At 43.5% G+C, this 57,671-nt stretch carries 45 protein-coding genes (2 of these 45 running past the window's edge); 26 read left to right on the forward strand and 19 right to left on the reverse strand.

Annotated features, from left to right (window positions below):
- Positions 1–195, reverse strand: partial view of an alpha-d-galacturonidase gene (locus DI53_RS06015; RefSeq protein ID WP_037496625.1) — the start only. The gene continues 2,556 nt to the left of window position 1, outside the view; only the first 195 of its 2,751 coding nucleotides appear in the window; it begins with the start codon at positions 193–195; the stop codon falls past the left edge of the window.
- A gap of 386 nt (positions 196–581) precedes the next feature.
- On the opposite strand from DI53_RS06015, the gene DI53_RS06020 reads away from it, so the two are divergent.
- Positions 582–1,178 (forward strand): hypothetical protein, encoded by a 597-nt coding sequence (locus DI53_RS06020; RefSeq protein ID WP_037496627.1) that lies wholly within the window; start codon positions 582–584, stop codon positions 1,176–1,178.
- A 58-nt stretch (positions 1,179–1,236) separates the two neighbouring features.
- Here DI53_RS06020 and DI53_RS06025 read toward each other — a convergent pair whose 3' ends face one another.
- A complete protein-coding gene (locus tag DI53_RS06025; RefSeq protein ID WP_037496828.1) occupies positions 1,237–3,009 on the reverse strand; it encodes a M14 family metallopeptidase in 1,773 nt (590 codons plus the stop codon).
- 12 nt (positions 3,010–3,021) lie between these two features.
- Positions 3,022–4,635, reverse strand: coding sequence for a M14 family zinc carboxypeptidase (locus DI53_RS06030; RefSeq protein ID WP_037496629.1), 1,614 nt, complete (start codon positions 4,633–4,635; stop codon positions 3,022–3,024).
- Between the two features lie 396 nt (positions 4,636–5,031).
- Between DI53_RS06030 and atpD the strand changes: the two genes are divergently transcribed.
- The 15 genes from atpD to ilvA all read left to right on the forward strand — a co-directional run bounded on the left by atpD (position 5,032) and on the right by ilvA (position 22,695).
- Positions 5,032–6,534 (forward strand): F0F1 ATP synthase subunit beta, encoded by a 1,503-nt coding sequence (atpD, locus tag DI53_RS06035; RefSeq protein WP_037496630.1) that lies wholly within the window; start codon positions 5,032–5,034, stop codon positions 6,532–6,534.
- A gap of 79 nt (positions 6,535–6,613) precedes the next feature.
- The gene (atpC, locus tag DI53_RS06040) at positions 6,614–6,862 is read left to right on the forward strand and encodes an ATP synthase F1 subunit epsilon (RefSeq protein WP_037496632.1); all 249 of its coding nucleotides are present in this window, start codon (positions 6,614–6,616) and stop codon (positions 6,860–6,862) included.
- Positions 6,863–7,230: 368 nt separating this feature from the next.
- On the forward strand, positions 7,231–8,121 hold the full coding sequence (gene ilvE, locus DI53_RS06045) for a branched-chain-amino-acid transaminase (RefSeq protein WP_037496634.1): 891 nt from the start codon (positions 7,231–7,233) through the stop codon (positions 8,119–8,121).
- Positions 8,105–9,805: a dihydroxy-acid dehydratase gene (gene ilvD / locus DI53_RS06050; RefSeq protein WP_037496637.1), complete on the forward strand. Its 1,701-nt coding sequence runs from the start codon at positions 8,105–8,107 to the stop codon at positions 9,803–9,805. Before ilvE ends, ilvD begins: the two co-directional genes overlap by 17 nt.
- 88 nt (positions 9,806–9,893) lie before the next feature.
- Positions 9,894–11,636 (forward strand): biosynthetic-type acetolactate synthase large subunit, encoded by a 1,743-nt coding sequence (gene ilvB, locus DI53_RS06055; protein WP_037496639.1) that lies wholly within the window; start codon positions 9,894–9,896, stop codon positions 11,634–11,636.
- Positions 11,637–11,712: 76 nt separating this feature from the next.
- Positions 11,713–12,087, forward strand: coding sequence for a four helix bundle protein (locus DI53_RS06060; protein ID WP_037496641.1), 375 nt, complete (start codon positions 11,713–11,715; stop codon positions 12,085–12,087).
- A 50-nt stretch (positions 12,088–12,137) separates the two neighbouring features.
- Positions 12,138–12,728 (forward strand): acetolactate synthase small subunit, encoded by a 591-nt coding sequence (gene ilvN / locus DI53_RS06065; protein ID WP_037496643.1) that lies wholly within the window; start codon positions 12,138–12,140, stop codon positions 12,726–12,728.
- A gap of 6 nt (positions 12,729–12,734) precedes the next feature.
- Entirely contained in the window at positions 12,735–13,205 is a 471-nt protein-coding gene (locus tag DI53_RS06070) for a DinB family protein (protein ID WP_037496646.1), read from the forward strand.
- A 36-nt stretch (positions 13,206–13,241) separates the two neighbouring features.
- On the forward strand, positions 13,242–14,723 hold the full coding sequence (gene ilvC, locus DI53_RS06075) for a ketol-acid reductoisomerase (protein WP_037496649.1): 1,482 nt from the start codon (positions 13,242–13,244) through the stop codon (positions 14,721–14,723).
- 289 nt (positions 14,724–15,012) lie between these two features.
- Entirely contained in the window at positions 15,013–16,410 is a 1,398-nt protein-coding gene (gene leuC / locus DI53_RS06080; protein ID WP_037496652.1) for a 3-isopropylmalate dehydratase large subunit, read from the forward strand.
- A gap of 99 nt (positions 16,411–16,509) precedes the next feature.
- Entirely contained in the window at positions 16,510–17,094 is a 585-nt protein-coding gene (gene leuD / locus DI53_RS06085; RefSeq protein ID WP_037496654.1) for a 3-isopropylmalate dehydratase small subunit, read from the forward strand.
- Positions 17,094–18,566, forward strand: a complete 1,473-nt coding sequence (locus tag DI53_RS06090; protein WP_193790635.1) for an ATP-binding cassette domain-containing protein — start codon at positions 17,094–17,096, stop codon at positions 18,564–18,566. The genes leuD and DI53_RS06090 overlap by 1 nt, the downstream gene beginning before the upstream one ends.
- Positions 18,567–18,692: 126 nt before the next feature.
- A complete protein-coding gene (leuB, locus tag DI53_RS06095) occupies positions 18,693–19,769 on the forward strand; it encodes a 3-isopropylmalate dehydrogenase (RefSeq protein WP_037496660.1) in 1,077 nt (358 codons plus the stop codon).
- Between the two features lie 235 nt (positions 19,770–20,004).
- Complete coding sequence (locus DI53_RS06100; protein ID WP_081939397.1) at positions 20,005–21,162, forward strand: 2-isopropylmalate synthase; 1,158 nt, start codon at positions 20,005–20,007, stop codon at positions 21,160–21,162.
- A gap of 285 nt (positions 21,163–21,447) precedes the next feature.
- Positions 21,448–22,695, forward strand: a complete 1,248-nt coding sequence (ilvA, locus tag DI53_RS06105; RefSeq protein ID WP_037496663.1) for a threonine ammonia-lyase IlvA — start codon at positions 21,448–21,450, stop codon at positions 22,693–22,695.
- A gap of 83 nt (positions 22,696–22,778) precedes the next feature.
- Here the strand turns inward: ilvA and DI53_RS06110 are convergent, their stop codons facing one another.
- A complete protein-coding gene (locus DI53_RS06110; protein WP_081939398.1) occupies positions 22,779–24,263 on the reverse strand; it encodes a S41 family peptidase in 1,485 nt (494 codons plus the stop codon).
- A 155-nt stretch (positions 24,264–24,418) separates the two neighbouring features.
- Between DI53_RS06110 and DI53_RS06115 the strand changes: the two genes are divergently transcribed.
- On the forward strand, positions 24,419–24,940 hold the full coding sequence (locus tag DI53_RS06115; protein ID WP_037496669.1) for a DUF2911 domain-containing protein: 522 nt from the start codon (positions 24,419–24,421) through the stop codon (positions 24,938–24,940).
- 50 nt (positions 24,941–24,990) lie between these two features.
- Here DI53_RS06115 and DI53_RS06120 read toward each other — a convergent pair whose 3' ends face one another.
- Positions 24,991–27,396 carry an alpha/beta hydrolase family protein gene (locus DI53_RS06120; RefSeq protein WP_037496671.1) on the reverse strand — a complete coding sequence of 802 codons (2,406 nt, stop codon included), beginning with the start codon at positions 27,394–27,396 and terminating at the stop codon, positions 24,991–24,993.
- A gap of 612 nt (positions 27,397–28,008) precedes the next feature.
- Between DI53_RS06120 and DI53_RS06130 the strand changes: the two genes are divergently transcribed.
- The 4 genes from DI53_RS06130 to nrdF all read left to right on the forward strand — a co-directional run bounded on the left by DI53_RS06130 (position 28,009) and on the right by nrdF (position 31,903).
- Positions 28,009–28,242: a thioredoxin family protein gene (locus tag DI53_RS06130; RefSeq protein WP_037496841.1), complete on the forward strand. Its 234-nt coding sequence runs from the start codon at positions 28,009–28,011 to the stop codon at positions 28,240–28,242.
- Positions 28,243–28,283: 41 nt separating this feature from the next.
- On the forward strand, positions 28,284–28,691 hold the full coding sequence (nrdI, locus tag DI53_RS06135; protein ID WP_037496677.1) for a class Ib ribonucleoside-diphosphate reductase assembly flavoprotein NrdI: 408 nt from the start codon (positions 28,284–28,286) through the stop codon (positions 28,689–28,691).
- Entirely contained in the window at positions 28,651–30,756 is a 2,106-nt protein-coding gene (gene nrdE / locus DI53_RS06140) for a class 1b ribonucleoside-diphosphate reductase subunit alpha (RefSeq protein ID WP_037496680.1), read from the forward strand. The genes nrdI and nrdE overlap by 41 nt, the downstream gene beginning before the upstream one ends.
- A gap of 160 nt (positions 30,757–30,916) precedes the next feature.
- Positions 30,917–31,903: a class 1b ribonucleoside-diphosphate reductase subunit beta gene (gene nrdF, locus DI53_RS06145; protein WP_037496683.1), complete on the forward strand. Its 987-nt coding sequence runs from the start codon at positions 30,917–30,919 to the stop codon at positions 31,901–31,903.
- Positions 31,904–32,061: 158 nt separating this feature from the next.
- Here the strand turns inward: nrdF and DI53_RS06150 are convergent, their stop codons facing one another.
- The 7 genes from DI53_RS06150 to DI53_RS06180 all read right to left on the reverse strand — a co-directional run bounded on the left by DI53_RS06150 (position 32,062) and on the right by DI53_RS06180 (position 40,982).
- Positions 32,062–33,636 (reverse strand): RagB/SusD family nutrient uptake outer membrane protein, encoded by a 1,575-nt coding sequence (locus DI53_RS06150; RefSeq protein WP_037496686.1) that lies wholly within the window; start codon positions 33,634–33,636, stop codon positions 32,062–32,064.
- Between the two features lie 23 nt (positions 33,637–33,659).
- Positions 33,660–36,821, reverse strand: coding sequence for a SusC/RagA family TonB-linked outer membrane protein (locus tag DI53_RS06155; RefSeq protein WP_037496689.1), 3,162 nt, complete (start codon positions 36,819–36,821; stop codon positions 33,660–33,662).
- A 366-nt stretch (positions 36,822–37,187) separates the two neighbouring features.
- Positions 37,188–38,903 carry a GMC oxidoreductase gene (locus tag DI53_RS06160; RefSeq protein WP_037496692.1) on the reverse strand — a complete coding sequence of 572 codons (1,716 nt, stop codon included), beginning with the start codon at positions 38,901–38,903 and terminating at the stop codon, positions 37,188–37,190.
- A 2-nt stretch (positions 38,904–38,905) separates the two neighbouring features.
- Complete coding sequence (locus DI53_RS06165; protein WP_037496695.1) at positions 38,906–39,385, reverse strand: gluconate 2-dehydrogenase subunit 3 family protein; 480 nt, start codon at positions 39,383–39,385, stop codon at positions 38,906–38,908.
- Between the two features lie 145 nt (positions 39,386–39,530).
- The gene (locus DI53_RS06170) at positions 39,531–39,845 is read right to left on the reverse strand and encodes a type II toxin-antitoxin system PemK/MazF family toxin (RefSeq protein WP_193790636.1); all 315 of its coding nucleotides are present in this window, start codon (positions 39,843–39,845) and stop codon (positions 39,531–39,533) included.
- Positions 39,845–40,099 carry an AbrB/MazE/SpoVT family DNA-binding domain-containing protein gene (locus DI53_RS06175; RefSeq protein WP_037496701.1) on the reverse strand — a complete coding sequence of 85 codons (255 nt, stop codon included), beginning with the start codon at positions 40,097–40,099 and terminating at the stop codon, positions 39,845–39,847. The genes DI53_RS06170 and DI53_RS06175 overlap by 1 nt, the downstream gene beginning before the upstream one ends.
- Positions 40,100–40,331: 232 nt before the next feature.
- Complete coding sequence (locus DI53_RS06180; protein WP_037496704.1) at positions 40,332–40,982, reverse strand: HAD family hydrolase; 651 nt, start codon at positions 40,980–40,982, stop codon at positions 40,332–40,334.
- A 532-nt stretch (positions 40,983–41,514) separates the two neighbouring features.
- On the opposite strand from DI53_RS06180, the gene DI53_RS06185 reads away from it, so the two are divergent.
- The 4 genes from DI53_RS06185 (at position 41,515) to DI53_RS06200 (ending at position 45,999) form a co-directional block, all read left to right on the forward strand.
- On the forward strand, positions 41,515–42,126 hold the full coding sequence (locus DI53_RS06185) for a fumarylacetoacetate hydrolase family protein (RefSeq protein WP_037496708.1): 612 nt from the start codon (positions 41,515–41,517) through the stop codon (positions 42,124–42,126).
- A 23-nt stretch (positions 42,127–42,149) separates the two neighbouring features.
- Entirely contained in the window at positions 42,150–43,907 is a 1,758-nt protein-coding gene (locus tag DI53_RS06190) for a M23 family metallopeptidase (protein WP_241462381.1), read from the forward strand.
- An 81-nt stretch (positions 43,908–43,988) separates the two neighbouring features.
- Entirely contained in the window at positions 43,989–44,453 is a 465-nt protein-coding gene (gene bcp, locus DI53_RS06195; protein ID WP_037496710.1) for a thioredoxin-dependent thiol peroxidase, read from the forward strand.
- A 76-nt stretch (positions 44,454–44,529) separates the two neighbouring features.
- Positions 44,530–45,999: a glycine--tRNA ligase gene (locus DI53_RS06200; protein ID WP_037496712.1), complete on the forward strand. Its 1,470-nt coding sequence runs from the start codon at positions 44,530–44,532 to the stop codon at positions 45,997–45,999.
- Between the two features lie 120 nt (positions 46,000–46,119).
- Here DI53_RS06200 and DI53_RS06205 read toward each other — a convergent pair whose 3' ends face one another.
- From DI53_RS06205 to DI53_RS06230, 6 genes are all read right to left on the reverse strand, one after another.
- A complete protein-coding gene (locus DI53_RS06205) occupies positions 46,120–47,604 on the reverse strand; it encodes a hypothetical protein (protein WP_037496714.1) in 1,485 nt (494 codons plus the stop codon).
- A 129-nt stretch (positions 47,605–47,733) separates the two neighbouring features.
- On the reverse strand, positions 47,734–48,912 hold the full coding sequence (locus DI53_RS06210; RefSeq protein ID WP_157836751.1) for a DUF4369 domain-containing protein: 1,179 nt from the start codon (positions 48,910–48,912) through the stop codon (positions 47,734–47,736).
- A 48-nt stretch (positions 48,913–48,960) separates the two neighbouring features.
- Complete coding sequence (locus tag DI53_RS06215) at positions 48,961–51,285, reverse strand: glycoside hydrolase family 95 protein (protein ID WP_037496718.1); 2,325 nt, start codon at positions 51,283–51,285, stop codon at positions 48,961–48,963.
- Positions 51,286–51,293: 8 nt separating this feature from the next.
- A complete protein-coding gene (locus DI53_RS06220) occupies positions 51,294–53,180 on the reverse strand; it encodes an alpha-L-fucosidase (RefSeq protein ID WP_037496720.1) in 1,887 nt (628 codons plus the stop codon).
- A 215-nt stretch (positions 53,181–53,395) separates the two neighbouring features.
- Entirely contained in the window at positions 53,396–55,291 is a 1,896-nt protein-coding gene (locus DI53_RS06225) for a fimbrillin family protein (RefSeq protein WP_037496722.1), read from the reverse strand.
- Between the two features lie 33 nt (positions 55,292–55,324).
- Positions 55,325–55,513, reverse strand: a complete 189-nt coding sequence (locus DI53_RS06230; protein WP_037496724.1) for a hypothetical protein — start codon at positions 55,511–55,513, stop codon at positions 55,325–55,327.
- Between the two features lie 424 nt (positions 55,514–55,937).
- Between DI53_RS06230 and tpx the strand changes: the two genes are divergently transcribed.
- Positions 55,938–56,435: a thiol peroxidase gene (gene tpx, locus DI53_RS06235; RefSeq protein ID WP_037496726.1), complete on the forward strand. Its 498-nt coding sequence runs from the start codon at positions 55,938–55,940 to the stop codon at positions 56,433–56,435.
- Positions 56,436–56,627: 192 nt separating this feature from the next.
- Here the strand turns inward: tpx and DI53_RS06240 are convergent, their stop codons facing one another.
- A protein-coding gene (locus tag DI53_RS06240) for a trans-sulfuration enzyme family protein (protein WP_037496728.1) crosses the window boundary here: on the reverse strand, positions 56,628–57,671 show its 3' portion. 129 nt of this gene lie beyond the right edge of the window; only the last 1,044 of its 1,173 coding nucleotides appear in the window; the start codon falls outside the window, past its right edge; it ends in the stop codon at positions 56,628–56,630.

The raw sequence follows: 57,671 nt of genomic DNA on the forward strand, positions 1-57,671 counted from the left end.
CGTTAGCGCAAAGCTCTTTGTCGCCCTATTTTTTCCGGACGAAGCCAATCGGTCAACGGCGTAAAGAAACCGCTCTTCATTCTTCACACCATCCTTCACAAACAAAACTTGAGCAATGGCAGACATGGAGCCACTTAGACTAAGTAGCCCCCAAATCAATAGTAATATAAATGATCTTTTATGTTGAAACACCATAATCTCTCTTTAATCTCAAAATGCATAGGGAGCCGCTTTTGACACACGTGCAGAAACGACCATTTCATGACTAAACGATATCTGTGTGAACACCCATGCTTATAATGGTTTTCAAAAAAACGATTTTATTGTCCGACATTCCTCTGTATAATTATCTACTTATTACAATATGTTATCATCCGAACGATTATGACGTAATAAAATCGTTATAATCCTGTCAAAATGATACAATAATGGGCTCGCCGTAGCGGATGTCAACACGGTTAAAATGATATTTTTTTGCAATTCCGTTATTTATTTTTCAATTTTAGCCATTCGTGGTTCAACAATAATTTTAAATTTATGGTGTTATAAATAAGATACACCATGCTAATTACATCAAATTTATGTTAAAACAACTCTTGCTAATCGCTATTACCGTATGTTCACTTTCTGCATTAGGACAAACGAAGCCTATGCTTCCATACGCGATCCAGAAAGGCTCATTAAGCGAACAATTCACGAATTTGAGCAACCTGTCCAAGTCACAGAGTGCTGACTTCAAAATTATTCGTAAAACAAACCTGGAGATTGTACGCAGGAATGTGTTAGACTCTATATCGGTTTACCAGAAAGAGATTTCAACTTTAAAGGCCAATTCTTCTTCATCGGTAACAACGGTAAAAAATTTAAAGGACTCCGTGACTACCCTTGATACACAGTTGCAAGCGGAAAGGCAAAAAACGGATAGCATTTCTTTCTTAGGAATCGATTTTGCTAAAGGAACCTACCACACGGTTGTTTGGACGGTCATTGTCGTTTTGGCCATCGCATTTATGGCGACGTTAGGCTCATTCAGAAAAGCAAAGGTTGATACGAACGAGCATAAAAAAACAACGGAAGAACTCCAAGAAGAATTACAAACGCTACGTAAGAAGTCTATGGAGAAAGAGCAGATCCTCAAAAGGCAGTTGCTGGATGAGCAAATGAAAAGAAACTCGTAAACCATATCATAAAAAACAGAGGTTTGCGCAGTTCACTACTGCTGCAAACCTCTTTTATTTATTTCTCTGTAAGCAGCTTTTCCAAAAGGCCTCCCTTCTCACTATCCACAATAAGCTTTGCCTTATCAGGCTTCCCTTTCACGATCCACCGCACCCTAACCTCACTCATTCCTTCGATATTGGGTATCTCAATTTGATGGGGCTTGTATTTTTGTTCTGACGTGACATTGAAATCACGGTCTAAAACCTGCAAGCCTGTAATCACTTCGGCGCCTTCTAAGCGGATATGATCCGGGCGTTCTATCTTATACTTCACGTCGTGATCGGAATGTGTAGGAATAATCCTGCCATTCCAAACAGTAGCATTTACCTCGTAAAGGTTTCCACCTAAGGGTTTCACTTCCGTATCCAACACTTCTAATTTCGGTGTATGGTGGGCATGGTAAATGGTAAATGCGGCGTTTCGGTGTGCATCTTCAAGCAGCAGAAAGCCAGGGTGATTTCTGGTGTAGTTTTTCTTTGCGCCACCAATTTCAATCTTGCCAAATTGCGGATGGTCGTATTCCTTCCAGGGAACATACGCATCCCCGAAAAGCAGAAGCTTATCAAATTCATAGTATTCATCGCTTTGCCGTAAACCTTGCCCTGCCTTTTCATTGAACAGCTTATAGGTCGTCATCAATTCATTGGAAAACGTAAAAACGCCCCGTGCAAGTGTTATGAAATCAATCTCCCCGCCAAAAACGGTATAGAGATCTTTATGAATAACAATGTAATTATACCCCGGAAGCATGCGTTCGCCGGTTTTCCCTAACGCATCATATACCTGAACATCTTTTCGCGAGTAGTATTTTTCATCTTGTGCGGCACCGGGTCCACGCAAAATCATCCCGCCGTAGTTATGGTACGATTGTGCGCCTGCAATATTTTTATGGCTATAGAAAAACTGCTTGACTGCTTTAGTTTCCGGCAATGTGCCCGGGTAATACAGCGCACCATTTTGCACGTAGTTCGGCTGCCAATTCCACCCCCAGTCTCTGTTTGGATCATAGGTTCCCGTAATATCCTCATTCACCAAACCATCGCCATCGTTATCAATTCCCTCAAAACCCAGCATTTCGTATTCGCCGACCTCACCCGGTTTCACAATCAGCATCCTATTCGGATTCTCCGGATCGGCTTTGTAACGGCCCGTTTTAGATTTTCTGCGCATCATGACGATGTGCCCATCGCCATCCAAGTCGTCATACAGGTCCTCCGCTATGGCGCCATCGCCGTCATTATCGAAAGGTCGTCTTCCAGTGCGTGACGAATGCATGGTATTAGGCTCATGAATAAAGTAATCTCGCGAATCGGGGTTAATCGTAGGGGCAATATAAAACACTTTGTCTTGCAACAATTCCTGTATAAAAGCTACACTGGAAAAGTTCTCCGCTAGATACCAAGCCGTGTACATTGCAATCTCTGAACCCTGAAGTTCGTTGGCATGTATATTACCGTCGATCCACATTCCGGGCTTCCTATCCGTCTTTCCCTTGGAAAAATCCGAAACCGTAAGCACCAGCATATCGCGCCCTTCATAGGATTTACCAATAGATTCATACCGAACAAGATTAGGGTAGGCATTTTGCAGATCTTTGCAAAATTGTTCAATCTGCTTGTTATCATGATACCGACTCCAGTTCATGGGCACTTTTGGGTTCGAAGGCGAGCCTATGGCCCGTAATCCTGCGATTTCAACGGCTCCCTTGCGGTCGTCGGTCTGTCCAAAAATCATAAACGGCAGTGTGAAGCCTATAAATAGGGGCAATATTAAACGGTGTAATTTCATCTTAATCAGCATTTATAACGTAACTTTAATAGTATTCTCTCCTCCTGTAGGGCAGCCGGCCGTAATCTCAACCGTTCCTTTTCCTTGAATAAGCCAGGAGACATGCTGCACTTTTCCTGCATGAAGCGTAGGGGAAAGTTGTAAGCGCTTACCTGATAAAAATTTCTGATTTTTCTGCAGCTCACAAACCGTCTTCATCTTTGAAACATGTTTTATTTTATCGGCAATTTCCGGGTAGGTAGGCATCAGCCCGGTATTGACGATGCGCAGGTCCACCCGGAAAATATTATCGCCTAGTGCTGTTACCACGGGTTCTGGGAATTCCAGCTTAGGCATGCTGTTTAACAACGCCACAATAAATGCCGTATGTGCTTCATTATTTTTAGTTAAAAATGCTAGGGGAGGATTGTTCTTAAAAACGTCGACTACTCCCCCCACCTCAACTTCCTGATTAGGAAAATCCGGATGATTTACTTTGGTCCAAGGCAACACAGCGCCAGATACGTTGTTGACGGTAGCCCATTGTAAAAACGCATCAGCAGCTGGTGTTTTCCTGGCCTTATCACTCTGCCCGCTCGAGTCTGCAACGGAAGGCCACCATACCGGCGTAGAAAAGCTGTATTTGCCCATGTGGTAATAGGCGGCATTCGAAAAATGCCCCGCCTGAATGCTTTCCTTCGGTGCGGCACCTAAGCTAGCTGTATTATTTGAATAAAGACCGCTTACATAAGTTGAAACGGCGGCATCATTTTCGAGCCATGAGCCTATGATGCGGTCATTCGCTTTTCCTTGCTCAAACTTCTCTGGCTCGTGCAGGTTATTCCCAAAGCCATAGTGCACGACAGTAGCAATCTGCGGGTTGTCGAAAATTAAGTCGACTATGGCTCGGGTCTCGGGTTCAGAAGCTGCGTAATCGCCGCTTTCAGGTGTAAAGGCCGGGTAATTAAATGTAAAATTACGATTGATATTCACGCCGCCCTCACCGTCTTCACCAAATAGGCCGTCTTTATCGCTGTCCATTCCCTCCACATATAAATCGTACATGCCGCGCTCCCCTTTTTGTGGGTCTGCTTCAATCAGATAATTGGCGTATTCCTTATGCGTAACATATTTACCACCGATCGATCGAACGCGCATTTGCGAGATGAGGCCATCTTTATTGAGGTCTTCGGACGGGTCTTCGTTTAAACGGCCATCACGATCATTATCAATAGCACGCCCATTTCCAGAAAGCCAAACAGCTGAGGAAATATTTCGTTTATAAGCATCTGGATTTAGCATAGGTACAATCCAGATAGCATGATCTTGCAATAGCCTCGATAACGAATCTTTAGGCAAGTCGCCTATACGCTTAGCCAGCGCAACAGCACTCAATATCCCGGCAGGATGCCGGCCGTCAATACCCGCTACGATAAGTAAGGTAGGCTTCGGCTTTTGCGACTGCTGGATTTTGATGATCGGGATATTTTCTCCGCCATAACTTTTACCAATAGCTGCGGATCCTGATCCAAATTGCTGCGCTAGACTATTGATCTGGCTGCTGAGTTGCGGATAAGTGGGGTAGTCTAGCTGTGACCAACCCAGAAAAGGAAAAAAAACGAGAATGGCGAAAATGCGTATCTTCATAAATGGAGGTATAAAAATAATGTCGACTAGAAATCAGCCCTAATCTAAGCAATGCATGCCGAAAGTCATCGCAGGAATAGTAAAATTTCTTCTACAAAGACAAGCCGTGTTTCGCATACTTCTCCGTTTTCAAAATTCTACAGCAGATGCTAAATCGATAGTTCAAGCATTTCCATCATTATTGAAAACATTCTCATTAAAGCCCTTTACATTTCAGGTACAGTTCACGCAGCACACAGAAAAAAGAGCGGATTGATCGCTCTTCTATATAAAAATAAAATTATTATCACTAAGCGTTTTGCATTTAAGGAGATATAGCTTATTTTTGCCTTCCAAAATCTAGGTGTGAAAATACACTTGTTTTAAATTGATTAATAATTATTTAGTCCCTATAATATGCCCAATATTGGTAAAATAGCGCAGATTATCGGCCCCGTAGTTGACGTCAACTTCGCCGACAATGACAGTCTTCCTAAGATTTATGATGCTTTGTACATTGAGAAAGACAATGGCCAACGTATCGTGCTGGAGGTTCAACAACACTTAGGAGAGGATCGTGTTCGCACAATCGCCATGGATGCAACCGAAGGTTTGGTTCGTGGAATGAAAGTCGTTGATACAGGAGCTCCGATCAAAATGCCTATTGGTGAAGAGATCAAAGGCCGCGTTTTCAACGTGGTAGGTGACGCGATCGACGGTATCCAGAACTTGGATAAATCAAACGGTCGTCCTATCCACAATACGCCGCCAAGATTTGATGAGCTTTCCACTGAATCAGAGGTTTTATTTACAGGTATTAAAGTTATCGATTTATTAGAGCCTTATGCAAAAGGCGGTAAAATTGGTTTATTCGGTGGTGCCGGTGTAGGTAAAACCGTATTGATCCAGGAACTTATCAATAACATTGCAAAAGGTCACGGTGGTCTATCGGTATTTGCGGGTGTAGGTGAGCGTACACGTGAAGGTAATGACTTATTGCGTGAGATGTTGGAATCTGGGATCATCAAATACGGCGAGCACTTCATGGAAGGCATGGAAAAAGGCGAATGGCCGCTTGATCAAGTTGACAACGAGTTGATGAAAGATTCAAAATGTACATTTGTCTTTGGACAGATGAATGAGCCTCCTGGGGCACGTGCACGTGTTGCTCTATCTGGACTAACTGTTGCTGAGTACTTCCGTGATGGCGATGGCCAAGGCCAAGGTCGTGACGTCCTTTTCTTTATCGACAACATCTTCCGTTTCACACAAGCTGGTTCTGAAGTATCTGCACTTTTAGGACGTATGCCTTCAGCGGTAGGTTACCAACCAACACTTGCTACAGAGATGGGTTTGATGCAAGAACGTATTACATCAACTAAAAACGGATCTATCACTTCCGTTCAGGCCGTATACGTACCTGCCGATGACTTAACTGACCCTGCGCCGGCAACAACATTTGCCCACTTAGATGCAACAACGGTATTGTCACGTAAAATTGCCGAGTTAGGTATCTATCCTGCGGTCGATCCATTAGACTCTACTTCAAGAATCTTATCTCCTGCAGTATTGGGTGACGAGCACTACAACACAGCACAACGCGTAAAAGAAATTTTGCAACGTTATAAAGAACTTCAAGATATCATCGCCATCTTAGGTATGGATGAGTTATCTGAGGAAGACAAATTAACGGTTCACCGCGCACGCCGTGTACAACGTTTCTTATCGCAACCTTTCCACGTTGCAGAGCAGTTTACAGGTTTAAAAGGTGTATTGGTTGATATCAAAGATACCATCAAAGGTTTCAACATGATTATCGACGGTGAGGTAGATGAATACCCTGAAGCAGCATTCAACTTAGTAGGTGGTATCGATGACGCTATCGAAAAAGGTAAAAAACTATTAGCAGAAGCAGTTTAAAAGTATAGTGTATAGGGTATTGAGTAGTGTGAAATTCCATTACTCAATACGCATTACACACTACGCAATACATCACTAAATGAATTTAACAATCATCACACCAGATAAATTAGCATACGAAGGCGAGGTTACAGCCGTAACCGTGCCCGGAAGCGCTGGTTCCTTTCAAATTTTGAAAGACCACGCCCCTATTGTATCTACTTTAGAGGATGGAAAAGTCATTATCCAGGGAAATGATGGTCAGATTATTCTGGTCATTAAAGGCGGCGTCGTGGAAGCAAAGGACAATAACATTACCGTATTAGCTGAAGGAATTATAGAAGAATAACCGAAGAAAATACTTAAAAGAAAAGCCCTTAAGACTTCCACGTTTTAAGGGCTTTTTTTATAAGTCCTTTGCAAATTTTGCTCATTTCAGGAAGAATTTCGAGCATTTTCACAATTTAGTCAGCAGAACAAAAACATACCCGATCGCATTTTAGTCTACTAAGACAAAAATATTATTTTGATTATATATCATTTAAAAGAATAAAAAGCTTTACAAAAAGGAATTGTAGAATATTAAACTTTTTAAAAATATCCACTTTTACTATTGTAAAGAATTTTGATTAGAACTAACTTAACAAAAGTGAAATTCATCTGCATAATATCTAGGGGAAGTAACAGATTTTGACAGCAGATATAAGCAACACCATCATGCAATATTACAGTCGGGAAACGTACATCCATTTGAATGGAGATTTTGTGAAAGCGGCAGAAGCTGGCGCAGATTTCTTCGGTCAATCTCTTCATTACGGCTATGCCGCATTTGAAGGATTGCGCGCTTATAGCACGCATCATGGCATACGCATCTTTAAAGCAGAAGAACATTTTGACCGATTAAAAAAATCGTGCGACGCGATTAACCTTCCCTATCAATGGGATACGCCGGCACTAATCACAAGTACGTATGAACTGCTAAGCAAGAACAACTTACGGGCAGCCTACATAAGGCCACTGGTTTTTTCTGGACCGAATATGCATCTCACCGCGGCCAGCTCATCAAATATCATGATAGCAGCATGGGAATGGGGACCATATCTCGGACAAAACCTACTCCGCGTCTGTATCTCTGATGTAGAGCGTCCAAATCCAAAGTCCCTGCCTGTTGATGCGAAAGTCTCTGGACAATACGTGAGTTCGATATTAGCCACCAGCGACGCCATAAAAAGAGGCTTTGACGAAGCGCTACTACGTGATCAAGAGGGGTATATCGCGCAGGCATCGAGTGAGAATCTATTTATAGAGAAAGATTTTAAATTATACACACCACCCTTGGGTAATGTGTTTCCAGGTATTACACGCCAAACTGTGATTGCGCTCTGCAAAGAGCTAAATATTGATATCGTTGAGAAAAAGCTTACCGTAGCGGATATCTTATCCGCAGATAGTGCTTTCCTTTGCGGAACGGCATCAGAAATCATCGGCATCAAAGAGGTTGACGGCATTGTATACAAAGAGGACTGGGAACATACCATCGGTGCATCTATCCAACGGAAATACAAAAAATTAGTTTTAGAAGAAGAGAATTATGAAGTCATCATCTGACCAGGAAACAGCATTAAATAAATACAGCCGCATCTTTACACAAGATGAAACCCAGCCCGCTGCCAAAGCCATGTTGTATGGTATCGGGCTTACGGATGCCGATATGGATAAGGCGCAAGTGGGCATTGCGAGCATGGGCTATGATGGGAATACCTGCAACATGCACCTGAATGATCTTGCAAAGGTGGTGAAGAAAGGTGTTTGGGACAATAACCTTGTGGGGCTCACCTTTGGCACCATCGGTGTCAGCGATGGGATGAGCAACGGGACAGATGGTATGCGCTATTCATTGGTATCCAGAGATGTGATTGCAGATAGTATTGAAACCATTTGTGGCGGACAATACTACGATGGGCTTATTGCCATCCCAGGCTGTGATAAAAATATGCCAGGCGCAGTTATGGCTATGGGCAGACTAGACAGGCCAGCGATTATGGTCTATGGTGGAACGATCGCTCCAGGCCACTACAAAGGACAAGAGCTGAACATTGTTTCGGCCTTTGAGGCATTGGGCCAACGTCTTTGCGGAAATCTTTCAGACGAAGATTACGAAGGCATTATCAAACACACTTGCCCTGGCGCAGGCGCATGTGGCGGTATGTACACCGCGAATACGATGGCAGCGGCTATTGAAGCGTTAGGCATGAGCTTGCCTTATTCTTCTTCAAACCCTGCCGAATCAGAAGATAAAAAAACAGAATGTCTAGAAGCTGGGAAGTACATCCGCGTATTATTAGAAAAAGATATAAAACCTAGCGACATCATGACGCGCAAAGCATTCGAAAATGCGCTACGTGCCATCGTGATCTTGGGCGGAAGTACGAATGCTGTGCTACACTTCATCGCGATAGGAAAGTCTGTCGGTGTAGACATCTCGCAGGACGATTTCCAACGGATGTCGGATGTAACGCCAGTATTGGCCGACTTTAAACCTTCTGGCAAATATTTGATGCAAGATTTGCACCAATATGGTGGAACACCGGCGGTAATGAGATATCTATTGGATGAAGGCTTATTACACGGTGACTGTATGACTGTAACGGGCAAAACTGTTGCAGAAAACTTAGCAGACGTTAAATCGATTATCGGCTACAATCAACCGATCGTAAAGCCTTTGAGCAACCCGATCAAAGCAACGGGCCACTTACAGATCTTGTACGGAAACTTGGCAGAGAAAGGATCGGTCGCTAAGATCTCTGGAAAAGAAGGCGAGAAATTCACAGGTCCGGCGCGTGTATTTGATGGCGAGCACGAGCTCGTTGAAGGTGTCGCAACCGGACGTATAAAACCTGGAGATGTCGTGGTAATCAAAAACTCCGGGCCCAAAGGGGCGCCGGGCATGCCGGAAATGTTGAAACCGACTTCCCTAATTATCGGCGCCGGTTTAGGAAACTCCGTTGCACTTATTACAGATGGGCGCTTCTCAGGTGGAACACACGGGTTTGTGGTGGGGCACATCACGCCAGAAGCATATTCAGGCGGCTTAATCGGTTTGGTAGAGGATAACGACATCATTGAGATCGACGCCGTGAACAACTCCCTTCACCTTGATGTAAGCGATGCTATCGTTGCAGAGCGACGAGCCAAATGGATGCAGCCCGCATTAAAGGTTAGCAAAGGCGTGCTTTATAAATATGCAAAAACCGTAGCAGATGCTTCGGAAGGCTGCGTGACCGATCAATAGAGAATTAAAAGGGAAAATTTAGAAATTAAAAAGGTAGGACGTCAACCAATATGTTGACATTTTACTTTTGACTTTTGACTTGAAAAACATGAGTACACTGGAAAAAATGGAAGTAAAGCTTGAGGAGCAGACGGCAGAGCAGACAACATTAAGTGGTTCGCAAGCGGTCTTAGAAGCTTTAATCCACGAGGGCGTAGATACCATATTTGGTTATCCGGGTGGTGCTATTATGCCAATTTACGATGCGTTGTACGATTACAACGAAAAACTGACGCATATTCTAGTCCGTCATGAGCAAGGAGGAATCCACGCGGCGCAAGGCTATGCCCGTACTTCTGGACGCGTCGGCGTGGCTTTCGCAACGAGCGGCCCGGGCGCAACAAACCTGGTCACCGGCCTTGCCGATGCCATGATCGATAGCAACCCTATCGTCTGCGTCACCGGCCAGGTATTCGCTTCATTGCTCGGTACCGATGCCTTTCAGGAGACAGATATCATTAACATCACGACACCTGTTACCAAATGGAACTATCAGGTAACGGATGCTACGGAAATTCCAAGTGTACTGGCGAAGGCCTTCCACATCGCGCAAACCGGTAGACCGGGGCCTGTATTAATCGATATTACGAAAAGTGCACAGTTACAACTCTTCGAATATGAAGGTTACACAAAATGCGACCATATTCGCAGCTATCGACCAAAACCGATTGTTCGCCAAGAGTATATAGCGCAGGCGGCTGAACTGATCAACCAAGCGAAAAAACCGTTTGTCATTTTTGGACAGGGAATTATTTTAGGACGAGCTGAGCAGGATCTTAAAAACTTTATTGAGAAAGGCGGTTTCCCAGCAGCAACAACCGTTATGGGGTTAAGCGCGTTAGAAACGAATCATCCGCAACACGTGGGTATGCTCGGTATGCATGGTAATTATGCGCCCAACGTGATGACTAACGAATGTGACGTATTGATTGCTATCGGTATGCGTTTCGACGACCGCGTTACCGGCCGATTGGATAAATATGCGAAACAGGCGAAAGTTGTTCACTTGGATATAGACCCAGCTGAAATCGATAAAAACGTAAAAGCAACAGTTCCGGTATGGGGCGACTGTAAAGAGACGCTCCCTTTACTAACAGAACTGCTGCAAGAAAATGATCATAGCGCATGGTTAGCACAGTTTCGCGAGCTGGAAAAGGAGGAAATTAAAGAAGTCATCCACAATGAGTTGAACCCAACCTCGGATGTGATGACGATGGGCGAAGTCGTTCGTGTATTGAATGAATTGAGCGGCGGTGACGCTATTATTGTTACCGATGTAGGCCAACACCAGATGGTCGCTTGTCGGTATGCACAATTTAACAACTCGAAATCTAATGTGACCTCAGGCGGCTTAGGCACGATGGGATTTGGTTTGCCTGCAGCTATCGGCGCTTGGTATGGTGCTCCTCACCGCGACGTCGTAGCCATTATCGGCGACGGCGGGATACAAATGACCATTCAAGAGCTCGGTACCATCATGCAATTCGGTGCAAAGGTGAAAATCTTAATTCTGAACAATGAATTTTTGGGAATGGTAAGGCAATGGCAGCAATTGTTTCACGACAAACGCTATTCATTTGTCAACATCACAAGCCCAGACTTTGTAGCCGTAGCCAAAGGCTATTATATCGAAGGCAACAAAATCTCCGAACGTAAAGATCTACAGACTGCCGTAAAAACAATGCTAGATCATGACGGTGCTTATCTACTCGAGGTAATGGTCGGAAAAGAAAACAACGTTTTCCCGATGGTTGCACAAGGGACAAGCGTATCGGAGATAAGACTAAAGTAAAAAGGCAAAAAAAGTGATAAGTCAAAATTAAAAAGTTAAAAGGGATAAATCGAAAGAGATAAGTAAAAACAAGGAGATGGCAACTGGTGATAACAAAGTATTTGATATTAAAGAGCGAACATTTTTATTCGCTAAAGAGGTCATTTTCTTTGTAAAAACGGTTAAGATTGAACGGGTTTTCATGTCTCTTTTTGATCAACTTGTTCGAAGTGCCACTTCGGTAGGCGCAAATGTTGCTGAAGGCAAATCGGGTTCATCTAGAAACGACTTCCTAAAATTTCACATCATCGCCTTGAAATCTGCCAACGAAGCGACGTATTGGCTGAGTTTGATAAAGGACACGTTAGAAGTTCAGGAAAAAAAAGTTGATGAATTGATCGAGGAAATGGAAGAAATAACAAAGATTTTGGCGACGATTATTTTGAAGAACAAAGCCGCTTCAACCTTGTAAACTTCAGCTTCTTTTTGACTTTTTAATTTTGAATTTTAAATTTTTAAAAAATGGAAAAACAAGAATATACCATCACCTTATACACAGAAAACTCTATCGGTATGATAGGGCGTATCTCGGGTATTTTTTCCAGACGGAAAATCAACATTGAGAGCCTAAACACATCGCCTTCCGAGGTTGAAAATATACATCGTTTCACTATTTTGATCACGGAATCGGAAGAAGTGGTGCGTAAACTGTGTAGGCAAATCGAAAAACAAGTCGAGGTGCTTAAAGCATATTACAATACAGACGAAGAGCTAATCTGGCAGGAACAGGCATTGTATAAAGTGCCGACAGATATTATCGCAGAAAAAGCTCCGGTAGAGCGTTTGTTGCGCGAGTACGGTGCCTCCGCTGTGGTAATCCGTAACGATTACACTGTTTTTGAAACAGCAGGGCATCGCGAAGAAATTGATAAGCTAACGGCTGAATTGACTAAGTACCGGCTGATCGAATTTGTTCGTGGCGCGCGCATCGCCATTATCAAAGACAGCGCTGGATTCCATTCTAAGCTTAAGCAGTTCGAACGCGAAGAACCGGCTCCAGAGGTCGTTGAAAACGAGTTTTTAGACCAAGGCGATAACGTTTTTACAATGTAATAGGACATGGACAACGTTTTTAATTTCATCATAGACGCGCGTCAAGCCTTTATCGAATTGATCGATAGCTTATCAGTGGAACAGCTTAATCAAATACCAGAAGGATTCAATAATAACATCATCTGGAACTTTGGACATATTGTGGTAAGCACGCAAGGCCTTTGCTACGCACGTACAGGCATCAAATCTGATACGTCCTTCATCAAATATCTATCAGCTTACGCCAAAGGCACGAAGCCTACGTATATAGTAGATGCCGAGGAAATTGCAGACCTACGGGCTCTTGCATTATCGACCATCCAACACATTCATGCGGATTATGATAAAGGCGTTTTCAACGCGATCACACCGTTTGAAACATCCACGTATAAGACTAGTCTCAACAGTATTGAAGAAGTGCTAATCACCACGGTCGGACATGACAACCTTCATTTCGGTTATGCATTAGCACAACGTCGTTCATTAAACAATCAGTAATCAACCTCCAAAAACAAAAAAATTAATACTAAAACAATGGCAAATTATTTCAACACATTACCGCTTAGAGAACAACTAGAACAGTTGAGTCATGCAGAATTTATGGAAACCGCAGAATTCGCAGATGGCGTAAACGCTTTAAAAGGTAAAAAAATCGTAATTGTAGGTGCTGGTGCACAAGGCTTGAACCAAGGTTTAAACTTGAGAGATAGCGGACTGGATATTTCCTACGCGCTACGTAAAGAAGCTATTGAACAAAAAAGAGATTCTTGGAAGAATGCGACAGATAATAACTTTACTGTTGGCACATACGATGAATTGATCCCTACGGCAGATCTTGTGATCAATTTGACACCAGATAAACAACACACCGCCGTAATTAATGCTGTCATGCCTTTAATGAAACAAGGTGCTGCGCTTTCTTATTCTCACGGTTTCAACATCGTTGAAGAAGGTATGCAAATCCGTAAGGATATCACCGTTTTGATGGTAGCTCCTAAATGTCCAGGATCGGAAGTTCGTGCGGAATATTTAAGAGGATTTGGTGTACCGACCTTAATCGCTGTACACCCAGAAAACGATCCGGAAGGAAAAGGATGGCCATATGCAAAAGCCTATTGTGTAGGAACAGGCGGGCACCATGCCGGTGTATTGAAATCGTCATTCGTCGCGGAAGTAAAATCGGATTTAATGGGCGAGCAAACGATCCTTTGTGGGTTGTTGCAGACTGGTTCAATCCTATCATTTGATAAAATGGTGGAGAAAGGAATTGATGCTGGCTATGCTTCAAAACTGGTACAATATGGTGTAGAGGTAATCACGGAAGCCTTAAAACACGGTGGTGTAAGCGGTATGCTTGATCGTTTATCAAACCCTGCAAAAATCAAAGCGTTCCAAATCTCCGAGGAATTAAAAGATATCATGCGCCCGCTATTCCAAAAACACCAGGATGATATTATGTCGGGTGAGTTCAGCAAAACCATGATGGAAGACTGGGCAAACGGCGATGTAAACCTATTGAAATGGAGAGCAGAAACGGGAGAAACAGCCTTTGAAAAAACGCCAGCTGGCGATGTGAAGATTGGTGATCAAGAATACTTCGATAACTATCTTCTAATGGTGGCTTTCGTAAGAGCTGGTGTAGAGTTAGCTTTCGAAACGATGGTAGAAGCAGGCATCAAACCAGAATCTGCTTACTACGAGTCCCTGCACGAAACGCCGTTGATCGCCAATACCATCGCTCGTAAGAAACTATTCGAAATGAACCGAGTGATTTCTGATACAGCAGAATACGGCTGCTACTTATTTGATCAAGCTTGTAAGCCGTTGTTGGCCGACTTCATGAAAAAAGTGGATACAGATTTAGTGGGCAAAAACTTCAACGAAGGTAAAGATGGATCGGTAGACAATGTACAATTGGTGCAGGTAAACGAAATTTTACGCAGCCATCCCGTAGAGATTGTTGGGGTGAAGCTACGTAAAGCGATGACGGCAATGAAAGCCATTAAAACTGCTTAATTTTTCGTAATTTAGACGACCAAAAAGGGGTTGTTGAAAAGGGTAATGGAAGCCGAAAATGCGTCATTGCGAGGAAGCATGACGAAGCAATCTGCATTTTAATAAACGTAAGATTGCTTCGTCGTCGTTCCTCCTTCTCGCAATGACGTTCATATTTCACACTACTATACAAGACACTCCTCATAAATAAAAGCCTTCCTGAAAGAGCTGAATCAGGAAGCAGGAAAGACAGCCAAATGGACTTTCTTATTTAAAATAATACTTTTCAGCAATAATAGAGAAAGAGAAAATGGGAAAAACATTAGTAGAGAAGATTTGGGATGCACACGTTGTGAAGCGTGAAGAGGGCTTCCCCGACATCCTGTACATCGACACACACCTTATCCACGAAGTAACCTCCCCGCAGGCCTTTGATGGCTTACGGAAGCGTGGTTTGCCGGTATTACGTCCGTCGCAGACGGTCGCAACAGCGGATCACAACGTGCCTACGCTCAACCAGCATCTTCCGATCAAGGAAGAGTTGTCGCGCTATCAAGTGGATATGCTAACGAGAAACACCGCGGAATTTGGGGTGGAGCTATATGGTTTGGGACATCCTTACCAAGGCATTGTGCATGTTATCGGGCCGGAACTGGGTATCACCCAGCCCGGAAAAACGATGGTCTGTGGCGACAGCCACACATCTACGCACGGCGCTTTCGGAGCTATTGCTTTCGGTATCGGAACATCACAGGTTGAACAGGTCTTTGCCACGCAATGCTTATTGCAACAAAAGCCGAAAACCATGAAGATTGAGGTAAACGGTGCACTTGCAGCAGGGGTTGGCGCAAAAGATATCATCCTCTACATTATTTCTAAAATATCCGCAGCTGGAGGGACTGGGTACTTTGTGGAGTATGCCGGCTCTGCTATTCGCGCACTAAGCATGGAAGGTCGCATGACCATCTGTAACATGAGTATAGAAATGGGTGCCCGTGGTGGACTTATCGCTCCAGATCAAACGACGTTTGACTATATGGAAGGCCGCGAGTTTGCGCCTAAAGGAGAAGACTGGGATAAAGCATTGGCGTATTGGAAAACGTTATACTCCGACGAAGACGCGGCGTTTGACGCCGTTCTCGAATATGATGCGGCAGACATACAGCCGATGATTACCTACGGCACAAACCCGGGAATGGGCATCGGTATTACAGAACATATTCCGACAACAACTTCACAACCGGAAAGCGAACGCCCATCTTACCAAAAAGCAATCGATTACATGGGCTTTGAGGACGGCGAGTCTGTACTTGGTAAAAACGTCGATTACGTTTTTATTGGTAGCTGTACCAACTCTCGTATAGAAGATCTAAGAGAAGTTGCTGCCTTTGTACAAGGTAGACAAAAGGCAGAAAACGTAGAGGTGTGGATTGTACCAGGCTCGAAACAGGTAGAGGCACAAGCCAAAGAAGAAGGAATTGATAAAATCTTCGAGCAAGCAGGCTTCGCACTGCGCGAACCAGGTTGTTCAGCGTGCTTGGGCATGAATGAAGACAAAATCCCAGCCGGTAAATACTGCGTGTCTACATCGAATAGAAATTTCGAAGGCCGTCAAGGTCCAAATGCGCGCACCATGCTAGCCAGTCCATTGACTGCTGCCGCCGCCGCCGTGACAGGTAAGATTGTTGATATCAGACAGTTAATTTAAAAGATGAGAAGATAGCATCAAGTGTGCTATTCTCACTTTTTTTAATTTTTCGACTTATCACTTTTTTTACTTTTTAATTTTGACTTTTAAATTTTCTAAATGAAAAAATTTGAAAAATTAACGTCTCAAGTGGTGCCATTACCGATTGAGAATATAGATACAGACCAGATCATTCCTGCACGTTTCCTGAAGGCAACAACACGGGAGGGCTTTGGTGATAATTTATTCCGCGACTGGAGATTTGATAGCGATAACCATCCCAAAGCGGATTTTGTGATGAATAATTCTACGTTCTCGGGTAAGATTTTAGTAGCTGGAAAGAATTTCGGCTGCGGATCGAGTCGCGAACACGCCGCTTGGGCTATCCAAGATTACGGATTCGATGTAGTCATCAGCTCCTTCTTTGCTGATATCTTCAAAGGAAATGCGCTGAATAACGGTGTACTACCCATTCAAGTGCCTGAAGAATTTTTACAGCGAATCTTCACGGTCGTATTTGCAAATCCGACAAGTACCGTTTCTGTGAATTTGGAAACGCAAATGGTAAGTATAGACGAAACAGGAGAGAATTATTCCTTTGAGATAAATGCGTATAAAAAGTCTTGCCTCATCAATGGGTATGATGATATTGATTTTATCTTAAGCCACAAGAATCAAATCGAAGAATTCGAAAAAAATAGATAATGGCAAACCCCATCGTCCATATCGCCAATTTGAATCTGCAATATGCCGGAACAACCGTGCTGTGCGATCTTAACTGGCGTATATATCCGGGTGAGCATTGGATTATCGGCGGCAAAAGTGGCAGCGGCAAATCTTCATTGGCCAAAGCGATGGTGAAGCAGGAGAAAGCGTCAGGGGAAATTATCTTCCGCTTTGATCAAAGTAATCCCATGCTCGCACAAGCATACTATGTTGCGAACTGGTATCAATTTGCAAACCTCGAGGGCGATCGAAATTTTTACTACCAGCAACGCTACAATAAGCAGCAACGAAACGATACATTGACCGTTTACGCCGACTTGATCCACTTCGGCAAAAAACAACAGCTAGACTTCCGAGATGCAGAACCCATTCTAGAAGCATTGGGGTTTGGAAATTGCCGTGAGACGCAACTTATTGAGCTTTCCAGTGGCGAACACAAGAAGCTGCAACTGGTGCAAGCTCTGTGGCTACGGCCCCAGCTGCTTATCTTGGACGAGCCTTATACCGGTCTAGACAAACGCTCCCGTGAAAATTTTAATAGCCTATTGGATGATATGGCCAATGCAGGAACCACACTTGTCCTCATTAGCAACGACCGTAACATTCCCGATGCTATAAACCGTTTTGCACATATCGAAAACGGGCAGCTTCATGCCGTATCACACTTGGACGAAATTAAACAAGATGAGCAAAGGCAACGAAAACCCTTCCCCTACTTTCTGCAGCAAGCGCCGCTCGTGGATCATGATACCATGGTTGAACTGCGTAACGTATCGGTTCGCTATGGTGAAAAAGAAGTCCTAAAGAACATTAGTTGGCAGGTAAAAGCCGGTGAAAAGTGGCTGCTGCAAGGACCAAATGGTTCTGGCAAATCCACTTTGCTTAGTTTGTTAAATGGAGATCATCCACAGGCATACGCCACCGATATCTTCCTATTTGGTAAAAAGCGAGGCTCGGGAGAAAGCATCTGGGACATCAAACAAAAAATAGGCATTATCTCGCCGGAACTGCATTGGTATTTTGACAAAAATGCAACGGTATGGCATGCCATAGCATCCGGCTTTTATGACAGCGTCGGATGGTTTATACAAGTTAAGTACGAGGAGAAGAAACAGATAGAACAGCTATTGGATTTTTTCGATCTGCTACAGGATAAAGATAAGCTATTACACACCTTGCCGTTAGGAAAACAGCGTTTGGCTCTTCTAGCGCGAACGATTATAAAAAACCCACAGCTTTTGATTTTGGATGAGCCCTGCCAAGGTTTAGACAGGTCGCAAACCGCACATTTCAACGCGGTGTTGGACGAGCTCAGCGGCTATGGGAAAACGCTAATCTATGTTGGACATTATGAGTCGCAGCTTCCTGCCTGCCTGGATAATAGATTGGTACTGGAAAAAGGCGAAGTGGTAATTTCCGAACGACGGGAGAAAAACAGCATAGCAGGTTAATTACTGGCGCTGAAAGCACTGCGATTAGTTTAAGAATTAGAAAACGAAGTAAATATAATAGGTAAAGTAAAAGAGCAGGTTATATCCTGCAAACGCCACGGCGGTTTTACTTTTCAAGTAAACAAGATGAAGAAAAACATTTTAATTATACCGGGCGATGGCATCGGACAGGAAGTCACCACATGGGGCAAGCAGGTTTTAGAGACGGTAGCACAGGCGTATGGCCATGAATTTAGCTTTGATGAGGCGATCATGGGACACACCGCGATTGAGGCTACTGGGAATCCATTGCCTGATGAAACCCTAGAAAAAGCAAAAGCTTCGGATGCCATTCTTTTCGGTGCGATTGGCCACGCGAAATACGACAATGATCCATCTGCAAAGGTACGCCCCGAGCAAGGTTTATTAAAAATACGTAAAGAGTTGGGTTTATATGCAAATTTAAGACCTATCCTTCTTTTCGACGAGCTTTTGGATGCATCCAGCTTAAAACCAGAGGTGCTACGTGGAACAGATATTTTATTCTTCAGGGAACTAACAGGTGATGTATATTTCGGCGAGAAAAACCGGAATGAAGACAATACGTTTGCTTCCGACTTGATGAACTATCACCGCTACGAGGTAGAGCGCATTACGCGTAAAGCGTATGATGCTGCGCGCACACGTAATAAGCGGCTGTGCTCGGTAGACAAAGCAAACGTACTAGAAACATCAAGACTATGGCGCGAAGTTGTGCAAGAGATCGCAAAAGAATACCCAGATGTAGAAACCGAGCACATGTTTATCGACAATGCAGCGATGCAATTGGTGAAGAACCCTAAAAAGTTTGATGTTGTCCTTACCGCCAATCTTTTCGGTGATATCCTTACTGATGAGGCTTCGCAAATTGCCGGATCAATGGGTATGCTCGCTTCGGCGTCTATAGGTGATGGCACAGGATTTTTTGAGCCTATTCACGGTTCTGCGCATGATATTGCCGGACAGAATAAAGCAAATCCATTAGCCTCTATCTTATCTGTAGCGTTAATGCTGGATATCGCATTCGGATTACAGGATGAAGCAAAAGCTGTAACGAATGCCGTAGCCGAAACATTGAAAGCCGGCTGGAGAACAGGCGACATTGCAAATGCCGAAACAGCAGCAGATAAGATCTTAGGGACAAATGAGATGGGTGCGAAAGTGCTGTCTTTTTTTAAAAAATAATACGATAAAAACTATGTAAGTCATATTCAACAATTGATTTGTTACTTTAATGAGATTTTAACTTGTCAATTTTAACTTTCGACATAATAATTTTGAATTTTAACTTTTGACTTGTTACTTTTAACTTATCACTTTTGACTTATCACTTTTAAATTTTAAATTTTGACTTGTCACTTCTAACTTATCACTTTTGACTTTTTAATTTTTAATTTTAACTTTTTAATTTTTAACAGTTATGCTACACGATCCGAATCACTTATATATTTTCGACACCACGCTTCGTGATGGCGAACAAGTACCAGGATGTCAGTTAACCACACCGGAAAAAATCGAGATAGCGAAAGATCTGGAATCACTTGGTGTAGATATTATTGAAGCCGGGTTTCCGGTGTCCAGCCCTGGCGACTTTCAATCTGTTGTCGAACTTTCAAAGGCTGTAGAAAATGTAATCATCTGCGCACTTACCCGTGCGCATAAAAACGATATTGATGTTGCCGCTGATGCGCTGAAGTTTGCAAAACGTCCGCGTATACACACCGGGATTGGCGCATCAGACATGCACATCAAATATAAATTCAACTCCACTCGTGAGGAAATCCTAGAACGCGCAGTTGCGGCCGTCAAACATGCGAAATCGTATGTAGAAGATATAGAGTTCTACGCGGAAGACGCGGGCCGGGCTGATTTAGCCTACCTTGCACAGATGGTCGAAGCCGTAATTGCTGCAGGTGCTACTGTAGTCAATATTCCAGACACAAATGGTTATTGCATGCCTGACCAATATGGCGCGAAGATCGCCTATCTTAAGGAACATGTCCGCAATATCGATCAAGCTATTATTTCAGCACATTGCCATAACGACTTGGGCTTGGCAACAGCCAACTCCATAGCTGCTGTTCAAAATGGTGCGCGCCAAGTAGAGTGTACGATCAACGGGATTGGCGAACGCGCGGGCAACACATCGTTGGAAGAAGTGGCTATGATCCTAAAAGTCCATCAGCAACAGTTCCCAGGGCTCTCATCCAACATCAACAGCAAACTGTTTACGACTATCTCGCAAAAAGTAAGCTCCATGATGCGTATGCCAGTACAACCGAACAAAGCCATCGTTGGAAAAAATGCCTTTGCACACAGCTCCGGAATTCACCAAGACGGGTTCTTAAAGCACCGGGAAAACTACGAAATTATTCGTCCAGAGGATGTAGGCTTGGACGAAGCCGGTATTATTTTAACTGCCCGCTCCGGACGCCATGCCTTGAAACACCATTTAGAGCGACTAGGGTATCAAGTCGATAAAGACGAGCTTGCAGCGATCTATGAAAAGTTTTTGGTCATTGCCGATGCTAAAAAAGATCTATGTGATGAGGATTTAAATGCATTAATGCAGTCGTAAACGAAAATTATATAAGCTGTCTAAAAAGTGATTAATTTTCGTTCAAGGTGAGAAGAGGGGACGACGAAGCAATCTTACAAAATCAAAATGCAGATTGCCTCGTCATACTTCCTCGCAATGACGAATTTTGACGTTCATGGATTAGCTTTTTTGGACAAGCCCTTATAATGTCATATGAAGTAAAAGCGCTAAAACAATATCGGTAAGGGTTTCCTAATCAGTAAATGTTTCTGAATTCTCTCTTATCCTTTTTGAATTTTTACTCTTTACTTTTTAATTTTTAAAATGGACCTTTCAACCCTAACTATAGACTCGCAACAGGCTGCGGAACGCATCAAAGAGGTGGTCTATCGCACACCATTACAATATAACCTACATCTATCTGAAAAATACGATGCAGATATCTACTTAAAGCGTGAAGACCTACAAGTCGTGCGATCGTATAAATTACGAGGTGCCTATAACAAAATTGTGAGTCTTTCCGAAGAAGAGCGAAGCAAAGGTGTTACCTGTGCCAGCGCGGGCAATCATGCGCAGGGTGTAGCGCTTTCCTGCAAAAAACTGAACATCAAAGGGGTAATTTTTATGCCGGGCCCTACGCCACGTCAAAAAATCACGCAGACAGAAATGTGGGGAAATGGCAACATTGAAATTGTGCTGACAGGTGATACCTTTGATGATTGTCAAAAGGCAGCATTGGATTATAGCCAAGAGCACGGCATGACTTTCATTCCCCCTTTTGATGATATAAAGGTTATTGAAGGACAGGGAACGGTTGCCGTAGAAATTTTGGAAGACCTACCTGATCTGGATGCTATTTTTCTTCCGATAGGCGGTGGTGGCCTCTCATCCGGCGTAAGCTATCATATGAAGAAATTTGCTCCGCAAGTAAAGTTATATGGCGTTGAACCTGAAGGAGCGCCATCCATGCTGGCCGCTTTAAAAAATGGTGGTCCTATTGAGCTGGAGCAGATCAACAAATTTGTGGATGGCGCCGCTGTCAAAAAAATCGGCGCGCTGACTTACGCAATCAGTAGCGAGCTATTGGATAGTGTCAAACCTATTCCAGAAGGGAAAATTTGCACCACCATTCTGCAACTTTATAATAAAGATGCAATAGTAGCTGAACCCGCCGGTGCCCTGTCTATCGCCGCTTTGGAATTTCATAAGGAAGAGATCAAGGGAAAAAAAGTCGTGTGTGTCGTTTCAGGCGGAAATAATGATATTGACCGGATGAGTGAGATCAAAGAGATGTCATTGCTTTATGAAGGGTTTAAGCATTATTTTATTGTACGCTTCCCGCAGCGTCCCGGTGCCCTGCGACTGCTCGTTACGGAAGTACTCGGCCCTAAAGATGATATCACGCGATTCGAATATATCAAAAAGACAGAACGTGAGCGAGGCCCGGCCTTGATCGGCATCGAGCTTAATGATCCGAAAGATTATACCAGTTTCATCGAGCGAATGAAAGCCTATAAATTTGATTTTATCGAAATCAATAAGGATCAGACACTCTTTGAGTATTTGGTTTAGGAACTCGCAAAAACACATGCCCCCGAAAAACTTAAATTTTCCGGGGGCATTTTATTCGGAAGCTTTTATTCCGTCAAACCGCTCTACTCCTTTTCCTTTATTAGATTCTTTTCGACCGGTTTATTAATAACATTCAACTTTCTTCGCGTTATAGTTGTTGATGCCGCCCCTCTGGAAACCGACGACCTATTTAATGTAGACATACTTCCAACGCCGTTGGACAGTCCAATAGCGTGGGCAATCATGCCCTCGCGAGGATCTCCGAAGTTGCGAGCGAGATCATTGTAAACATTAGGTACATCGGCGTTAAGACCATCCCAATAATCGGTCTCTCCTCTACTGTTTAACGTCTTGAAAGATGCCGCCCAAAGGGTGGTTTCACCCCCCATTATTTCCTGCCCGAAAAAGCCAACAGGTTTACCAAATGTACGGTTGTCATCCGCAATCAGGACAACGTTCATATGTGGCTTCAAGACATTGATCAAGAGCTCCGCTGCTGAAGCCGTCGTCTCTGTAACCAGAAAGTACACGGTTTGCAATTCCAGGTTATTCTTTCGAGCGAAATTAACCGGTCTAAAATCATATCCATCCGCTGCCCTTACAGTATAGGGTTGTAAATTTGCGTTCACCTCATAGGTAAACATCCGCGCTCCATTACCAGTGGCAGATATAATTTTGTCGGCCAGATATTGTGCTGTGTTTACATAGCCTCCAGTATTATAGCGTATATCCACAATAAGATCTTTAATACCAGCTGTTTCGAAACGTTGAAAGATCCGCTGGAAATCCTGGTAATTTTGATTTGCCGATGTCACCTCTTCAAAAGAAGAAAAGGCCAAATAACCGATGTTTTTTGTACCACTATAAACCGTATCAGCAAGGATAGGCTTGATCTCATAGGTTTCATTTGCCAAGTTGTAGTCATGTTCTTCCCCATTTAGCAGACGCATTCTCGCGCGCATGCTAGGTGCATTTAGCGCTGCATCAATTCTCCCAGGAAGTGCCCCCCGAACATAGCAAGGCCTATTCTCACCAGTACCCGGGCAGTCATAAGGTGCTGTCATATTCTCATCGCCATTTAACGATAATAATATGGCTCCGCGTGTTATTCCAGCCCGCTGCGCAGGCGATCCCCCTTCTACTAAATACAGAACAGGCTCGGCTGTGGTCTCCGAAATTGTGCGCCAACCAACATACATGCCATAGCCATCATTCGTATCCATCCGCAGCCCAACGCTGCTGCTTAGCTGAGAGCCTTCCCCACTTCCTTCCAAAAAAGAAAAGCGGTCTATACTTCCGTTATATCCTGCGTGAAAAGGCGTTAATCCCTTCAGCGCATTCAACAGATTATCGTTCGAAGTATAACTAGCCGTGAATGTTCTAAGAACGCTATTGTCCGGCACATATTCCGTCCACAAAGACTGTAAATTATAGTAATAATAGATACTATCGCGTATCAGTTCCTCTTTGGTATCAACAGGTTCAGGGGTTGGCGGATCCAGATCCTTCTTACACCCCATCGCAAGTCCGATGCAAAGCATGAAGACAAAATATTTACCTATTTTCATGTAGTCATTAAATTAGCCTATTTTATACGAATATACGACGAAATGTTGTCCGACAGATTTGCACCATTAAATTTAACATAATTTAGACGCTTCTCACTAAAAACAATAGAGCTACTGCGTTGTTTAAGAAACAGATAACAACAACATTCTTTGATATGAAAGCAGCAGCATTTTTAATTTTCCTGACGATGATAAGTTTCGTCACGTTTGGACAAACGGACAAGAGCAAAAGACCGAGCCCGCCAGACAGTGTAAAGGTAACAACCGCGGATGGCGTTACCATTGCTATTCACTACAGCAAGCCTTCGCTAAAGGGACGGCAATTAGGAGTAGATATTGCCCCAGTTGGTAAAATTTGGCGTATGGGAGCTAACGAAGCTACGACTTTCGAAGTCAATAAAAATGTAACTATTGATGGAAAGGCGTTGCCTGCGGGAAAGTATAGCCTGTACAGTATTCCCGGCGAGCAGCAGTCGACCATTATCTTTAACAAAGTATGGAACCAATGGGGTACAAAGTATGATGAAGGCCAAGATGCATTACGTGTAGAGGTATCTAATACCTCCACAAGCACGAGCCAAGAACAATTTACAATCATGGCCACCCCGGCGGGTATCGTAACATTTACTTGGGGAGAACATGCCATCCCATTTCAGGTGAAAGCAAGCAAAAAATAAAATTAAAAAAACGGGCTCTGCTAGTCGCAAAGCCCGTTTTTCTTTTCTGTCTATTTATTTTTCAAGTACTTTTCTAGAAATTGATCCTGCTCCCAAAGTGTATGTAGGATATTCTCCTCGGAGGCGTATCCATGCGCTTCGAATGGAAGAAGTACCATCCGGACAGGCGCGCCTAGATTTTTTAAGGCCTGGAAATAGCGTTCAGTTTGTAAAGTAAACGTTCCAGGATTGTTATCTGCCGCACCGTGAATCAGCAACATTGGCGTTTTCATTTTATCTGCATTCATAAACGGCGACATCGTGTTATAGATTGCAGGCACGTCCCAGTAGTTACGTTGCTCCCGTTGGAAACCAAACGGTGTCAGCGTCCTGTTGTAGGCTCCCGAACGAGCAATACCGACAGCAAACAGTTTGGAATGCGTTAACAAGTTCGCCGTCATAAAAGCACCGTAAGAGTGCCCACCAACGCCTACTTTCGTGCGATCTATATAACCCAGTTTATCCACAGCATCAATAGCTGCTTCACCATTCGCTACGAGTTGCTCGATAAACGTATCATTTGGCTCTGTTTCCCCTTCGCCGATAATTGGGAAAGCGGCATCATCCAAGACGGCATATCCTTTCGTTACCCAATAGACAAAGGAACCGTACGAAGGATAAGTGAATTCGTAAGGACTTGCTGTATTTTGGCCCGCCGTGGCTTTATCCTTGTATTCGGTAGGATAGGCCCAAATCAATAAGGGAAGCTTTTCCTTTTTGCTCATGTCATAGCCAGCAGGAAGATAAAGCGTTCCTGACAGATCCACCCCATCTTTGCGCTTATAGTGAATAACTTCCTTATGTACACCTGCCAACGCTTTAAACGGATTTTCAAGCTGTGTAAGAGCTTGCGTTTTGCCCGTCTTCATGTTTTTGACGTAATAGTTTGGATAGTCTGTCGGAGATTGAATAGACACTAAGATCTCGTTTTTTTTCAGGTCGATAATCCGGGAGATCGTCTCTTTTTTTCCTTTTACATTAGAACTGTAAAGTCGTTTTTTCTTCAACGTATTGAAATCAAGCTCATCAACAAATGGATACTGCCCATCTTTGGTGAAACCATCGCCTATCCAATAACTTTTACCTTTCTCTACAAGCATGACATACGAACCGAACTCATTTTTAACAGTGTGTACATTACCTGGATCACTGTATACGTCTTGCGAATTTCTTTCGGAGATCACTTTGGAGCTTTTCGTGGCGGGATTGAGCAAAAATATCTTCTCGTTCCGCGTGTCATACCACTGGGTATAAATTAACGCATGTTCATTATCACCCCACAGCGCACCAGCATACCTATCAGCAACCTTCATCAGCGAAGTTGCAGCTTTATCAAAAGGCGCATCCCAAGCGAAAAGTTCATCTCGCCATTCTACTTTTTTCAAGGCATCGCCACCATCCAAAGCCTCTACATAGACTAAGGTTGCTGGCTTATCCGTGCGCCACGACATGTTGCGTTTACCTGTGCGGGTGGATGAAAAACCTTTTGGTAACACTTCGATCAAAGGCGTCTCATTCACTACCTTCACCTTGCTTTTTGTAGCCAGATCAAAAACAATCGTCTCTTGTGGAAAGTTGTAATACGGAACAACGTATGAAAAAGGGCGCTTCACGGTAGACACCAGTAAATATTTGCCGTCCGGCGAGAACGAACGTTGGCTATACATACCTGCATCGAGCATTTTTGTCTGCTGTCCTTGAAGGTTTACGGTGTAAAGTTCCGATGTCGATAACGTTTCGAAATTTGTCTCATCCTGCGGATTTTTCAAAAGATCTTGATAGGTTCGCAATTGAGATACCTGACCATCACTGGTGGACACTGTTGGCCCTTTCGGTAGATCCTTACTACTATCTATCCATTGCGCACGATTTGCAGGTAGCTTGGCGATTAACAGTTGCGAACCATCTTTATACCATTGTATAGGGCTCCCCATACTGGCGTTCAAATCAGCGTCTGTCAATTTTTTTGCCGTAGCCGTAGCAATATCGATTAGCCAAAGCTCGAGTCCAGCAGCGGTACTATTCGTAAAAGCCAAATTTTTAGAATTAGGCGAGAAGCTCATGTTAGCTATACGCGCATCGCTAGGCAAACCCTTTATTTGCGTTTCTTCAGCTGCGCCGAATTTTTTGATTTTCAGATTGTTTACGTAGTTTGTTGCGCTACTCATATTGGTAGCAGGATTAACCCGTAACCCACCTAGCCGCACCTCCGGCTGGTTGAGGTCGTCCAGGCTCTTGTACGTTGCGCGATAAGATAGCACAATCCAGTTTTCGTCTGGGCTGATACTGACAGCGGGGGGACGTTGATAGTCGGCAAGCTGCAAAATCTCTGACGTAGGTTTTTGATAAGTTATGTTTTCTTGTGCGAAGGATGATGCCCCCCATAGAAGAAACATAAAACTAAAAAATGGTTTCATATATAGATCGTTTGTTGTTTAATTCCTAACCGGGTTATCCAAAAGCTAGTTATCTTATATTGCGTGTAGCAATCACGGAAATGTAGATATAGATCATTCATTCCTCAGCACGCTACGCTCGCTTTATCGTTTAATAGCCGTCCGGATGTTGAAACCTGGGAGCATATGTGCTCAGCATTTCTCAACATTCCTTATGTTAATTAGATTTCTACGAATGTATACATTTTTTTGTCCCTTGCAGCCATTACAATAAGAATGTTGCAGTCGAAAATTGCAGTTTCAAGACGTGAAACGCTATGGTTAGATATAGCTCAAACAGTTTTAAAAAAATCTAAAATATTACGCATTTTTTACGAAGGATTTTTGCCGATAAATTTGATTTTAAAGTTTTCAACATTCACAGCACATACTGTCTACCAGCATTTTATAATAATAAACGTTCAGATAGGGCGCTTTATAAGGTTGCTTTGTCTCGCATGTGGAAAAGTATCGTTAACTGCCGCCAATAAAATAGTGGATATTTGTTTCACTCAAAATGTAAGTCTGCTTTTGAGACTCGTGTTTTAAACTTCTAGGATGTCTCGGCATCCGGCACATAAACTTAACAACAACATGGCAAGAATCATTAAATTTGAAAAAAATGACTGCGCACCATGCGCACAGGTGTCAGCGTACCTTGATAACAAAGGTATCACATATGAGACAATCAATCCTTTTGATCAGCCTGACTTAGCAGCGAAGTTTCGCATTCGCACAGTACCGACCGTGCTTGTTTTAGACAATGAGGAAGTTCAACAACGCATTATAGGGTTTAAGCCAGAAGAACTGGCCTTGATCGCGCTGTAAATTTAGGACAAGTCGATTCGGAAATGAAAATCTAGCGCGCTATGGTTCATCTATATTACGATTCAAAAACTGGAAATGTCCAACGCTTTATCAACAAGGTCATTCAAATTACGGGTTGGGAAGCCCATAAAATTGAAGACGGCTTGACGGTTGAGGATGCCGGTCATTTGATCACGTTTACCACGAAAATGGGCTGTGTGCCAGATAAAACACAACAGTTTATGGACGCCTATGCAAGCAAAATTAATTCGGTAACATCAAGCGGAAACCGAAATTGGGGTAAAAATTTCGGACTAGCCGCTAATAAGATATCAGAAGGTTATGATATCCCGCTAGCCATGAAGTTTGAGCTTTCCGGAACAATGGAGGATATCAATCAATTTATTGACATTATTAAACACCAATACAATGATAGCAAACGAGGTAGCAAAAAATTGGATATTGCTTAACAATGAAATCATGATTAAGCATGATGACGAGTACAGCTTACACAAAGATAAGGAAGCTGTACGCGCCTATTTCTTGGAATACGTAAACAAAAACACCGTATTCTTTTATACATTAAAAGAAAAGATCGATTATTTAATCGAAAACAACTATTATATCAATTTCTATGAATCGTTCACGTTCGAAGAAATAGAAAAGGTGTTTACTTTCGTGCACGCGAAAAAATTCCGCTTTCAGTCGTTTATGGCCGCTTTTAAATTTTTTCAAAGCTATGCCCTACGTGACGATTCTGGCGAAAAATTCCTCGAGCGCTATGAAGACCGTGTTGTTGCCGTGGCATTATTCCTTGCACGAAAAGAAGGCGTACAAAAAGCTATCGAGTATGCTGAGATCATGATCAATCAAGAATATCAACCTGCTACCCCGACGTTCTTGAATGCTGGTAAAAAGCGCTCCGGTGAGCTTGTCTCCTGTTTCTTGGATGAAATTGGGGACAACCTAAACGGGATCGGCTATGCTGTAGATTCAGCGATGAAACTTTCCTCTATTGGTGGTGGTGTTTCATTTAACATCTCTAAAATCCGTGCCCGTGGTGAAGCCATCAAAGGTGTTGAAGGTCGCGCCGGTGGTGTGTTGCCTATCATGAAAATCATGGAAGATACGTTTTCTTACGCTAACCAGTTGGGCCAACGCCCGGGAGCTGGCGCCGTTTATCTGAACATCTTCCACTCGGATATTGAAGAGTTTTTAGACTGTAAGAAAATCAATGTGGATGAGAAAGTGCGGATCAAATCACTTTCTATCGGTATCATCGTTCCAGATAAGTTTATGGAACTTGCTGAAAAAGACGAAGCCTGCTACCTTATCTATCCACACACGGTTATGCAAGAGTATGGTCAGTATCTGGACGAGCTGGATATGGACAAGATGTACGACGAGTTGATTACCAACCCGAATGTCAAAAAGAAAAAAGTAAACGCACGTCATCTATTGGTGCGTATCGCGCAAACGCAGAAAGAGTCCGGCTACCCATATATCTTCTTCAAAGAAAATACAAACAAGGCACATGCGTTAAATGGCTTGGGTAGCGTTAAATTTTCGAATTTATGTACAGAGATCATGCAGGTATCTGAAGTGTCCGATATAAATATCTACGGGCAAGAAGATACGATCCGCTATGGAATCTCCTGTAACCTCGGCTCGCTGAACATCGCTACGGTTATGGATAATAAGCGTATCAAAGAAACGGTTAAAACCGCGATGCGTGCGCTAACCGTGGTGACCGACGTAACCAATATTGACATGGTGCCTTCCATCGCGAAAGCAAACCGCGAATTGCATTCTGTAGGTCTGGGTGCGATGAATTTGCATGGCTTCCTAGCGAAAAGCTTCATCATGTATGAATCTACCGAAGCTTTAGATTTTGCCAACACGTTCTTTATGATGATGAACTACTACTCGCTAGAAGCATCGATGGAAATTGCCAAAGAGCGCGGCGCAACCTTTACAGGCTTTGAAAAATCGGCCTACGCTGATGGCTCGTACTTTGACCGCTATACAGATCGTGAATATCAACCAACGACTGATAAGGTAAAAGAATTATTTGAAGGTATTCACGTGCCGACAAGCCAAGATTGGGCAAATCTAAAAGCACAGGTGAAAGAGCACGGCATTTATCATGCTTACCGTATGGCCATCGCTCCAAACCAATCAACTTCGTATATTATGAACGCTACCGCCTCTGTTATGCCGGTAGTGGATATTATTGAAGTACGTGAATATGGTGATAGCACAACCTACTATCCAATGCCTTATTTGACGAACGATAATTATTTCTACTTCAAATCGGCATATGATATGGACCAATATAAAGTGCTTAAATTGATCTCTGTGATACAACGCCACATCGATCAAGGGGTATCTACTATCTTGCATACCAACTCCAAAGACTCAACCCGTGATTTGGCGAAGTACTATATTTACGCCCATAAAATTGGCTTAAAATCATTGTACTACACCCGCACGCGGAAATCTACTGTGGAAGAATGTATTTCATGCTCCGCGTAAACAGAGCGATTTAAAAATAATAAACAAACAAGTCAAGCATAAACGTTACGAAGATAACGTATGCGCGAAGGAGAAACCGATAACAGCATTTATCTACGTTTCTCCTTCCGTTTCTTCCCTCAACATGTAGGAAGTATGCGACTCCAAAAAATAAATAAGCATGAGCAAACAATTTACTGCCGTAAACTGGAATACACCAGATAACGATTACGTGTTGATGTTTTGGGAACAGAATATCAAACAATTTTGGATCGATACCGAGTATATCCCCTCCAAAGATATTGACAGCTGGAAAGGATTAAGTTGGGATATGAAAGAATGCTACAAAAAGGCATTGGGAGGGCTAACGCTTTTGGATACTTTACAAAGCCATACGGGTATGCCTAAGATCATCGATCATATCAGCTCCCTGCAAAATAAAGCCGTACTATCTTATATGTGTATGATGGAAGCCATCCATGCTAAATCATACTCTACCATTTTTACGACGGTATCCACCACAAACGAAATCAACGATGTATTTGGTTGGGTACAAGAAAACAAATTCTTACAATACAAAGCATCTACCATTGATAAGTACTACCGTGCTATCGATAAAGAAAATGTAACCGACGAAGAACTATTCATGGCTCTAGCGGGATCAGTGTTGTTAGAGTCCTTCTTGTTCTACTCCGGCTTCTTTTTGCCATTATGGCTATGCGGGCAGGGACAAATGGTTGCTTCTGCAGACATCATTAAAAAGATTGTTGCCGATGAGTCTATCCACGGCGTATTTGTAGGCTTAATCGCGCAGGAGGTGTACAGTCGCCTTCCAAACAAAGAAGAGGTAAAAGCTCGTTTCTTAAACTTGTTGAATGACTTGTATGAGAACGAACTAAAATATACGGAAGAGCTGTATACCGTTGTTGGTTTAACTGCGGAAGTAAAAGAATATGTACGTTATAATGGCAACAAAGCGTTGATGAATTTAGGCTTCGATCCTATTTTTGAAGTGAAACAAGTCAATCCAATCGTATTGAATGGCCTGAATACAGAAACCACACAGCACGACTTTTTCTCCAAGAAATCTACAAACTACGAAAAGGCCATGGAAATTGTACATTTAAGAGATGATGATTTCAAAATGGAAGTAGCTATTGAAATTTAAAAGATAAATCCATTATAGGTATTAATAAAGAGGCTGTCTCCAATTTTATGAGATAGCCTCTTTTGTTTGGCTACATAGCCGGTTGATGGAAAAAAATCTGAATTTTTAAAAGCGTTAGAATGCTTCGCCTCGCTTTTAAAAACTAGTTTTCAGACGTACTAGTTCGTTTGGTAACCTTCATTCTGCGTAAGGTTAGGGTTACGTTGAAGCTCATCCATAGAGATTGGGTATACCAAATCAGTCTGTTTGAAAATCGCTCCAGAGCCATTTGCCGCACCAACTAATGGCTGGAAAGTAACCTGTCCTTTCACTTCGGTGGAAATATTCGGAAACATCCCAGTACGCAGACAGTCGTCCCACATTTTGAATTCCATTGGCAGTTCGCGTAGGCGTTCTTTCCATACCTCTTCCACAAATTGCTGTACGGATAAGCCTTGCAATTCGCTAGCATAAGCTGCTGCAGTTTTTCCTGTAGTACTGGCTCGCGCTCTCACCTCTGCTAGATGAATGGCCGCAGTAGCAACTCCTGTTGTGCGCGCTTTTACCTCGGCAGCGATCAACAAAGCCTCCGCATAGCGGTAAATATTTCTATCTTTTGCAGATCGACCCGTATTCAATAGCGCTTCCTCATCTACAAAAAACCACACGCCAGCAGTGCTCCCTCCTTCCCAAGTTTTCCCATTAACTGGATTTGTGTAACTCCAGTGGTAAAACTGTCTCGGTTTAATTCGCAAATCATCATCTGCATATACATTTAAGAATCGATTAGTCGGGCCATAGGTACGTTCGAAGAGCGTATACTTTTCAAATACATCACTGGCTGAAGACGTAAAACCAAACGTCGGCCATGCGCCTGCCTCATTAATGATAGGATCGAATTCAAGCGAATAAATGGTTTCAGCTAGATCATCGGATGTACGAAGTTTATTATACGCGCTATTGGCTTCCAGGTCTCCATTAGGTTCCAAAGTATGACCAGATTGTAGAACAATATCAATATATTTTTCTGCCTCGACATAGTTGTTGCGTTGCAAATACACATTCGCTAAGGTCATTGCAGCCACATTCCTATTTATTCGCCGTCCGCTGCTGTTGAATGTGCCCGCTGGCAATACATCCACCGCAGCTATCAAGTCTGACTCGATTACTGCATACACAGAATCCACCGAGCTACGCGGCAAAAGAAAGTCTCTATCTAGCGCATCATATGGTTCCGTAGATAGCGGTACCGGGCCAAACATCTTCACCAAAAAGAAATAGTTAAACGCACGAAAGAAACGTGCTTCAGCAACAAATCTGCTTTTTGTCTCTTCAGACATTTCAATATTTGGAATGTTTTTGATCGCACCATTCGAAATATTAATTGCCAAATACGTATCTCTCCAAATATCATTGATTCTACCCGAGATCACACGGGTATTTTGTTGCCTAGTCAACAGGCGCGAGAATTGGTTTATTTGTTCCTGCCCTTCATAACTGTTCGTAAAATATCCTGTCAGCATAACGGGGATAGAAGCAAAAGACGCCTGATAAGCTCCATTAGCATCACCATAGGAAGAGGGTGCACCAATTCGATAAAGGCTGTTCACATTCTCTTGGGCCTGGTCTGCTGTCTGGTAATAGCTATCCCCTCCCACTTCCGTTCTCGGGTTTTCATCCAAGAAATCTTTACAGGAATTCATAGACAGCATCGCCGTACCACAAAGTCCAAGTATTATATATCTAAGTTTCATTGTTATCTATGTTTTGAGTGAAATTACAAGCTAAGGTTCAATCCAAACGTAAACGTTTTCGCCCTTGGGTAAGAGAAAAAGGTCACGTTTTGGCCAAATTTGTTATCGTCTCCTGTTGATGTACTCTCCGGATCGTAGCCTTTAAAATCCTTTGAGGTGATTACCCAAGGATTGTTTGCACTAGCATAAACCCGTAAAGATGAAAGACCTAAACGCTGCGCCCAACTCGAATCAAAGGTATAGCCCAACTGTATTAAATTAAAACGCAAGAATGATCCATCAACAATCCAGGATGAATCCACACGTGTATCCTGGCCGGCATGCCCATTGTTAGTCAAATAAATAGCTTGTTGCATAGTATTCGGGTTGGAACCATTGTATGCATCCGTTAGGATGTCACGCAAACCATTCGTGATACCAAAGCGGTCATAAGTAGAGTGGAAAAACTGTTGTAGCGTCTCTACACCGTATACTACTTGCATATCCACCGTCATATCAAACCCTTTATAGGCAAATGTATTGATGAAACTTCCAGACCAATCTGGAATACCTTTGCCCAAAATCTCCTGATTAGCCGAACGGTTTGGTCTACCAATTTGATCTCTTGTGATTAATCCATTATCAAAATCTTCCACCGTGAAAATACCATTCCGGCGGTATCCGTAAAAGCTATTCAAGTTTTCGCCGACCCGAATGATGCTATTGGGTGCGCCAACGAAGTTATTCAATAGAATATCGGCATTGTCGTCTCCTAAGCGGATCACCTCATTTTTATTATAGTTCAAGTTCAGCGTAGACGTCCATTGGAAATTATCATTCCGCACAGGGCTACCACTAATCATGATGTCCAGCCCTTTATTGTTAACAGCACCTATATTACGCATGACGAATTCAAAACCAGATGAATGAGGCAATGGGTCTTCCAGCAATAGATCCGTCGTTCTACGGTTATAATAAGAGATATCGAAGTTTAAACGGTTTTGAAACAACCCTAATTCAAAGCCAGCATCAATTGTCGCTGTTTTTTCCCATCGAAGGTCCGGATTAGGTAGAAATTGCAAATAAGAGTACGGTACACGTGTATTGTTTAATAACTGTGTGCCATTTAATGCTCGTGCGATGGCTTGGTATGGACTGATCTCGGAGTTACCCGTGATACCGAAGCTGCTGCGCAGTTTCAAATTGCTCAACCAAGAGACATCTTCCAAGAACGATTCCTTGGATGCAATCCAAGCCAGACCAGCAGACGGGAAGAACGCAAATTTATTATTAGCGCCAAATCTGGATGATCCATCATAACGACCCGTCACCGTAGCGGTATATTTATCGTTTAAGGTATAGGATGCCCGCATAAAGTATGAGTTCATTGCCCAACGATCATATGCAGATTCGGGAGCTTGCGGTATAGAACCCGCTGCCATATTGTTCCACTTAAAAAAGTCGCTAGTAAAGCCTTCGGTACGGTTGAAACTGAAATCGCGTGTGCGCTCCTGCCAAGACAAACCTGCCATTGCGTTAATACGATGATTACCGAAATCTTTATTGTATGTTAAGTATGTTTCCTGTTGCCAATAGAAGGTATCTTCGTTTTCAATCTCGGCCCAGCCATTTGGACGAGAAATATTATGCAGCAATATGGAAGAATATCCTCGGTACTGTCTTCGTTGCTTATCCACACCATACTGTGTTTTTAGATCAAGCCCATCAGCCAAGTGAAAAGTCAAAGCAGCATTACCAAAAATCTGGGTGTTTGCGCGTTGTCTTTCTTGAAGGTCTAAAATAGCGGCTGGATTGGACATCCCTTCAAAACCCAACACCCCGTTAATAGTAGATGAACCGGCAAAAGAATAAGCGCCGCTCCCTGGTTCGTAAACCGGCAGCCAAGGCAGCATCTCAATCATGGTACGACGCGCTTCCTGTCCACCTCCATCTTCCGGAGTAAACCTTCCCCAGGTATGGTTAGCAGTCAAGTTAACACTAGCAGAAAGCCATTCTTTCACTTTGGTATCATAGGCCAGCTTACCGTTTAAACGCTTATTAAAGGTATTATTCACAATACCCTGTTGATCGGTATAGTTGATGAAAGCGCCCATCGAAGAGTTCTCATCCCCTTGTTGAATATTCAACTGATGGTTTTGCGAGACAGCTGTACGTGTGGCTTCACGCTGCCAATCTGTATTAAACAAAGGATTTCCGTTTTGATCAAAGTAATTAGGGTCGTTAAACCAATCTCTTCTGTCCAAAGACCAGGGCTGCCATAGCGGATCTCGACCTTTTAAAAAGTCAGCTTGCCATCTATTTTCATTTTCCAAACCAATCATAAAGGCATCCACCCATTCGTTGGCATCTAAAAGATCCATGTAGCGTTGGGGCGAGCTTACACTTGTGGATCCTTGGTAACTTATATTGCGGCCACCATCCTTAGAACCACGCTTCGTTGTCACTAAGATTACCCCATTTGCACCGCGCGCACCATAAATAGCGGCAGATGATGCATCTTTCAATACCTCCATACGCTCGATATCGTTCGGGTTGAGCAAGTGGAAATTTTCCATCACCACTCCATCTACTACGTAAAGCGGGTTAGAAGCAGAGTTGATCGTAGCGGTACCACGGATCACCACGCGGTTGGCGTAGGCACCTGGCTGGCTGGAGTTGGAATAGACGTTTACCCCGGCAGCCTGTCCGCGCAAGTTATCTAACGCACTGAAGCTTTGGTTCTTTATCATGTCCTGCCCTTTTACCATCGAAATGGAACCGGTTACATCCGATTTACGCATCGTACCGTAACCTACTACAACAACTTCATCCAACGATTCGCCATCCGCTGTTAACGGGAAATCCACATTCGCCGTTCCCACAGGCAATTCCAGCGATTTATAGCCTAAAAAGCTACTCACCAAGATTTGACCTTCCGATGCCTGAATGCTGTAAGTACCGTCTTCCGCAGTTTGTGTCGCCGTGGTTGTACCGCGAACCGTGATTGTTGCCCCGGCGATCGGTTCGCCTGTTGCGGCATCGGTTACGCGTCCGTTGACCGTCTGCTGCTTGGAAAGCGTAGTAGAGGGGAGCGTGTTGTGCAAAATCCCGTTGGCATAGGTGTGACCATAACTGGTCGCCAACACGGCTAAAGAGAACGCGCAGAGTGCCCCCTTAGATGCCTTTAATTTGTCAATGTTCCACATAAATTTAATGTTTGTAAAATGTAGTCTAGCCTGCCGATTTACCAATTGGCGTTAATCCGGAACATCTTCCAGGGAAAAGGGAAATGTCCAGACAAACGGGTTTAAATCAGTATAACGTTAACACTAATTAACACATTAAATTTGAATAACAAAAAGTTTAAATAATGTTTTTTTTAAACTTTAAACCTTTTAGTGTTTCTGCTAAAACGTTATTAGCAATGTAAATTCGGGGGGTACGTACCACGCAAAGCACATTTTAAAGACAAATATTTCAAATATTATGATGTAATTTATGGAAAGTGCTAAAATAAAAAGATGCTTGAACGTAACCGCTCAAGCATCTTTTATCGACCTGAAAATGGTAGTTTAAATATTTCCTTTTTTCATTTGCTCCACCGCATAGTCTACCGACCGTGCAGAAAAAGCCATATAGGTAAGCGATGGATTTTGTGTTGATGTAGAAGTCATACTTGCGCCGTCGGTCACGAAAACATTGGGGACAGCATGTAATTGATTCCATCCGTTAAGCACGGAAGTTTTCGGATCTTTACCCATACGCGCACCGCCCATCTCGTGGATGTCCAACCCTGGTGGCTGCCAACGGTCGTCACGACGGACGTTACTGAAACCCGCTTCAACAAACATCTCTTCCAGCGTATCGAGATAGTCTTTTTTCATCTTGGCATCATTCTCATCATAATCGATAGAAATCTTTAACAATGGAATACCCCATTGATCTTTTTGCTGCTCATCCAACGCAACGTAGTTGGATGCTTTTGGGATCGTTTCCCCCATCATATGCGACCCGACGGTCCAATTGCCCAATTCCGGATTTAAGAGAGAGCTTTTCAAGTCTTCACCTAAACCAGATCGATCAGACTTAGCCGACCGATAAGCACCAAAGCCCGCGGCATAGCCCCGAAGATAGTCTGTTTCCTGCTTATGCAAATTGCGGAACCGGGGTATATAGCCCCCTCCTGCCGGATTGCGACCTTCCGTTTTAAAATCTAGGAGCCCTTCATACTCGCCATAAATGCGGGCGCTGTAATTATGAAATGCGACGTATTTCCCTAAGGTCCCACTATCATTTCCAAGACCATCTGGAAACCGATCAGAACGTGAGTTCAATAAAATTAAATTGGTATTGATTGCGGCAGCGTTCACAAAAATGAGCTTTGCATAAAAGTCCATTTCCTCCTTGGTATTCCGGTCAATCACTTTCACCCCTATCGCTCTTCCTTTCTTATCATCATAAAGAATAGAATGCACAACCGAATCAGGGCGTAGCGTCATATTACCAGTTTTCGCTGCCCAAGGCAGGGTGGACGCATTGGAACTAAAATAACCACCAAATGGACAACCTCGCTGGCAAAGCGTCCGATTTTGGCACTGCGTTCTACCTTGTTGTATATGAATAGGCTGTGGCTTCGAGATATGGGCACAGCGTGCTGAAATAACTTTCCGTTGCGGATATTTCGATTCTACTTGCTGCTTAAAATACTTTTCTACTACATTTAAAGGGTAGCCGGGAAGAAACTCACCGTCTGGGAGTTCCGGTAGGCCATCCCGATCGCCGGATATACCAGCGAAGCGCTCCACGTAATCATACCAAGGTTTAAGATCTGCGTAGCGAATAGGCCAATCGACCGCGAAACCATCCCGCGCAGGTCCCTCAAAATCGAAATCTGACCACCGCTGCGTTTGGCGCGCCCATAGCAAAGACTTTCCGCCCACTTGGTAGCCACGAATCCAGTCAAAGGGTTTTTCCTGTACATAAGGGTGCTCCTTGTCCTTCAAAAAAAAATGAGCCGCATCTTCATGGAAAGCATAGCAACGACTCACGATGGGATTTTCCTGTTGAACCTTATAAGGCATCTCGCCCCGGTGTTCAAATTCCCAAGGATACATATTCGTCGTGGGGTAATCCTTCACGTGTTGCACATCACGACCGCGCTCTAGCACCAAAGTCTTTAAGCCACGCTCCGTCAACTCCTTGGCAGACCATCCACCGCTTATCCCCGAGCCGATAACGATCGCATCGTAGGTTCTATCTTTTTCCGAGTCTATATTTAAATTCGCCATTCTTAACCGTTCACCTTTACCGCTCCATTGTATCGACCAGGAACCAATTCGTAAATAATCTTGTTCTTCATCACATATTCCGAGTTTAGATAACCCTGAATGGTTCGTTGCTTGAGAATTTTCCCAAAGGCATCTTCTTCACTCAGCTGCTTTAAATATGCCTGCACATCTTCCACAGACTTGCCCTTTAAGCCTTTGGCACTCTTCAGACCCGACAGGAACAGTTCCTGCTCTTCCGGACTATGGCAGTCATCTACCATTTTCATCACGAATAAGTGGAGCTTAAGCTCTTTGGCACCTGGAGTATCTGTTTTAGGAATGATGCCGTCCACAATATCCGCCAGCAAAGCCTCGTCAGATGCCGACATCTTAATGGTGTTTAGTTCGATAGATGCTGCACTCCCGTCACTAGAACACGACGTGGCAATCATCATCCCCCCTGCCAAAACAAACATCTGCCTGATGGCTGATCTTCTATCCATACCTTTGCTGTAGTTTAAATGTCTAAAATTAATAATAATTAGTCGTTCGTTAAAGCGCACATACTGGCTTAATGACTTCTCTGTTTCGTAAACATTTAAGAGAAAGCTTTTTAGATAATTGTCAAAAAGCTATACATCTTGCTGATTACAGCTCAAACATTTCAATCAATACTCGACAAATTTTTAACTGAGTAGACGAATCTAAAACTGCCATCTTCTTCAGCAGCCGCTTTTGGTCAACCGCTCTAATTTGATCTAAACAGACTTGAGACAACTTATCCGCTACCGTACACTTGATACGCGAAGGATAATTGCGGATGGTGGTAGTGAGCGGTGCTATAATAGCTGTATCAAGTGTCTTGTTAAGAACATCGGGACTTACGATTACACAGGGACGAATCTTATTAATTTCTCTACCTAACGTTGGATTTAAATCTACCCAGTAAACATCAAACCGCATCACTCCCACGCCCAATCCTCCCGATCAAACTTATTTTCCAACTCTTCCGGAAAGAATCGCTCCTCTTCCTCCTTTGCTTGCATAATCATTTCACCCCAATCCTCGCGCGGTAATCTCGCCTTCTCAATGACTATTTTACCTTGCTGACTTGTGATAACAACGCGATCCGTCTCTTTCATTTCTGTCGCGGCAAGAATTGATTTTGACAGGATCACTCCCAAGGAATTTCCTATCTTTTTGATCTTCGTTTCCATACCTTTATGTTATAACCAAAGTTAGCACATTGTAATAACATCTGCAAATATTCCGGAGCGATCACAAATAAGCACCTAACGTACAAGCCTCGAAAGCGCAATCGCTTTTGATGGCGATAAGTTTGTTAGAAAAAGAACATAGATCCATTTCGAAAGATATAATAATAGGTTCGGTATCATCACGGATAGCAAATCGCTATTGGGCGACAAGAGCTTAGTTACGTCAAAACCGTTACAACAAAATCTCGCGCACCGCAGCTAAATCATCTAGCATAAACTCCGCTGCTGACAATCGCGCCCGCTCCACCTCTTGGCGTGAGACGGCAATACAGCTTAATCCGGCACCATGAGCCGCTTTTAACCCTGTCGAGGTGTCTTCAATGGCGACAATTTCGTTGGCTGGTAGCTTCATAGATTCAATAGCCAACGTATAGGGTTCCGGGTTTGGCTTCGGATGCTCCACCCGCTCGCGGGTAATGAAAAACTCAAAAAAGCCCAACAAGCCATGATGTCCTAAAACCGTATCGACGGTCGTTTGGTAGCTGGAAGTCACTAAGGCTATACGTTTTCCAGACTGCTGTAAATCTTCCAAAATTTCCTTCGCATACGGCATAAGCGCTATCGTTCGCATATCTGCTCGGGCATAAGCTGCTCGGGTTTCCTGCCACATAAATTCATCCGTCGTTTCGATACCCCACTGCTCCTTCAAGAAGTGCACATTCCGAACAAGCGTGTGCCCCGCAAAAAATGTAAGCCAATCCTCAAAATCGATCTCAAGATCAAAATTTTGCTGTAAGATTGGCTTCCAGTTGCTGTAGTAAAAATGTTCTGAATCTATTAATGTCCCATCTAAATCGAAAAGTACTGCTTGCACGTGTTTCATCTTGTAAAAGTAACAGTATTTAAGAACATGGGCTAACCCTGAAGAGCAGTTCTACCATGAAAAATCTAGGATACAACCAAATAATTTGATAAAGGCGGGTTAGAATAGTGTGAAGATACTAACGCGAGGGTGTTAATAGAACTTAACCTTGCTAACACCCTATAAAACCGCTACTAATCGCGAGCAATATCCGAAGCAATGTATACTTAAAAGATTTGTCGGTTTGTAAAAGCTTATACATTTTGTTAAGTTTGTTAGATAGCAAATATGCACTATGCATAGGGCGTCGATCATTTTTAATCACGCTTTTTATTATCGAAAAATCAACATTTTATGCCGCTAGCGGTTTATATGACCGTATGCCGTCAGTGAAGTAAGCTATTCATATTGCTAAATGTATAAACAAATAGACGTACTTCTTAGGGCATTTAAAAAAACAATTCATAACGATAAGCGCCTTTTGGTGTTTCGGATCATACGCTGCATGGAATAATTTGCCAGAGCTTTATCACCTTTAAAGAAAACGATTACAATGAAAATAATTGCTGTAGGAAGAAACTACGTAGACCACGCAAAAGAACTTAACAACCCGGTGCCGACCACACCGGTCATTTTTATGAAGCCGGACACGGCGCTTCTAAAGGATAACAAAGATTTTTACTACCCAGAATTTTCGAAAGATGTACATTACGAAGTAGAGCTCGTCATCCGGATCTGTAATGAAGGAAAACATGTCTCGCCCAAATTTGCGCATAAATACTATGATGCGATCGGCTTAGGCATTGACTTTACAGCCCGCGATATTCAGGCGCAGCATAAAGACAAAGGGCTGCCTTGGGAACTGGCAAAAGCCTTTGATCACTCGGCCGTGATCAGCCCTTTAATTCCTAAAGAGGAATTTTCTGATTTTAAAAACATAGCCTTCTCTATGCAGAAAAATGCAGAAGTCGTGCAAGCGGGCAATACGGCGGATATGATTTTCGACTTCGAAACGCTCATCGTGTTTGTCTCGAAATACATCACCTTGCGAAAAGGTGACCTGATTTATACGGGCACGCCAGTTGGCGTAGGACCTATTGCTATCGGCGATAAGTTTGACGGGTTTATAGGCGAACGTCCAATGTTCAGTTGCTCCATAAAATAAAAATCGTTTAACGTAGAATGTATATGATGGAATGCCCAGGCTTACCTGTTAAAATAATAAAGAAATATAGCTTTTTGTTGATTTGCGCTGCGCTGTCTTTCAGCAGCTCCAACGCGCAGACGGATAATATCATTAGCAGCCGAACGTACCCACAAGGTTATTTCCGAAATCCATTGAACATTGCCATGGATGCTTCTGGGACATTCGGCGAACTGCGTTCCACGCATTTCCATGCCGGCGATGATTACCGCACACAGCAACGCATAGGCCTTCCCTTGCATGCTGCTGCAGAGGGCTTCGTATCGCGTGTGCGCGTGCAGATCGGCGGGGGTGGTAACTCGGTCTATATAGATCATCCCAATGGATATACCACGGTATACCTGCATATGGATAGCTTTAACGATGCATTAACAAATATCGTGCGAGCGGAGCAATACAAACAAAAACGCTTTGATGTTGACATCACCGTGGATCCTAAATTAGTGCCGCTCAAGAAAGGACAAGTGATAGGCAACGCCGGCAATACCGGCGGATCCGCAGGACCACACTTGCATTTCGAGATCCGAGATACGAAATCGCAACACCCACTTAATCCGCAGCTATTCGGACTGCGGTTTACCGACCGCTTCAACCCGACCATCAATAGCGTTATGCTATATGATTTGAACGACGGAATTTTTAACGAACGTACCGGACGACGTCCACTAAGCGTACGCGCGGTATCAACAGGCAGGTATGCACTCTCCACATCAGCACCTATCGCTGTAAGTGGAAAATTTGGATTAGGCATCAGTGCCATCGACCGCCATCGAGCCGGGGGATTTCAAAATGGCGTCTACTCTATAGAGCTTTTCCTGGATGGTAAAGCCGTATCAACAGTGCTATTTGAAGAGTTAGACTTCAACACCTCCCGCGGCATACATTCGTACATCGATTATCCACATTGGAAGAAAACAAAAGCGAAAGTACAAAAAAGCTTTAAAGACCCCGGCAACCCGATTGACATCTTCAAAGGGCTGACAAACAACGGCATTATTGAATTAAAAGAGGACAAGGTTTATGATGCAAAATATGTGGTGAAGGATGTGCAAGGAAATTGCAACGAACTGAATTTCCAGCTCAAGAACGAGCGGATTGCGAACAATCGTCCGAAAAAGAATTTTGGAGTAGCTTTATTTCGTTATAATAAGGAAAATAAGTACGAAACTGCTGATATGCAGATCCAGATGCCAACAGGGGTACTGTACGACGATCTCGATTTTGAATACAAAACCGCTGCCCAGCCAGCTGGCGGATACTCACTAACACATCGCCTACACCACAGTTTAATCCCACTATTCTCCAGCTACAATTTGCGCATTAAACCTACAAACCTGCCTACACACCTGCAAAGCAAAGCACTGATCGCATCTGCTGAAAATGGTGCGGAAGGGGGCAAATTCGAAAACGGCTGGGTAACTGTCAACACACGGAACTTTGGTAGCTTTTATGTGGCGGTAGATAGCATCGCGCCAACTATTGTCCCACGAAATTTCAATGACGGCAAAAATGTCGCGGCACAGGCAAAAATAGACTTTACCATTCGGGATAACTTCTCGGGCATACAGTCTTTCCATGGCTATATCGATGGAGAATGGGTGCTGATGGAGTACGATTCAAAAAACAGACATCTGTGGCATCGATTCGATCCATCTTTGGCCAAGGGTAAACATACGTTCAAACTTGTTGTTACTGACTGGAAAGACAATGAAAAAGTGTATGAAGCGTCTTTCAGTAGATAGGACTAGTATTTGATCCTTCAACTTAAAACAATCCTCGGCGGTTTAAACCGATATATTTAAATACTTAAAACGTTACGTAAAATGGCAGAATTAGCAGTGGGCGACAAAGCTCCGGAAATCATCGCACAAAACCAATCGGGAGAAAGCATCAACTTATCATCTTTTCTAGGAAAAAAGGTCATTTTATATTTCTACCCAAAAGATAACACTTCTGGCTGTACCACCGAAGCCTGTAATTTCAGGGACAATTATCAAGCACTTTTGCAAGATGGTTTTGAAGTTATCGGAGTAAGTATAGACAGCGAACAGTCTCATCAAAAGTTCATCAGCAAATTTGAACTACCGTTCCACCTCCTTGCGGATGAAGACCAAAAAATAGTGAACGACTATGGCGTATGGGTGGAAAAAAACATGTATGGAAAAAAATATATGGGCACCGCGCGCACAACCTTTGTCATCAACGAAAAAGGCATTATAGAACATATAATCAAGAAAGTGGACAACAAAAATGCTACACAACAGATTCGGGATCTCTATCAGGGTTAGTGATGCAATTTTTACGCCGCTAAATACTACCTTGTAGCTACTTATATCTAATCAGGAATTTTTATATTTGCCTCTTATGAGCAAGCAAACAGACGATTTTTTCAAAAATATTATCTCGCACGCGAAGGAATATGGATTTGTATTCCCTTCTAGTGAAATTTACGACGGCTTAAGCGCGGTTTACGATTACGGCCAGCTGGGTTCTGAACTGAAGAACAACTTAAAAACCTATTGGTGGAAATCTATGGTGCAGCTAAACGAAAATATTGTCGGTATCGATGCCGCAATATTTATGCACCCCACAACATGGAAAGCTTCCGGGCACGTGGATGGCTTTAACGATCCCATGATCGACAACAAAGATTCCAAGAAACGTTACCGCGCCGATCAGCTGATTGAAGATAAGATAGATCGCTACGAGAAAGATGGGAAAACGGAAAAAGCTGCTCTACTGCAGAAAGATCTGGATGATGCGTTAAACGCAGATGATCTTGCCCGATTGAAGACAATTATTGAGGAGCATAATATCGTATGCGCGATATCGGGCACTAAAAACTGGACGGATGTACGCCAGTTTAACCTGATGTTTGCCACGCAGATGGGTGCGATGGCCGATGGTGCAGAGCAAGTTTATTTAAGGCCAGAAACGGCACAAGGTATATTTGTCAACTTTCTGAATGTGCAAAAAACCGGGCGCATGAAAATTCCGTTCGGTATCGCCCAAATTGGAAAAGCTTTCCGTAATGAAGTTATCGCGCGGCAATTCATTATGCGTATGCGCGAATTCGAACAGATGGAAATGCAGTTTTTCGTTCGCCCAGGATCTGAATTGGAGTGGTATGCGAAATGGAAAGAGGCTCGCCTGAAGTGGCATCTAGCATTAGGATCAAACCCGGATAAGTACCGCTATCACGATCACGTAAAACTTGCGCACTACGCTAATGCCGCAGTAGATATTGAATATCAATTTCCGTTTGGATTTAAAGAGGTGGAAGGTATCCACTCCCGCACGGACTTCGACTTGAAGCAACATCAGGAATTTTCGAAGAAGAAAATGCAGTATTTTGATCCGGAGATCAATCAGAATTATATCCCTTACGTTATCGAGACTTCCATCGGCTTGGATCGCTTATTCTTAACTGTTTTGGCAAACTCGCTTGAACAGGAAGATTTATCGACACCAGAGAAACAAGACTCTCGCGTCGTATTAAAGTTTCATCCGGCTATCGCTCCTATAAAAGCAGCCATCTTGCCTTTAACAAAGAAGGACGGCTTACCGGAAAAAGCGCGTGAGATCTTGGCGAAACTGAAGTTCGATTTCAACATGAACTACGATGAGAAAGATGCGATTGGTAAACGCTACCGCCGTCAAGACGCAATAGGTACCCCATTCTGTATCACCGTAGATTACCAAACACTGGAAGACAACACCGTTACTATACGTCACCGCGACAGCATGGAGCAGGAACGTGTGCCTGCTGCTGAACTAGGCAAGATAATTGGAGACCTGGTGAGCTGGAATAACTTGCTCGAAAAACTTGTATAGAGGATCAACAGCAAGTAAAGCGACCCTAATTTTCAAAACAGACGGTCTACGACCTATACTCCTACTGTATAGGTTGTAGGCCGTCTGCTACATAGCACAACTACGACTCGCTATTAAAAATTAGTCAAATGATGAGATTTCCTGCCCGTCCCAATCTTCATTAAAGAGTATCTGGAAATTTGCGCCAGCTTCATTATTCGGTAGTAACGCCCCCCTGAAGATTAGCAGCATGTTATTTCTTACGGCACTTGATACTTCGAAACTTCGCAACAACGCATCTCCGGCATCGTAAGCATTCACCCTATAGGTTAAAGGAAAAGGCGTACTTACCTCACCAATGAATTGATGGAAAGAAATACTCTGATCGGCAGGAACGAATTCTGGATAGACGACGATCTCTGATTGATCAAGAATAGGGTTAGCAAGCGACATATTAAAAGGGGCATAGAACTCCGGATCATGTCGTCTGGTAATACTGAGCTTTTCGACCTTTCCCAAATCTGCCGCATCGGTAAACTCGAACTTCACTTGACTGAAATAGCGCCGTAATATAATCTCCCGCTCCATATCCCCCGAAACAGTGAACGTATCCAGTACCCCGAATATCCTCGCCTGATGATTGGAAAAGCGATTGCCAATGTAAAGCGACGATGCCGCCACTGCCTCGGGTACCATTAAGTTTTCTCGGGATTCATTGCTGACATACGAGGCAATGTAGTCCCCAGCGGGAAGTGACAAGGAGAAATCAGCAAGACTTCGTTCTGAAAAATCATATACTCCTGAGGCGACGAGATCTTTACTGTCGGCCTCATAAATATGGTAGTGCAAGGCTTTTATTGGCGCATCGCCCCGCAACCCCGTCACTCCAGTCAACCGGATATTATCTAGCTTCACGACAGACGTCGCTTCCCGGTAATCGCTGGCTTCACCTCTAAAACCAGCTTTTGGCACAAGCTTCAAGAACAGGTTGCGTCGCAAATCAAGATGCAAGGATTCCAGCGGAAAAACAAACGTGCTTCTGGCATGCGCAGTATTGGTATTACTAAATTGATTGTCCTCGCTGAGGACGGTATAGTTTCGCCCATCTTGTGAATAAGACAACGAAAAGGCTTTGGGGCCTGTGCCCGAAGAGCTGATATCCAAACCGAAAGACTGCACTTGAGCAACCCCAGACAACGGCATTTTTAAGACAATTTCAGTTGCACCGCTGATTGTTAATCCGAAGCCGGCATTGAACGTATCAAAACCCCAACCTGTAGCAAAGGTTTCTGGAATTTGGCCGTCATTAAAGGTAATGGATGAGCCGCCAGCTACAAATATATCGGGCTCTAGCGTCGATTGATTAAAAGACCAATAGTAGAGGTAGCCCTCTTGGCCAGATTGGGGTGAGCGCAATGTTGTAGCATTGCTAAATAGGTTTGTCTGCGCCCGCAAATTGCTACGCAATGGGCGGATAAGCTGATCAAATTCCTGGAACTTGACCGCTACAGTATACCTTTCTTTACCATCGTGTTTTGAATCGAAATCTTTCTTACAAGAACTGGCATGAACGATGATAAGTAAAATAGAAAAGCTATACCATAATAAGTGGGTTAGTTTTTTCATATTACTTTACTTTAGCAAGTTGTAATTGGTAAACCGAAACTAACACTTATTAAAAGCTCCTACAACTAATCAAGAAATATAAGAGATATTAAACGACTAAAAACGGAAACACTAAATTTGCTTTGCTTGCTATGGCGTCAGCTCCTCCTTAAGCTTGCTTTCCAGCCTCCCATCCAATGGATACGTAAAGTTATAGTTTTTGATAGAAAGATCAGCGGCGTTAACGAGCATGTAGTGTGGCAAAGTTCGCACGGCATAATTCCTCACGACGAAATCCTGGTCCGTCGCATTTAGCCGGTAATTATGCTGGCCTAATAACAGGGCTTTACTGGCCTTTTCCCAAGCATCAAAATCCTTTTCCCAGGTCAGGAAGATAGGTGTAATGTTAAGCTTTTTCAGTGCGGCGGAGCTATCTTTAATCAGCTGAATATCCGACTTCGCTTCCTTGTTCCAACTTCCCCAGAAAACAAATAACAAGGTACCCTGATTCTTAAACGCCGATAAATTTAAGCTATCACCTTGTACATTCCGCGGATGCATATCGGGAAAGTCAGGCATCTTATCGTAAAAATTCACAACTTCATCGACCTTCGTAGCGACTTGCTTGTATAGCGATAAGCCCTTTAAGCTGTCTGGCACGGTTGTTAAGATGGTCTGGTAAGTTTTATAATTGCTCTTATTAATTTTATCCTCTTTTATCAAATAAAGTTTGAAAGCGTCCGCAATCTTGTCATCCTGCAGATAGCGGTGCTTCAACTTCTCGGGCTGTTCTTTTCTTTCGCGATCAATCTTCTCCGAGCGTTCCACAGCTGCTTGGTAAGTTTTCGGATTGTCTAATGCGGATCGCAAGGCAGCATATTTGGCATTAAAGGTTGCTATATCTTGTTTCAAAATCTCCTGCATCTGTTGGTAGTCTTTCGTAGCCGCTGAATTCGTTTCAAAAAGTCCTGCTTGCAGGGCTCCTGCCGAGGCTTGCCCCTTAAACTTATACGTCTTGCCATTTTCGAGAAAGACCTTAAACTTTTGCTTTTGGATCACTAGGTTGTAGAAGTTTGGCTCTGCCAACTCACCATGAAGCTCAAATCGTCCGTCCAGCACCTCTCCGGACAACAGCGGCTGCATGCTGTTGTCATCGGAATTGATAAACACCTTCGTACTATCTGGCAGTAAAACATCGCCCGTGATATGCACGTTAACAAGGTTTGGAAAAACCGTAGTATCTTGTGATGAGCCAGCTTGCTGAGCAGGTTGCTGGCAACTTAAAGAACAAATAATCAACAGGCTAGCAAAGACAAAAAAAGTTTTCATAACAAGTCCAATTTTTATAAAAATAATAAAATTGAACATAAGTATATGCTATAATTTTTCCATCCGTTCTTCCCCATTAACAAGGAGCTTTACACGGGCTCCTTTCTTTCCGTGAATTTTATAGTCTTTTACCTTTCCCTCTTCCCAGACGATATCTACTGCATAATTTCCCCGCGCCTTAAGCCCTTTCACCTTCCCGCTTTTCCATAGTTTGGGCAGCGCCGGCAGCAGATGAACATAGCCATCATGCGACTGCAGGAGCATCTCAGCAATACCAGCTGATCCACCAAAGTTCCCATCGATCTGGAACGGGGGGTGTGCACAAAACAGGTTAGGGTAAGTACCCGCCCCTACGCCATCGTAACTTGTCTCGTCAGCAAAGGCAGGCTTTAACAGCTGCCGTAAAATTTCCAGTGCATGATTGCCATCGTGAAGCCTCGCCCAAAAGAGTATTTTCCAAGCTCGCGACCAACCTGTCCCTTCGTCTCCGCGAACTTCTAATGTTTTTCGCGCGGCCACCGCCCACTCTGGCGATGTGACGGGCGATATAAAGGATGCCGGATAAAGACCGTAAAGGTGTGATACATGCCTATGTGTCGGCTCCACTTCTTCATAATCTTCCAGCCATTCCATCACGCGACCAGAGGCACTTACAATGACCGGAGGCGGCACATCACGCAGTTGATCTGTTAATTTCTGCGCAAAGGGATCCTTCAGTTCCAAGATCTCATTTGCTTTGCACACCGACTCAAAAAGTTCGCGAACAATTTGATTATCGATTGTGGGTCCCATAGCTACTGATGCCGTTTTGCCGTTTGCCAATCGAAAGGCGTTTTCAGGGGACACTGAAGGCGATGTTACCCACCATCCTGAACCGGGATCGCGCACCAATGTGGCCTGATAAAACTCGGCGGCACCTTTCAAAACCGGATAAATTTCTGCCAGGTATTTTTTATCTTGGGTAAATAAGAAATGCTCCCAAAGGTGATTACAGAGCCATCCGGAAGCGGTGCTTGCCCCCCAGGAGGCTTGCTCACCGGGCGCTGTGTAACCCCAAACATTTGTCATCATATAGACCACCCAACCTGGGGCATCATAATATGCCTTTGCCGTTTTTGTGCCTGATATGGCTAGCCTCTTAATTAAATTTATAAAAGGAGTATGGTACTCTGATAAATTTCCAGTCTCTACACCCCAGTGGTTCATTTGTGCATTGATATTCAGATGGTAATCGCCGTTCCAAGGGGTCTGTATTTCGTGTGCCCAAAGCCCTTGTAGGTTAGGCGGGAGCGCGTCCTTCACATGGGGAGCCGCACTGCATATATTTAAGTACCGGCCAAACTGATAATATAGCGCAGCCATGCCGTTATCCTGACTCGGATTGTCGTAAAAATTGCGGATACGGACATCCGTTGGCTGGTTCTGCTTGCTTTGCGCATCATCCAACTGTAAAGAAACCCTTTCAAATACGGGGCTGTACTTCTTCTGATGTTGATCCAACAACTTGCGGTATCGCCAGGTTCCTGCCCCCTGCAGCATCTCGTCGTTTACCGTTTTTGGATCATGTTTATAATAATCTGTCGATAACGTGATATAAATCAATACCTCATCAGCCTGCTTGACAATAATTTGGTGGTCGTATACTAGTTTCGTGCCGCCCTTTGCCAAGACCTTAACCTTTCCAGCGAAAGCCATTCCTTTTCCTCCAAATCCATTCGGTAAATTTCCCGACCAAGTCATGTCCTCTTGCGTGACATGCATATCGGCGATATTTTCATCCCGATAGAAATGCGTCGCAAACGTAATGGCATTTTTTTTCGTTGCGGAGAGCCGTATTATGGCTATATTTTTATCAAACGATGTGAAATACTCCCGCAAATACTGCGTATCTCCGGCTTTAAAAGATGTTGTCGCTATTGCTTTTGAAAGATCTAACGTTCGTTTATAAGCCGACACCTCCCCTTCGATAGTATGCAGAAAGTTGAGGAAGCCGAAATTTTGAAAAGAACCATAAGGTGCTGAAGCCCCGGCACCATGACCCGATCCCAAGCCTTTACACACGAAGTTTGTATTAACCAAGTGCTCAGCAAGGTCATTTTTCCCTTCTAACAGCAGTTGCTGAATGCTACCGAGACTTTGGTGGGCATTGTAATTATTAGGATCTTCAGGACTGCCAGACCACATCGAAATTTCGTTGAGCACGATGGATTCATCATGCACATGGCCATTCGGCATCATCCCGATTTGTCCATTTCCCAAGGGGACACTTTCCTCCCATCGCGCAGCCGGTTTATCATACCACATTGTGAGATCTTGGCCATAGGCTGCGCCAAAAATTAGGAAAGAAAGAACGAAAAGAAGATTCCTACGCATGTAACTGCTTATTTAAATAAAGTGAAGGCTGCTACAGAGAACGATTTCCCGACGGTTTCCTTAGGCGTAAATCGAAGGAATTTAAACCTGAATGCAGGTTCGAAATGAATAGCCTGCTCTACAGGATTTGCCTGAATGTTAGAAAATTCCCCAGCTTTGATCGTTTCCCATTTCTTGCCATCGCTACTCCCTGCTATTTCATAGTTTAACACAAGTCCTTCCTTATTGCCATCCTGCCGTGGCAAATAAGCAAGAGCAGTAATAGGTTGATCCAATTCAAATACAACACCATCACTAAATGCAGTGATACTTTCAAAAGTACCGGCCCGCCCATCGAAAGCTTTCACCAAGCGATTCTTGCTCTTCACCCGAAATTCTTTCGCGGAAAGCGCTGTCTTCACCGCAGCAGCTTCATCGTATGAGAAAGGTTCGGTAAATTCCTTGTACAGCCCAAGTTCACTGAGTGTAGGTGCTACCGGCGCGTAGATTTTAAGCTTAAGCTTGGATGCCTTTACTGGGGTTTTCAACTTAATCAAGCGGTTGGCTCCAATGCTGGTAGCAGATGCAAGGTTTTGCCATGTTCCTCTATCATTCACTTGAATTACCACACTATCTATCCGTTGCCCTAGTTTTATGTTTTCTCGCAATTGGATAATATCAAACTCTTTTTCTCCACGCAATGTTACTTCTAATTCAGGAGTTAGCACATTATCATCAGAAGCGTAATAGCTATAGCGGTCATTATCGAGTATCCATTTTGCCGCGAATTTTTCCGAATTGGCACGCACGTTAGATGCTACTATCGTCGCATCTTTTGCTAAATTATCTGCAAACGTTTTGCTTACTTTTTCACCAAATGCTGCCAAAGACTTCACATCGTTTTTATGAAGGTAACCATCTGGCATGGGCGCTAAGCCGAGGTTCATATTTCCACCACGCCCGACAGATTTCAGGTAGATTTCAAAAAGCTGATCAGGCGTTTTGACGTTGGCATCTTGGTCTGCATGATAAAACCATCCTGCGCGATGCGGCACATCACATTCTGCTGGAATCCAATGCGTCCCGTTGCGCGTCCCAGAGGGCGACTCACTATAATCAGCTTGTCCTGGTACAGCAGGTTTGCCATCTATACCTTTGGGCGTAAATGTGGCCCAGCTGGTCTCATCGGCAAAGCCATGCTCGTTTCCTACCCAACGCATATCAGGCCCGACATCAGAGAATATCATCGCCATAGGTTGCTTTGCACGTACAATAGGCCAGGTTTTTTCATGCCATGCGTAGTAGGTGGTCCTGTCAATCGTCCGCTTTTCGTTTCGTCCGCCGTAATAACCATCTCCGCCGTTGGCTCCATCGTGCCAAGATGTAAACAACGCTCCATATTGCGTCATCAACTCCGTCAATTGCTCACGATAAGCCTCCGCATAAGCAGGTGTGCCATAGCGCACATCATTCCGATCCCAGGCCGATAGGTAAACACCGAATTTCAGGCCTTGCTCGTGACTGGCTTCCATAAATTCTTTCACCATATCGCCTTTTCCCTTTTTATAGGGAGAGCTTGCTATGCTATAATCGGTCGTAGCCGTGGGCCATAAGCAAAATCCGTCGTGATGCTTGGCGACGGATATCAGCCCTTTAAACCCGCCTGCTGCCGCAGCAGTGGCAATCTGCTTCGCATCAAATTGCTGCGGATTAAAAATAGCAGGATCAGCATCGCCAAAACCCCACTCTTTATTTTGAAAGGTAGTCGGCGTAAAGTGTATCAGGCAATATGTTTCCATCTCGTGCCAGCGCAGTTGACGTTCGGAAGGCAATGCGCCGTAAGGTCTAGGCCCATCTTGCGCATGGATCATGGCAGGAAACATCAGCGAAAGCAAAAACGATTTATATCTTTTCATTATAAATTACTTGAGTCAGTGAAAATAGCAATAAATTATGAAATGTGCCTTACAGGCTACTTTTTGAAAAGAACACGTTCCCTGCACCAAATAGGTTGCTCTTGTTGCCACACATAAGACAACTTATCTAAAAAAGCCAAAAGAGCATACTCGGGTTGCTCGAGATGCTCTTTTGGAAGTAATCGGATGTGCTATGACCGTTTTGCTATAGAAGATTAGTTTATGCCAAAAAATTCAGCACGCATAACGGCCCAGGCCATGGCGTTGGCAAAAACGACAGAATTATAAACGCTTAAGCTTCCTGCAGCATGTCCGTTGCCTCCAACTCCGTAACTGCTTTTCTTTACAGGGAAGTCGTTTTGATCCGTGGCGAAAGGAAAAGCAATTAATGAAGGCACGTTGCCACGTGCAGAAGTATTGGAAAGAAAACCACCGTCACCTATCCAAAATAAATTAAGACTATTATGTTTAAACATCGTAGCACCCGTACGGGCCGTAGTTGAATTTACGGCTGAGGCGCCAGAGTAAATCGTTACATCACTTGCAGGAAGTCCTTCCAAGATAGTTGTAAGAGATGCATCTTCACCCCAAGCGCGAGACCGTATATCGCCAAATGGACCATTAAGAATTATATCATCATGGTTTGCCAAAGGGAATACATAGCCGCCACCACCAACAGACCCTCTCTGAATACTAGTTGTATTAAAAACGTTCTTCAGGTAATCTAGATGGGCGTTTTGTTCTGGTATGCCACCGGCGTTATCCGTAAAGAGTAACACCACGCCCCCAGCCCTGGTATAGTCAGCCAAAGCCTCTATCTCGGCCCTACTCATATTGTAGTAGACTGCCATAAGTATAATATCAGGCTTAACCGCGGCATTTAGCTGCGAGAGTAGCCGGCCATCTGCGTTTACAGTAACATGTGTAAAAGGCTGCATTTTAACTAGGCTGCTCGAAAGGTTTCCAAAGTTTCTGGAATTTGCAAGCATATTATAGGAGGCCATATCACTGGCAGAATACCCAAAACCAGCAACCCGACCAACATGGACCATTTTTTTTGTTTTTAGCACCTTCCACAAGTTCAAATTTGCTATTGCTTCCTTACCTATGGCAGGGTTGTACGGCCCAAAACTCGATCGCATAGGTGCAGCGTCAGTAACGACATCTTCAGTAGTTCCATTAGGATACTTTACGGAGAGTGACGAAATCTGGATAGTGATAGCGCGTAGCTTATCAGGATCTGCAGTATAAAAGGTCGCAACCTTGAGATTTTTCGAACTTGGATCCGCATCTTGAAAATCGATCTCACTAGTAGAAAGTGAAACTAAATTTCCAGTAAGGCCGGTTCTTAAATCAAAGGTGCCAGACCGCACATAATCGGCAGTTTCCAACGCAGCCCTCACATGCACGATGTCTGCATACATGCCTTCCGTATTGAGGGACAGCGATATTTTAGCGAGTTTGTGCGCAAACGTGATAAGCAGTGGAACCTGTTGCTGTGCCGCGGTGACAGAGCCAGATGCGTACAGTAACTCGGTGTCGGTAGGAGTGTTTATAGTAGGCGATGCAGTGCTCGCTGGCAAAGGAACATCCTTTGTATTGTTATACGAGTAAGCGATCCAATTGTATTCCTGGCTTTTCACGACATCAATTTCAAGCTTTGTTCCAGCCGTAGCAACATAGGATCTGTAAAATGTGCCGCTTGCTTTTTCATACAGCAGGATTCTATATTTCATCCCTTCCGCCATGACTTGACGCGCCGTATTGCCTCGATTAGATTGCATGGAAACAACACGATCAACCTTCTGATTTCGGGAAGTGACCGCTCCAGCAGCAAGGTTTTTTTCATCTGATACAGCTTGAACTAAAATGCCGGAAGATAAAGATCTTATGGGGGCTTCACGTTTTTCAAAACTAGGCTGCGAAGTCGTCGCCAGACGCTGCATCTTTGCTGCAGGAACATCAATTGCCAAGTCTTCAATCCCCCCAACCTCTACGGTTAATCTGACTGTATTCGCATCTATTGGCCCATCTTCACCCAGTTTACCCGAACAGGAGAGCAAAGAGAATAGGCTGCTAAAAATCAGTAAAAAGCTAACAAATACTTTCATTGCAAATAATAATTTTATTAATGTGTCTGTAGGTTAAAATAATATGTCGTTTTCCTGAATCTCTGACTGCCATTCTTCGACATTAGGAGAAAAAGTATCTGCGCTCCCACCAGGAATAATCGTTGCCGAAGAGGCGGATATACCTCCTTCTAAAACAATGGTTTCGCACATAATCATCGGTGCTACATATACCCTCTTATCATTATTTTTAGTTTCATTCATATCTACTTTGTTTCATTTTTGGCTTTCGGAAATCAATAGCCATAGTTTCTTGATAAAAGTTTGAGTTGCGCAAAAAGAATAAATATTTATCTTAATACAAAGAGATAGTTAATAAATGGAGATATATGTAGCTTATGCGCGACTTTATTAATAGAAAAAGACATATAAACCTCACTAATCTGGTATTGGCTTATGTAAAAAACCCCAAACCGCACAACTGGTTAAACAAAAATAGTCAGACTGTATCCCCCATCCTCATTACGATATAAAATCATTTCAGCGCATACATTTCTAGCTCGTCTAGCGGTCCCGCCGCCCTATAGCAGTTTCAGAAAATAGCGACAGGGCAGATCTAATTTGGCATTCGAAGCATCGATCTAATTTTATTTCGTATCTTCATACAGATATATATACACATAAAAGAATGGCAGAAATTACATTTAAAGGAACAGCAATACATACCCAAGGGGAATTGCCTACAGTTGGATCATCAGCTCCAGATTTTAAATTAACAGCAGGCGATTTATCTGAAAAAAGCTTAAGCGATTTTAAAGGCAAGAAAGTGATCTTAAATATTTTCCCGAGCGTAGATACGGGAACTTGCGCTGCGTCCGTCAGAAAATTCAACGAGGAAGCGGCAGGATTAGAAAATACAATTGTTTTATGTATCTCCCGTGACCTCCCATTTGCGCAAGGTCGCTTTTGCGCAGCGGAGGGCATCCAAAATGTCGTATCACTCTCGGAATATAAAGACAACAACTTCTCGGAAGCCTACCAGCTTAGAATTGTTGATGGACCATTGGCAGGCTTGTTAAGCAGATCAGTCGTGGTTATTAATGAAGAGGGCACCGTTACCTACACAGAGCAGGTTGCAGAAACTGCGGAAGAACCAAATTACGAGAAGGCTTTAGCAGCAGTATAGCTGTATCACGCTTTTCAGCTACGCGAGGAGTAGCCATGAAAAAATGCATGTCGTCTACGTGATGGCGGGAGGCAAAAACGACGACGAAGCAATCTTACACTTTAAGAAATGTAGATTGCTTCGTCATCATTTCAAGTTTGACTGTTTACAATGTTGTGTGTTTTTCCTCCTACTTTTGAAGATTAATACCGCCTATTTTGATGCGTCGAGCGCTTGAAGGATATCCCCTATAATATCTTCTTTGTCTTCTATGCCGACAGACAAACGGATACTTCCGGGTCGAATACCCAAATTTAACCGTTCTTCTTCAGATAGCTTGGAATGGGTTGTGGAACCTGGATGTGTGGCTATGGACCGTGCATCGCCAAGGTTAGAGGTATACAAGATCATTTTTAAAGCATCCAAAAACGTATATGCCCTTTCTTTTCCGCCTCTGACTTCAAAAGTAACGATACCACCACCGGCTTTCATTTGCCGAGTAGCAAGCTGATATTGTGGATGGGAAGGCAGAAAAGGGTATTTCACATCATCGATTTCAGGATGTTCGGCCAGCGTTTCGGCTAGTGCCAAGGCATTGCTACAATGGCGATCCATCCGTAAGCCCAATGTATCTATACTTTTCGACAATACCCATGCGTTAAACGGTGACATCGCCGGCCCTGTATGCCGTATAAAAAACATAAGCTTATCTATAAGGTCCTGTTTGCCAACAATTACGCCACCTAAGACACGACCTTGTCCATCCATATATTTTGTCGCCGAGTGAATAGACAGGTCAAATCCGTAATCCAAAGGTTTTTGCAGATAGGGTGTGGCGAAGCAGTTGTCGATAGCAAATATGATGTGTGGATATTTTGCTTTAAGCTGGCCAAGAAATGCCAGATCTGCTAATTCCAACCCTGGATTAGACGGCGATTCGAGAAATACGATCTTAGTGTTTGGTTGAATAGCCTTTTCCCAAGCTTCGTTATCTACCGCATCCACATAAGTATGTGTCACGCCCCAGCGAGGAAACAACTGTGTAAATAACTGATGCGTAGATCCGAATATAGCCCGCGACGAAACGATATGATCACCGTTCTGTATAAATCCGGCGAACGATGCAAAGACAGCTGCCATGCCCGAAGCAAAAGCAAGCCCCGCCTCTGCGCCTTCAAGAATACAAACCTTATTGATAAATTCGGTAGTATTCGGATTGGCATAACGCGAATAAACCATCCCCTCTTCTTCCTCTGC

It is taken from the genome of Sphingobacterium deserti, assembly GCF_000757725.1.
GTDB classification, from domain to species: Bacteria; Bacteroidota; Bacteroidia; order Sphingobacteriales; family Sphingobacteriaceae; genus Sphingobacterium; species Sphingobacterium deserti.

Excerpts from the sequence above, each read along its gene's own strand:
- DI53_RS06060 (WP_037496641.1), top strand. The coding sequence starts at position 11,713 with ATGGCAACTGGTGATAACAAAGTATTTGATATTAAAGAGCGAACATTT.
- DI53_RS06190 (WP_241462381.1), top strand. The coding sequence starts at position 42,150 with ATGATGGAATGCCCAGGCTTACCTGTTAAAATAATAAAGAAATATAGC.
- bcp (WP_037496710.1), top strand. The coding sequence starts at position 43,989 with ATGGCAGAATTAGCAGTGGGCGACAAAGCTCCGGAAATCATCGCACAA.
- DI53_RS06020 (WP_037496627.1), top strand. The coding sequence starts at position 582 with ATGTTAAAACAACTCTTGCTAATCGCTATTACCGTATGTTCACTTTCT.
- leuC (WP_037496652.1), top strand. The coding sequence starts at position 15,013 with ATGGGAAAAACATTAGTAGAGAAGATTTGGGATGCACACGTTGTGAAG.
- DI53_RS06210 (WP_157836751.1), bottom strand. The coding sequence starts at position 48,912 with ATGAAAACTTTTTTTGTCTTTGCTAGCCTGTTGATTATTTGTTCTTTA.
- DI53_RS06175 (WP_037496701.1), bottom strand. The coding sequence starts at position 40,099 with ATGGAAACGAAGATCAAAAAGATAGGAAATTCCTTGGGAGTGATCCTG.
- DI53_RS06070 (WP_037496646.1), top strand. The coding sequence starts at position 12,735 with ATGGACAACGTTTTTAATTTCATCATAGACGCGCGTCAAGCCTTTATC.
- DI53_RS06130 (WP_037496841.1), top strand. The coding sequence starts at position 28,009 with ATGGCAAGAATCATTAAATTTGAAAAAAATGACTGCGCACCATGCGCA.
- DI53_RS06160 (WP_037496692.1), bottom strand. The coding sequence starts at position 38,903 with ATGGCGAATTTAAATATAGACTCGGAAAAAGATAGAACCTACGATGCG.
- atpD (WP_037496630.1), top strand. The coding sequence starts at position 5,032 with ATGCCCAATATTGGTAAAATAGCGCAGATTATCGGCCCCGTAGTTGAC.
- DI53_RS06220 (WP_037496720.1), bottom strand. The coding sequence starts at position 53,180 with ATGAAAAGATATAAATCGTTTTTGCTTTCGCTGATGTTTCCTGCCATG.
- atpC (WP_037496632.1), top strand. The coding sequence starts at position 6,614 with ATGAATTTAACAATCATCACACCAGATAAATTAGCATACGAAGGCGAG.
- DI53_RS06205 (WP_037496714.1), bottom strand. The coding sequence starts at position 47,604 with ATGAAAAAACTAACCCACTTATTATGGTATAGCTTTTCTATTTTACTT.
- DI53_RS06230 (WP_037496724.1), bottom strand. The coding sequence starts at position 55,513 with ATGAATGAAACTAAAAATAATGATAAGAGGGTATATGTAGCACCGATG.
- DI53_RS06200 (WP_037496712.1), top strand. The coding sequence starts at position 44,530 with ATGAGCAAGCAAACAGACGATTTTTTCAAAAATATTATCTCGCACGCG.
- DI53_RS06025 (WP_037496828.1), bottom strand. The coding sequence starts at position 3,009 with ATGAAATTACACCGTTTAATATTGCCCCTATTTATAGGCTTCACACTG.
- ilvC (WP_037496649.1), top strand. The coding sequence starts at position 13,242 with ATGGCAAATTATTTCAACACATTACCGCTTAGAGAACAACTAGAACAG.
- DI53_RS06115 (WP_037496669.1), top strand. The coding sequence starts at position 24,419 with ATGAAAGCAGCAGCATTTTTAATTTTCCTGACGATGATAAGTTTCGTC.
- leuD (WP_037496654.1), top strand. The coding sequence starts at position 16,510 with ATGAAAAAATTTGAAAAATTAACGTCTCAAGTGGTGCCATTACCGATT.
- DI53_RS06185 (WP_037496708.1), top strand. The coding sequence starts at position 41,515 with ATGAAAATAATTGCTGTAGGAAGAAACTACGTAGACCACGCAAAAGAA.
- DI53_RS06215 (WP_037496718.1), bottom strand. The coding sequence starts at position 51,285 with ATGCGTAGGAATCTTCTTTTCGTTCTTTCTTTCCTAATTTTTGGCGCA.
- DI53_RS06165 (WP_037496695.1), bottom strand. The coding sequence starts at position 39,385 with ATGGATAGAAGATCAGCCATCAGGCAGATGTTTGTTTTGGCAGGGGGG.
- ilvB (WP_037496639.1), top strand. The coding sequence starts at position 9,894 with ATGAGTACACTGGAAAAAATGGAAGTAAAGCTTGAGGAGCAGACGGCA.
- DI53_RS06030 (WP_037496629.1), bottom strand. The coding sequence starts at position 4,635 with ATGAAGATACGCATTTTCGCCATTCTCGTTTTTTTTCCTTTTCTGGGT.
- DI53_RS06180 (WP_037496704.1), bottom strand. The coding sequence starts at position 40,982 with ATGAAACACGTGCAAGCAGTACTTTTCGATTTAGATGGGACATTAATA.
- DI53_RS06110 (WP_081939398.1), bottom strand. The coding sequence starts at position 24,263 with ATGAAAATAGGTAAATATTTTGTCTTCATGCTTTGCATCGGACTTGCG.
- tpx (WP_037496726.1), top strand. The coding sequence starts at position 55,938 with ATGGCAGAAATTACATTTAAAGGAACAGCAATACATACCCAAGGGGAA.
- DI53_RS06170 (WP_193790636.1), bottom strand. The coding sequence starts at position 39,845 with ATGCGGTTTGATGTTTACTGGGTAGATTTAAATCCAACGTTAGGTAGA.
- DI53_RS06120 (WP_037496671.1), bottom strand. The coding sequence starts at position 27,396 with ATGAAACCATTTTTTAGTTTTATGTTTCTTCTATGGGGGGCATCATCC.
- leuB (WP_037496660.1), top strand. The coding sequence starts at position 18,693 with ATGAAGAAAAACATTTTAATTATACCGGGCGATGGCATCGGACAGGAA.
- nrdF (WP_037496683.1), top strand. The coding sequence starts at position 30,917 with ATGAGCAAACAATTTACTGCCGTAAACTGGAATACACCAGATAACGAT.
- DI53_RS06090 (WP_193790635.1), top strand. The coding sequence starts at position 17,094 with ATGGCAAACCCCATCGTCCATATCGCCAATTTGAATCTGCAATATGCC.
- nrdE (WP_037496680.1), top strand. The coding sequence starts at position 28,651 with ATGATAGCAAACGAGGTAGCAAAAAATTGGATATTGCTTAACAATGAA.
- nrdI (WP_037496677.1), top strand. The coding sequence starts at position 28,284 with ATGGTTCATCTATATTACGATTCAAAAACTGGAAATGTCCAACGCTTT.
- DI53_RS06100 (WP_081939397.1), top strand. The coding sequence starts at position 20,005 with ATGCTACACGATCCGAATCACTTATATATTTTCGACACCACGCTTCGT.
- ilvD (WP_037496637.1), top strand. The coding sequence starts at position 8,105 with ATGAAGTCATCATCTGACCAGGAAACAGCATTAAATAAATACAGCCGC.
- ilvN (WP_037496643.1), top strand. The coding sequence starts at position 12,138 with ATGGAAAAACAAGAATATACCATCACCTTATACACAGAAAACTCTATC.
- DI53_RS06155 (WP_037496689.1), bottom strand. The coding sequence starts at position 36,821 with ATGTGGAACATTGACAAATTAAAGGCATCTAAGGGGGCACTCTGCGCG.
- ilvE (WP_037496634.1), top strand. The coding sequence starts at position 7,231 with ATGCAATATTACAGTCGGGAAACGTACATCCATTTGAATGGAGATTTT.
- DI53_RS06150 (WP_037496686.1), bottom strand. The coding sequence starts at position 33,636 with ATGAAACTTAGATATATAATACTTGGACTTTGTGGTACGGCGATGCTG.
- ilvA (WP_037496663.1), top strand. The coding sequence starts at position 21,448 with ATGGACCTTTCAACCCTAACTATAGACTCGCAACAGGCTGCGGAACGC.
- DI53_RS06225 (WP_037496722.1), bottom strand. The coding sequence starts at position 55,291 with ATGAAAGTATTTGTTAGCTTTTTACTGATTTTTAGCAGCCTATTCTCT.